53 protein-coding genes (2 of these 53 running past the window's edge) are annotated in these 56,667 nt (G+C 64.3%); 12 read left to right on the forward strand and 41 right to left on the reverse strand.

The features are described 5' to 3' along the window. Together NY78_RS25240 and NY78_RS09520 are read left to right on the forward strand one after the other, a co-directional pair. Positions 1-806 carry the final stretch of a methyl-accepting chemotaxis protein gene (locus NY78_RS25240; RefSeq protein ID WP_047960114.1) on the forward strand. It extends 1,285 nt beyond the left edge of the window, so only the last 806 of its 2,091 coding nucleotides appear in the window; its start codon lies off the left edge, out of view; its stop codon occupies positions 804-806. Positions 807-1,122: 316 nt separating this feature from the next. Then, positions 1,123-3,231: a SpoIIE family protein phosphatase gene (locus NY78_RS09520; RefSeq protein ID WP_043635095.1), complete on the forward strand. Its 2,109-nt coding sequence runs from the start codon at positions 1,123-1,125 to the stop codon at positions 3,229-3,231. 64 nt (positions 3,232-3,295) lie between these two features. Here the strand turns inward: NY78_RS09520 and NY78_RS09525 are convergent, their stop codons facing one another. Beyond that, positions 3,296-4,144, reverse strand: coding sequence for a class I fructose-bisphosphate aldolase (locus NY78_RS09525; RefSeq protein ID WP_043634859.1), 849 nt, complete (start codon positions 4,142-4,144; stop codon positions 3,296-3,298). A 22-nt stretch (positions 4,145-4,166) separates the two neighbouring features. Continuing rightward, the gene (locus NY78_RS09530) at positions 4,167-5,447 is read right to left on the reverse strand and encodes an RsmB/NOP family class I SAM-dependent RNA methyltransferase (RefSeq protein ID WP_043635097.1); all 1,281 of its coding nucleotides are present in this window, start codon (positions 5,445-5,447) and stop codon (positions 4,167-4,169) included. A gap of 135 nt (positions 5,448-5,582) precedes the next feature. Between NY78_RS09530 and NY78_RS09535 the strand changes: the two genes are divergently transcribed. Continuing rightward, positions 5,583-6,236 carry a DedA family protein gene (locus NY78_RS09535; protein WP_043634862.1) on the forward strand — a complete coding sequence of 218 codons (654 nt, stop codon included), beginning with the start codon at positions 5,583-5,585 and terminating at the stop codon, positions 6,234-6,236. Positions 6,237-6,894: 658 nt separating this feature from the next. After that, positions 6,895-7,806: a lytic murein transglycosylase gene (locus NY78_RS09540; protein WP_043634864.1), complete on the forward strand. Its 912-nt coding sequence runs from the start codon at positions 6,895-6,897 to the stop codon at positions 7,804-7,806. A gap of 12 nt (positions 7,807-7,818) precedes the next feature. Here NY78_RS09540 and NY78_RS09545 read toward each other — a convergent pair whose 3' ends face one another. The 4 genes from NY78_RS09545 to NY78_RS09560 form a co-directional block, all read right to left on the reverse strand. Then, complete coding sequence (locus NY78_RS09545; protein WP_043634867.1) at positions 7,819-8,148, reverse strand: hypothetical protein; 330 nt, start codon at positions 8,146-8,148, stop codon at positions 7,819-7,821. Positions 8,149-8,242: 94 nt separating this feature from the next. Further along, on the reverse strand, positions 8,243-9,688 hold the full coding sequence (locus NY78_RS09550; RefSeq protein WP_043634870.1) for a sigma-54-dependent transcriptional regulator: 1,446 nt from the start codon (positions 9,686-9,688) through the stop codon (positions 8,243-8,245). 152 nt (positions 9,689-9,840) lie between these two features. Beyond that, entirely contained in the window at positions 9,841-10,404 is a 564-nt protein-coding gene (locus NY78_RS09555) for an EF-hand domain-containing protein (RefSeq protein ID WP_043634873.1), read from the reverse strand. Positions 10,405-10,549: 145 nt separating this feature from the next. Continuing rightward, positions 10,550-11,194 (reverse strand): GDSL-type esterase/lipase family protein, encoded by a 645-nt coding sequence (locus NY78_RS09560; protein ID WP_043634875.1) that lies wholly within the window; start codon positions 11,192-11,194, stop codon positions 10,550-10,552. Between the two features lie 277 nt (positions 11,195-11,471). Here NY78_RS09560 and NY78_RS09565 point away from each other — a divergent pair, with 277 nt between their 5' ends. Continuing rightward, positions 11,472-12,302: a PilZ domain-containing protein gene (locus tag NY78_RS09565; protein ID WP_043634878.1), complete on the forward strand. Its 831-nt coding sequence runs from the start codon at positions 11,472-11,474 to the stop codon at positions 12,300-12,302. On the opposite strand, the gene NY78_RS09570 is transcribed toward NY78_RS09565, so the two are convergent. Continuing rightward, positions 12,303-13,256, reverse strand: a complete 954-nt coding sequence (locus tag NY78_RS09570; RefSeq protein ID WP_043634881.1) for a lysylphosphatidylglycerol synthase transmembrane domain-containing protein — start codon at positions 13,254-13,256, stop codon at positions 12,303-12,305. Positions 13,257-13,330: 74 nt separating this feature from the next. Continuing rightward, complete coding sequence (locus tag NY78_RS09575; RefSeq protein ID WP_043634884.1) at positions 13,331-13,615, reverse strand: c-type cytochrome; 285 nt, start codon at positions 13,613-13,615, stop codon at positions 13,331-13,333. A gap of 174 nt (positions 13,616-13,789) precedes the next feature. Between NY78_RS09575 and NY78_RS09580 the strand changes: the two genes are divergently transcribed. Together NY78_RS09580 and NY78_RS09585 are read left to right on the forward strand one after the other, a co-directional pair. Next, on the forward strand, positions 13,790-14,605 hold the full coding sequence (locus NY78_RS09580) for a DsbA family protein (protein WP_231583892.1): 816 nt from the start codon (positions 13,790-13,792) through the stop codon (positions 14,603-14,605). A gap of 35 nt (positions 14,606-14,640) precedes the next feature. Next, positions 14,641-15,207, forward strand: a complete 567-nt coding sequence (locus NY78_RS09585) for a hypothetical protein (protein ID WP_043634888.1) — start codon at positions 14,641-14,643, stop codon at positions 15,205-15,207. A gap of 37 nt (positions 15,208-15,244) precedes the next feature. Here NY78_RS09585 and NY78_RS09590 read toward each other — a convergent pair whose 3' ends face one another. Further along, positions 15,245-17,614 carry an ATP-binding protein gene (locus tag NY78_RS09590; protein ID WP_047960115.1) on the reverse strand — a complete coding sequence of 790 codons (2,370 nt, stop codon included), beginning with the start codon at positions 17,612-17,614 and terminating at the stop codon, positions 15,245-15,247. Positions 17,615-17,755: 141 nt separating this feature from the next. After that, positions 17,756-18,520, reverse strand: a complete 765-nt coding sequence (locus tag NY78_RS09595) for an SGNH/GDSL hydrolase family protein (protein WP_043634890.1) — start codon at positions 18,518-18,520, stop codon at positions 17,756-17,758. A 208-nt stretch (positions 18,521-18,728) separates the two neighbouring features. Between NY78_RS09595 and NY78_RS09600 the strand changes: the two genes are divergently transcribed. After that, positions 18,729-19,151, forward strand: a complete 423-nt coding sequence (locus NY78_RS09600; protein ID WP_043634892.1) for a hypothetical protein — start codon at positions 18,729-18,731, stop codon at positions 19,149-19,151. Between the two features lie 129 nt (positions 19,152-19,280). On the opposite strand, the gene NY78_RS09605 is transcribed toward NY78_RS09600, so the two are convergent. The 3 genes from NY78_RS09605 to NY78_RS09615 all read right to left on the reverse strand — a co-directional run bounded on the left by NY78_RS09605 (position 19,281) and on the right by NY78_RS09615 (position 21,787). Next, a complete protein-coding gene (locus tag NY78_RS09605; protein WP_043634898.1) occupies positions 19,281-20,618 on the reverse strand; it encodes a glutamine synthetase family protein in 1,338 nt (445 codons plus the stop codon). 130 nt (positions 20,619-20,748) lie between these two features. Beyond that, the gene (locus NY78_RS09610) at positions 20,749-21,273 is read right to left on the reverse strand and encodes a DUF6691 family protein (protein ID WP_043634901.1); all 525 of its coding nucleotides are present in this window, start codon (positions 21,271-21,273) and stop codon (positions 20,749-20,751) included. Between the two features lies 1 nt (position 21,274). Then, on the reverse strand, positions 21,275-21,787 hold the full coding sequence (locus NY78_RS09615; RefSeq protein WP_043634902.1) for a YeeE/YedE thiosulfate transporter family protein: 513 nt from the start codon (positions 21,785-21,787) through the stop codon (positions 21,275-21,277). A 120-nt stretch (positions 21,788-21,907) separates the two neighbouring features. Between NY78_RS09615 and NY78_RS09620 the strand changes: the two genes are divergently transcribed. Next, entirely contained in the window at positions 21,908-22,432 is a 525-nt protein-coding gene (locus tag NY78_RS09620) for a YbaK/EbsC family protein (protein ID WP_043634903.1), read from the forward strand. Between the two features lie 162 nt (positions 22,433-22,594). Here the strand turns inward: NY78_RS09620 and NY78_RS09625 are convergent, their stop codons facing one another. From NY78_RS09625 to NY78_RS09670, 10 genes are all read right to left on the reverse strand, one after another. Then, positions 22,595-23,629, reverse strand: coding sequence for an XdhC family aldehyde oxidoreductase maturation factor (locus tag NY78_RS09625; RefSeq protein ID WP_043634905.1), 1,035 nt, complete (start codon positions 23,627-23,629; stop codon positions 22,595-22,597). Next, positions 23,626-24,684, reverse strand: a complete 1,059-nt coding sequence (locus NY78_RS09630) for a DVU_1553 family AMP-dependent CoA ligase (protein WP_043634907.1) — start codon at positions 24,682-24,684, stop codon at positions 23,626-23,628. The genes NY78_RS09625 and NY78_RS09630 overlap by 4 nt, the downstream gene beginning before the upstream one ends. After that, positions 24,675-26,012 (reverse strand): radical SAM (seleno)protein TrsS, encoded by a 1,338-nt coding sequence (gene trsS / locus NY78_RS09635; protein ID WP_043634910.1) that lies wholly within the window; start codon positions 26,010-26,012, stop codon positions 24,675-24,677. Before trsS ends, NY78_RS09630 begins: the two co-directional genes overlap by 10 nt. Before the next feature lie 314 nt (positions 26,013-26,326). Further along, complete coding sequence (locus NY78_RS09640) at positions 26,327-26,770, reverse strand: DVU_1555 family C-GCAxxG-C-C protein (RefSeq protein ID WP_043634916.1); 444 nt, start codon at positions 26,768-26,770, stop codon at positions 26,327-26,329. Continuing rightward, complete coding sequence (trsM, locus tag NY78_RS09645; protein ID WP_047960116.1) at positions 26,767-27,537, reverse strand: DVU_1556 family methyltransferase; 771 nt, start codon at positions 27,535-27,537, stop codon at positions 26,767-26,769. Before trsM ends, NY78_RS09640 begins: the two co-directional genes overlap by 4 nt. After that, complete coding sequence (locus NY78_RS09650; RefSeq protein ID WP_043634918.1) at positions 27,537-27,752, reverse strand: DVU_1557 family redox protein; 216 nt, start codon at positions 27,750-27,752, stop codon at positions 27,537-27,539. The genes trsM and NY78_RS09650 overlap by 1 nt, the downstream gene beginning before the upstream one ends. Before the next feature lie 5 nt (positions 27,753-27,757). Beyond that, the gene (locus NY78_RS09655; protein WP_043634920.1) at positions 27,758-30,076 is read right to left on the reverse strand and encodes a pyridine nucleotide-disulfide oxidoreductase/dicluster-binding protein; all 2,319 of its coding nucleotides are present in this window, start codon (positions 30,074-30,076) and stop codon (positions 27,758-27,760) included. Between the two features lie 81 nt (positions 30,077-30,157). Then, a complete protein-coding gene (locus tag NY78_RS09660) occupies positions 30,158-32,890 on the reverse strand; it encodes a molybdopterin-dependent aldehyde oxidoreductase (protein ID WP_043634921.1) in 2,733 nt (910 codons plus the stop codon). Between the two features lie 99 nt (positions 32,891-32,989). Continuing rightward, positions 32,990-34,012, reverse strand: coding sequence for a molybdopterin-binding protein (locus NY78_RS09665; RefSeq protein ID WP_043635100.1), 1,023 nt, complete (start codon positions 34,010-34,012; stop codon positions 32,990-32,992). Between the two features lie 1,073 nt (positions 34,013-35,085). After that, positions 35,086-35,706, reverse strand: a complete 621-nt coding sequence (locus NY78_RS09670) for a DUF2238 domain-containing protein (protein ID WP_043634922.1) — start codon at positions 35,704-35,706, stop codon at positions 35,086-35,088. A gap of 157 nt (positions 35,707-35,863) precedes the next feature. Here NY78_RS09670 and lhgO point away from each other — a divergent pair, with 157 nt between their 5' ends. Both lhgO and NY78_RS24660 read left to right on the forward strand, forming a co-directional pair. Next, positions 35,864-37,102, forward strand: a complete 1,239-nt coding sequence (gene lhgO / locus NY78_RS09675; protein WP_231583894.1) for an L-2-hydroxyglutarate oxidase — start codon at positions 35,864-35,866, stop codon at positions 37,100-37,102. Positions 37,103-37,256: 154 nt separating this feature from the next. Then, the gene (locus NY78_RS24660; protein WP_156180912.1) at positions 37,257-38,066 is read left to right on the forward strand and encodes a hypothetical protein; all 810 of its coding nucleotides are present in this window, start codon (positions 37,257-37,259) and stop codon (positions 38,064-38,066) included. 256 nt (positions 38,067-38,322) lie between these two features. Here the strand turns inward: NY78_RS24660 and NY78_RS09680 are convergent, their stop codons facing one another. The 8 genes from NY78_RS09680 to NY78_RS09715 form a co-directional block, all read right to left on the reverse strand. Then, positions 38,323-39,522 carry a threonine ammonia-lyase gene (locus NY78_RS09680; protein ID WP_043634930.1) on the reverse strand — a complete coding sequence of 400 codons (1,200 nt, stop codon included), beginning with the start codon at positions 39,520-39,522 and terminating at the stop codon, positions 38,323-38,325. Next, positions 39,519-40,040, reverse strand: a complete 522-nt coding sequence (locus NY78_RS09685; RefSeq protein WP_082139952.1) for an asparaginase domain-containing protein — start codon at positions 40,038-40,040, stop codon at positions 39,519-39,521. The genes NY78_RS09680 and NY78_RS09685 overlap by 4 nt, the downstream gene beginning before the upstream one ends. A gap of 192 nt (positions 40,041-40,232) precedes the next feature. Continuing rightward, complete coding sequence (locus NY78_RS09690) at positions 40,233-40,937, reverse strand: ABC transporter ATP-binding protein (RefSeq protein WP_043634932.1); 705 nt, start codon at positions 40,935-40,937, stop codon at positions 40,233-40,235. After that, positions 40,930-41,715, reverse strand: a complete 786-nt coding sequence (locus NY78_RS09695; protein ID WP_043634935.1) for an ABC transporter ATP-binding protein — start codon at positions 41,713-41,715, stop codon at positions 40,930-40,932. The genes NY78_RS09690 and NY78_RS09695 overlap by 8 nt, the downstream gene beginning before the upstream one ends. Then, on the reverse strand, positions 41,715-42,752 hold the full coding sequence (locus NY78_RS09700) for a branched-chain amino acid ABC transporter permease (RefSeq protein WP_043634938.1): 1,038 nt from the start codon (positions 42,750-42,752) through the stop codon (positions 41,715-41,717). The genes NY78_RS09695 and NY78_RS09700 overlap by 1 nt, the downstream gene beginning before the upstream one ends. Beyond that, positions 42,752-43,645 carry a branched-chain amino acid ABC transporter permease gene (locus tag NY78_RS09705; RefSeq protein WP_043634941.1) on the reverse strand — a complete coding sequence of 298 codons (894 nt, stop codon included), beginning with the start codon at positions 43,643-43,645 and terminating at the stop codon, positions 42,752-42,754. Before NY78_RS09705 ends, NY78_RS09700 begins: the two co-directional genes overlap by 1 nt. Before the next feature lie 102 nt (positions 43,646-43,747). Next, positions 43,748-44,881: an ABC transporter substrate-binding protein gene (locus NY78_RS09710; RefSeq protein ID WP_043634944.1), complete on the reverse strand. Its 1,134-nt coding sequence runs from the start codon at positions 44,879-44,881 to the stop codon at positions 43,748-43,750. A gap of 54 nt (positions 44,882-44,935) precedes the next feature. Next, positions 44,936-45,703, reverse strand: coding sequence for an IclR family transcriptional regulator (locus NY78_RS09715; protein WP_043634948.1), 768 nt, complete (start codon positions 45,701-45,703; stop codon positions 44,936-44,938). 442 nt (positions 45,704-46,145) lie between these two features. Between NY78_RS09715 and NY78_RS09720 the strand changes: the two genes are divergently transcribed. Further along, a complete protein-coding gene (locus tag NY78_RS09720; protein ID WP_043634953.1) occupies positions 46,146-46,403 on the forward strand; it encodes a hypothetical protein in 258 nt (85 codons plus the stop codon). 251 nt (positions 46,404-46,654) lie between these two features. On the opposite strand, the gene NY78_RS09725 is transcribed toward NY78_RS09720, so the two are convergent. The 10 genes from NY78_RS09725 to NY78_RS09770 all read right to left on the reverse strand — a co-directional run. Further along, positions 46,655-47,362, reverse strand: a complete 708-nt coding sequence (locus tag NY78_RS09725; RefSeq protein ID WP_043634954.1) for an ABC transporter ATP-binding protein — start codon at positions 47,360-47,362, stop codon at positions 46,655-46,657. After that, positions 47,349-48,131 carry an ABC transporter ATP-binding protein gene (locus NY78_RS09730; RefSeq protein ID WP_043634956.1) on the reverse strand — a complete coding sequence of 261 codons (783 nt, stop codon included), beginning with the start codon at positions 48,129-48,131 and terminating at the stop codon, positions 47,349-47,351. The genes NY78_RS09725 and NY78_RS09730 overlap by 14 nt, the downstream gene beginning before the upstream one ends. Further along, positions 48,128-49,030, reverse strand: a complete 903-nt coding sequence (locus NY78_RS09735) for a branched-chain amino acid ABC transporter permease (RefSeq protein ID WP_043634957.1) — start codon at positions 49,028-49,030, stop codon at positions 48,128-48,130. Before NY78_RS09735 ends, NY78_RS09730 begins: the two co-directional genes overlap by 4 nt. 1 nt (position 49,031) lies before the next feature. Further along, complete coding sequence (locus NY78_RS09740) at positions 49,032-49,982, reverse strand: branched-chain amino acid ABC transporter permease (protein ID WP_043634960.1); 951 nt, start codon at positions 49,980-49,982, stop codon at positions 49,032-49,034. Between the two features lie 66 nt (positions 49,983-50,048). Further along, a complete protein-coding gene (locus tag NY78_RS09745; RefSeq protein ID WP_231583896.1) occupies positions 50,049-51,416 on the reverse strand; it encodes an ABC transporter substrate-binding protein in 1,368 nt (455 codons plus the stop codon). Between the two features lie 277 nt (positions 51,417-51,693). Next, on the reverse strand, positions 51,694-52,449 hold the full coding sequence (locus tag NY78_RS09750) for a fumarate reductase iron-sulfur subunit (RefSeq protein WP_043634963.1): 756 nt from the start codon (positions 52,447-52,449) through the stop codon (positions 51,694-51,696). Between the two features lie 136 nt (positions 52,450-52,585). Beyond that, positions 52,586-54,409, reverse strand: a complete 1,824-nt coding sequence (locus tag NY78_RS09755; RefSeq protein WP_043634965.1) for a fumarate reductase flavoprotein subunit — start codon at positions 54,407-54,409, stop codon at positions 52,586-52,588. A gap of 12 nt (positions 54,410-54,421) precedes the next feature. After that, positions 54,422-55,081 (reverse strand): fumarate reductase, encoded by a 660-nt coding sequence (locus tag NY78_RS09760; protein WP_043634966.1) that lies wholly within the window; start codon positions 55,079-55,081, stop codon positions 54,422-54,424. Positions 55,082-55,096: 15 nt separating this feature from the next. Further along, a complete protein-coding gene (gene dctA / locus NY78_RS09765) occupies positions 55,097-56,491 on the reverse strand; it encodes a C4-dicarboxylate transporter DctA (RefSeq protein ID WP_269430870.1) in 1,395 nt (464 codons plus the stop codon). Beyond that, on the reverse strand, positions 56,484-56,667 hold the 3' end of the coding sequence (locus NY78_RS09770; protein WP_043634968.1) for a Fe-S-containing hydro-lyase. The gene runs 371 nt beyond the window's last position; 184 of the gene's 555 nt are visible here — the last part of the coding sequence; its start codon lies off the right edge, out of view; the stop codon is at positions 56,484-56,486. Before NY78_RS09770 ends, dctA begins: the two co-directional genes overlap by 8 nt.

Raw genomic sequence — 56,667 nt, forward strand, 5'->3', positions numbered from 1 at the left:
ACCGGGTCGGCGAAACAGCCACGGCCATGGAAGAGATGAATGCCACCGTCCTTGAAGTGGCCCAAAACGCCTCCAAGGCTGCCCAGACCGCCGACACCGCCCGCCACAAGGCCAATGCGGGGTCGGATATCGTGACGCGCGTCATCGCCAGCATCGCCGAAGTCCAAAAAAGGGCCGAAGGGCTCAAGGTGGACATGACCGCCCTGGGGCAGCAGGCCGAAGGCATCGGCCACATCCTGGGCGTCATTTCCGACATCGCCGATCAGACCAACCTGCTGGCCTTAAATGCCGCCATCGAGGCCGCCCGGGCCGGCGAAGCCGGACGCGGTTTCGCGGTGGTGGCCGACGAGGTCCGCAAACTGGCCGAAAAGACCATGACCGCCACCAAGGAGGTCGGCCAGGCCATTGGCGACATCCAGCAGGGAACCCGCAAGAATATCGACAACGTTGAACTGGCGGCCGGCAAGATCAACGACGCCACCGCCCTGGCCGAGGATTCCGGCCAAACCCTCGGGGCCATTGTCGCCCTGGTCGACGCCACCACCGATCAGGTCCGCAGCATCGCTACGGCGGCCGAAGAGCAATCCGCCACCACCGAGGAAATCAACCGCAGCATCGTGGACATCAACCGGCTGGCCGAAGCATCGGCCACAGCCCTGGAACAATCCACCCAGTCGGTGTCCGAGTTGGCGAAGCAGACCCAGATGTTGCGGGGACTTATTGACGAGATGCAGGGCGGCGGCTCCGGGAGCAAACGCCTGCCGGCCGGAAGCCGCCGCCCGGCCCTGCCGGCAGCGCGCCGGTAAGACGCCGACGGCAGAACCGTCTGACGCCTCCGGCGGCCGGGGGGATGATACCCCCGGCCGCCGGCCCTTGGAGAAGTTTTTCAATGGTCTTTGGGACGAACCGGCAATCCGACCGACTGCCGACCAGATCGCCCTGCCTTGCCCGTGACGGGAATCACCGTTGCTCCGGCGTTTGGCCGCCGCCCGGATTGTGGCCGCTGCCGGCAAACATGCGCCGGGGCGCCCCGCCCCCCCGGCGACCGCCTGGAGGCTTGCCCCCCGGCCGCTTCCAGCCTATGCCTTTTGGGCAATCCCAAAACAGATTCCCGGAGCGGCCATGCGCATACGGACCAAGCTTTTGTGTTTCCTGCTGGTGGTGGTCATAACGCCCCTGTGCGCCCTGGGCCTGTACGCCTGGCACAAGACCGAAACCCTGGGCCAGGAGCTGGCCGAAAAAACCGCCGAGGCCCTGGAGGCCAACGCCGCTGGCGAGCTCGTTCAGACCGCCGACATGTTCGGCGAACACTGCGCTGCCACCCTTGATCTGCTGGAAACCTCCCTGTCGCTGACCGCCGACGCCGCCATGCACCTGCTCGACGTGCAAAGCCCCACGCCCCCGCCGCCGCTGATGCCCATGGACAGCGATTTCGACGCCGGGACCGTCACCGACGCCGTCCTCACCCCCATCGGCGGGTCCGACGTGAACGCCAGTTACGACCATATGGTCTTCCATCTCGCCCCGGGGCTGACCAGGCAAGCCGCCCTGCCGGAAATGCGGGCCATGTCCGGCCTGACTCCCTTTTACCGCACACTTTTCGCCCACCACAAAAGCCTCATGCAATTCGGCTACGTGGGACTGGCCTCGGGCCTGCACTGCGCCTATCCCGGCCACGGCGGCTATCCCGTCGACTACGATCCCAGGCGGCGGCCTTGGTACCAAAACGCTGCGGCCAAGCCCGGCGTCACCTGGGACGTCATGACCGACGCCGCGACCCGGCAGGTCGTGGCCTCCATGGCCCTGGCCCTGCGCACGCCCAATGGCCGGGTGCTTGGCGTGGCCGCCATGGACATCCCCATGGCCAAGCTGTTCCTGCAAAGCGACCTGTCCCGGACCTGGAGCGATAAAATGCGGTCCATGGTCGTTTCCCTGGACACGCAGGGGACGGCGGGCAAACCGGAACTGGCCATCGTGGCCTGCCGCGACTACACCCAGAAAAGCCGCGACTGGACTGCGCCGGTGGAACTGGAGCGCATCGAATCCCCGGACACGGCCACCCTGGCCGAAGTGACCCATGAACTTGCCGCCGGGCGCAGCGGCGTGCGCCGGCTGACCTACCGGGGCGAGGACACCTTCCTGGCTTTTGCCCCCGTCGCCAACAAGCGGCTGGCCGTGGTGCTGGCTGCGCCGCGCGAAGAGGTGGTGGCTGCGGCCGAGCAGGCCGAGGCCCGGGTCATCACCGCGGTCTCGGGACTGGCCGGGCAGATCGGCTGGTTTCTGGGCGGGGCGGTGTTGCTGGTGGCCGTGTTGGCCGTGCCGGCGTCCAAGACCGTCACCCGGCCGGTGCGCGAACTGGCTGATGCGGCCCGCAAACTGGCCTCCGGCGATTTTTCGGCCCGGGTCGCCCCGTGCGGACGCGACGAGTTGGGCGAGATGGCCCTCTCGTTTAACGACATGGCCCCGCAGCTTTTGGAACGGATGAAGCTTAAAAACGACATGGCCCTGGCCATGGAGGTGCAGCAGCACCTGCTGCCGGGCCGGCCGCCGGCCATGGACGGCATGGATATCGCGGCCTTGAGCCTCTACTGCGACGAAACCGGCGGCGATTATTTCGATTTTCTGGAATTTGCCCAGGACGACGCCACCCATGCCGATATCGTCATCGGCGACGTGACCGGGCACGGCGTGTCGGCAGCGCTATTTATGGCCACGGGCCGGGCGCTGTTGCGCGGCCGGGCCGTGGGCCAGCCCGGACCCGGGGCGCTCTTGACCGAGGTCAACGCCCTGTTGTGCCAGGACACCCACCTGACCGGCCGGTTCATTACGCTCTTTTTCCTGCGCCTGGACCGTTCGTCCAAGGAGCTGTTGTGGTGCCGGGCCGGCCATGACCCTGGCCTGCTCTACGACCCGCCAAGCGACAGTTTCGAGCAGCTCCAAGGCACGGGCATCCCGCTTGGAGCCGTTGCGGACTGGACCTATGAGGAAATGCGCCGGCCGTGGATCGCGCCGGGGCAGGTGCTGGTGCTTTATACCGACGGCATCCACGAGGCCAGGAGCCCGGGCGACGCCATGTACGGCAAGGAACGCATGGAAGCGGTGGTGCGCCGGGAAGCGGCCGGCCCGGCCTCGGCCGTCGTCAACGCCCTGGTGGCGGATCTGCGCGACTTCAAGGCCGGGTTGCCCCTGGAAGACGACGTGACGCTGGTGGTCATCAAGGCCACGGCGTAGCCCGCGAAAACGCGAAAGGCCGGGACAGCCCGGCCTTTGAAAAACCCCTCCCGACCCGCGCCGGCTAATCCCCGGCCGTGTCCCGGGCCGCTTCTGCGGCGGCCAGATCGGCCTCGGCCAACACCCGCATGGCTTCTTCGGCCAGCTCCAGAACCTCCCGGCCGTGGACGATCTCCACAATGCGCCGCATGGCCTCGGTCGGGTTGGGATGCTGAAACACGTTGCGGCCGATGCACGTCCCGGACGCGCCACAGCCCATGGCCGCCTCGACCATGGCCGCGAAACTCTTGAAATCCGCCCGCGACGGGCCGCCCGTCAGCAGCACCCGGGACGACGACGCAGCCACCGCCCGGCCAAAACTGCGCGCGTCGCCGGAATAGGGCACGCCCGTGACATCCGCCCCAAGCTCGGCCCCCAGCCGGATGCAGTGGTTGATAAGGCTCGGGTCCATCTCGTTGACCACCCGCTCGCCCTTGGGGGCAATAAGCGCCAGCACCGGCACGCCCAAGCCGTGGGCCTCGTCCACAATGGCCCCCATGTCGGCCAGCATCCGGTCCTCGAACTCGTTGGCGATATTGACCTGCACCGCCACCATGTCCGCCCCCAGACGCAGGGCCTCGACCGTGGAACACATGAGGCTTCGGGCATAGGGCGGCTGGCAATGCCGCGTGCCGCCGGAAAGCTGCACCACCGCGCAGACATCCACCGGCACATCCGCCACATGGGCCCGCATCGCGCCCTTGTTGAGCACTATGCCCTGCACCGGAAATCCCCCGACCATTTCCAACAGCCGGGGCAATTCCTCAAGGCCCGGCAACATCCCCTCCATGACGCCATGGTCCAGGGGGGCAACCACGGCCTTGCCCGAATGGGGATGGAACAGCCGAGCCAGCTTGCGATCACTTCCGTGCATGCATCCTCCAAAAAAACAGTCGTTATCTATCGGACCACAAGGCCCGCGCACCTTTTCGCGTCAAAAATCCCAGGGGCAGCCCGTGCCAGAAAAGCCCGGACCTCGCCGGCAGATCCCCGGCCGGCAGACTCTGGCCGGCAAGCAGCGCCTCGATACGGGAAAGCGTCTCCTCGTTCAAGCCCGGCCCGCCGCGCCCGATGAGCAGCCGGGCCCGGGCCTGGGGCCGAAACACCCCGGAGCGGTACGTGCCCAGAGCATAGCCCTGGTAGCGAAACCCGGCCGGCAACCCGGCCGCCCCGGCATGGAGGAAAAAGACCTTCTCGCCAAAGGCCCGCACCGCGCCCGGCGGCAACCCGGACAGGTCGCACCCGGCCGCCAGCAAGGCCCTCTCCGGCACAACCTCCCCAGGCAGGTCGCCGTCGTCAGCGGCAAAGGCCTCGCCCCCGACCTTCTCAAAAAGGGCCATATAAAAACCCTGGGCCGCCGAGGCCGCGCTGTCCACCCGCAACACCCCGGACACATCCCCCCGCCGCGCCGCCTCGAACACAAACCCGGCCGGCGCGGCCAGGGGCACAGCCCGAAGCGGCAGATGGTCCAGGGCAAACCGCGTCTGATCCTCATTTTCCGCCACATTGGTGGTGCAGGTGGAATAGAGCACCCGCCCGCCCGGAGCCAAAAGCCCCGCCGCCGTCGCCAGCAGCTTTCGCTGCAAGGCCACCAGCGGCCCAACCTTGTCCCCGGCCCAGATCTTGGCCGCCTGGGGATTTTTGTCCAAGGTCCCCCAGCCGCTGCACGGCGGATCAAGCAGGATATGGGTAAAGGACCCGGCCGGCAAAAGCGGCGACAGGTCCGTTGACGCGCACGTGGCCGTGTTGGCCAGATTTTCGCGCACCAGCGTCTGGCGCAACGTGGCCAGCCGGTCCGGAGACGGCTCGTTGCCAATGACAAAGCCCTCGCGTCCGACCAGCTGGGCCAGAAATCCCGTCTTGCCGCCCGGAGCCGCGCACATGTCGAGCACCCGCGCCCCTGGCGGCGGCGCAAGCAGCAACGGCGGCAGCATCGACGAGCGGTCCTGAATATGGATGTAGCCAAACCGCGCCGCCATGGACAACCCCAGGGCCACAGGCTCGGTCACGATGCGCCGGCACCACGGCGAAAACGGCTCGACCTCGGCCACATGCCCGGTGGCCGCCAACAGCGCCTCGACCAGCTCCCGCTCGCCCGACGCACACACCAGCCGGAAACTGCGGCCCGAACTCTCCCCAGCCTGCGCCACTGCGCCATTGCCATCACATACTGCCATGGACACACCCTATCCCGCCGGCCAGCCCTTGAAAAGCCCCGCCGCACCAGCCCGGGCCGCGAATCCTCCTTGCCAAACGCCGCCCCCCTGCATAGGTATTTCCCGCCAGCCACCAAAAGAGCCCAAGGAGCGTTCATGGATATCATCATGCAGCTCGTCGACATGGTCCTGCACGTCGACAGATACTTAAACGCCATCGCCGCCGATTACGGCACATGGACCTACTTCATTTTATTCATGATCATTTTTTGTGAAACAGGACTGGTCGTCACGCCGTTTCTGCCCGGCGATTCGCTGCTCTTCGCCACCGGCGCCCTGTGCGCCGGCGGCGTGCTCAATCCCAATATCATCTTCGGCCTGCTCGTGGCCGCCGCCGTCATCGGCGACAACCTCAACTACTGGATCGGCCGCCGGGTCGGACCCGCCGTCTTTGAACGGGAAAATACCCGCTTCTTCAAAAAAGAATATCTGCTCAAAGCCCACGCCTTCTACGAACGCCACGGCGGCAAAACCGTCATCCTGGCCCGCTTCGTCCCCATCGTGCGGACGTTTTCCCCCTTCGTGGCCGGCATCGCCCGCATGGCCTACGCCCAATTCCTGGCCTACAGCGTCGTCGGGGCCGTAATCTGGGTCTCCTTTTTCGTCTACACCGGCTACTTCTTCGGCAACCTGCCGTTTATCAAAAAGAACTTCAGCGTTGCCATCCTGGTCATCATCCTCATCTCGCTGCTGCCCGGCCTCATCGAATACATCCGCCACAAACGCGCGGCGGCGGCAGCGGCTGAATAACCGGGGCGTTGCCCCAGGCCCCACCAGGAGAGGCGCTGCCTCTCCTGGACCTCTCCGCCGGGACGCTGTCCCGGACCCTGGCAGGGCGCTGCCCTGCACCCGCCGGGGGGGATCATCCCCCCCGGACCCCCTGGATGGGGACGCATGGCGCGGTCTGGTGAAGGACCTGCTGCGGAGGCGGGAGCGCTTGGCGGCTTTGCCGCATGGTAGGTTGGAATTGGGGCTGCCGACACTCCCCGCGAAGCGCGGGGAGCACGGCGGCCCCAATTCCAACCTACCGGTTCGCCCGGGAAACCCAGGACATCATCTCCACATACGTCCCATCTTTCAAAAATGCGTCGGGGCTGATTTTGCGCGAGGCTTTGATCGCGCAAAATCAGCCCCGACGCTGGCGAGTTGGGGTCTGGAATTTGGCGGCTGGTCCCGGGCGGCTTCCGGCCGGGACCAGCCGCCAAATTCCAGACCCCATTCTCCGACGCCCACACACACCACACATCATCCCACCCGCTTGCCACCCCTATCGCAGGGGTCCGGGGGGATCATCCCCCCGGTGGGGTTCGGGGCAAAGCCCCGATTCGCCTTCTCCCCCCACGCTCACCTCAGGAAGCGGTTGCCTAGTGATGGTCCTCGGCGCTAGGCTTGGGACCGGGGGATTACCATGAAACGATTGGCGATAGCTGGAATGGTCGTGCTGGCCTTGGCCTGTGTGACGTGTCGGGGGCTGGCCTGGGCGGCGGATGCCGGTTGGCAGCCGTTGATTGTCAGGCTTGAGGCCGAGGGGCTCAACCGGGCCTGGCTGGAGCGGGTTTTTGCGGGGCCGGTGGAGTATGAGCCGTCGATCATGGCCCGCAAGGTGGACGCCATGGTGCGCAAGCAGTTCGAGCCCAAGCCCGCGCCGACCAAAAAAACGCTGGAAGCCAGTAATTACAAGTATTTTTTGACGCCGGCGGCCATCGACAGCGCGGTGCGGTATATCCGGGAGAACCGGGCGGCGTTTGAGCGGGCGCAGCGGGAATTTGGGCCGCAACCGGAGCTTATCGCCGCGTTTTTGCTGGTCGAGACAAAGCTTGGCACTTATCTGGGCGACCGCGATGCGTTAAGCGTCCTGGCCAGTCTGGCCCGGGCTTCGGATTTGACCCAGATCTCGCCGTTTATGAAGACGCTTCGGGGGGACGGCGACCGTTCGACCTATGCCGACTGGGCGGCCCGGGACCGGGCGGAATGGGCCTACCGGGAGTTGGCGGCGCTTCTGCGCTATGCCGCGGCCCAGAAACAGGCCCCGGGGACGATTCCGGGGTCCATTTACGGGGCGATCGGCATCTGCCAGTTCATGCCGAGCAATGCCCTGCGTTTCGGGGTGGACGGCGACGGCAACGGCGTACTTGATCTCTTCACGCCGGCCGACGCCATTGTCAGCGTGGCCAGTTATCTGCGCGGCTATGGCTGGAAGCCGGGCATGACCCCGGCCGAACGGGACAAGGTGGTTTATGCCTACAACCACAGCGACCTGTACGTGCTGGCGGTGACGACGGTTGCCGACCGCATCCGGGCGCGGCTGGGCAGCAGTTGAGGCCGGGGGTGATCAGGGATTGGGCACCTTGAAAAACAGGGGATCGGGCGTGCGGCTGGCCGAGAGGAAGCTGCCCTCGTAGTAGCCCTGGGTAAAACCGTCGCGGTAGCCGGCGTAGTAGACGCCCTGGGAGGTCATGCGGCTGCGGTTGGGACCGGAGCCCATGCGTCCCTTGGCCCGGGTGAGCATTTCCCGCCGCTGGGCTTCGAGACTGGCGATCCGCTCCCAGACCTCCTGGCGTCGATCAAGGCCAGCCGTTGCCTCATCCTTGGGCTTGGGGCTGCCCAGAAAGATGTAGGTCACGATGCCGATGATGATGATGAGCACCAGGATGTATTTCACGCCGCCGACCGCCTGGGGCAGACCTCTGGCGGCAGGCTGCGCCGACCGGACCTGATCCCCTTTTTCCTCTCATCGGAGCCGGCGGGGGCGCTCTTTAGACTGGGTCGGGAAAAGGCTGGCGGCTCTCGGCCCGACTGGCCGGGACGCCGTGTTTTTTGAGCAGGGCGTAGAGACGTGAGCGGGACAGGCCCGAGATGTCGAGCATCCGGCTGATGTCGCCGCCGTGGCGGGCGACGAGTTCGCGCAGGTATTGCGCTTCGCGGCTGTCGCGGAAATCCCGGAACTGCGGCAGCGGGGCGGCGGCGGACAGGCCCCACAGGCCGGATAAAGGCCCCGGGTCTTCGGTTTCGGCGGAGCGCCCGGTGACCCGGTTGCGGGCGGCCATGACCCGGATGTGCAGCGGCAGGTGCACCGGAAGCAGGGCGTCGTCGGCCGCAGCCAGGGCCAAGGCCCCTTCCAGGGTATTTTTGAGTTCCCGGACATTGCCGGGCCAGGGATAGGCCAGAAGCGCCCGGGAAAATTCGTCGGAAAGAGGACGTGAGGGCAGACCCTGGCGTTTGGCGGCCTGGGCGGCAAAGTAGCCGGCGAAATCGAGGATGTCGTCGGGATGGCCGGCCAGAGGCGGCAGTTCGATGCCAACGCCCTGCAAACGAAAGAGCAGGTCCTCGCGGAAAAGCCCATCCCGGGCCATGGCCTCCAAATCCTGGTTGGTGGCGGCCACCAGCCGGAAATGGCACGGCGTTTCCTCCAGCCCGCCCACAGGGCGCACCCGGCGTTCCTGGAGCACCCGCAAAAAGGCCTTTTGCACCGACAGCGGCATCTCAGCCACTTCATCCAGAAAGAGCGTCCCGTCGTGAGCCCGCAGCAGCAAGCCTTCGCGTTTGCGATCCGCCCCGGTATACACGCCCTTTTCCGAACCAAACAACACGCTTTCGACAATGGAGGCGGGCAGGGCGGCGCAGTCCACCACCACAAAAGCGCCGCCGCGGCGGGGGCTGCTGTCGTGGATGGCCCGGGCAAACAGTTCCTTGCCCGTGCCGGTGGCGCCGGTCAGCAGCACGTTGACGTCGCTGGCTGCGGCCCGGGCCGCCTGTTCGACGCACTGGGCGCGTCTGGAGTTGCCGCCGAGGATGCCGGGGAAACGGAAGGCCGCGGCTTGTCCGCTGGCCCTGCCGCGCAGCCGGTGTTCCATGGCGCTGACCAGCGGGGCGGTCATGGTTTTGACCGTGGGCGGCTTCTCGATATAGTCCCAGGCCCCTTGACGCATGGCCCGTTCGGCTCCGTCCGGGTCGCCCCAGCCGGTGATGACGATGACTTCCGGGCCGGAGGGGGAGCGGCGGATGGCGCTGATGGCATCGAGGCCGTTGCCGTCGGGCATGCGCACGTCGAGAAAGACCACGTCCACCTCGGCGTTGCCGGCCCGGCTGAGTCCTTCGGCCAGTGTCGAGGCCAGGGTCGGGGTATGGCCCAGCCGGCCCACCACCCGGGCCAGGGCGTCGCGGATGGTCTGGTCGTCGTCGATGATGAGCACGTTGCCCAAGGTGAGCCTCCGGGGCGTGCGGCTGGCCGCAGCGCGTCCCCCTGTTGGGATGACCATCCTAGCCGCGAACTGTCAAGGGTCGCAGGCCATGGCCCCGCCGGGTGGGGCTCAGTGCCCGGCGGGGCCATGCGAAGCGCCTTTGAGGCTCCTGCTTATTGGCCGACGCCGGGCTTTCTCGGCCAGCCTTCCAGCCCGAACATGTTGGGCGGCACCACATTATTGACGTTTAAGGCCCGGGCCTTTTCCAGATTGGCCCGGGCGCAGGCGGCATCGCCCAAACGCTGGCAGGCCACGCCCAGATTGTAATAGGCAAAGCTCAGGTAGTCCACGCAAAGCGGTTTGGTCACGGCCTGCTTGAGGATCAGGGCGGCTTCGGCGTTCTTGCCGGCCAGCAGCAGGTTCGTGCCCTGGGCGTACAGCCCCATGCCTTCCTTGGACGAACAGCGCCACCACGCCCTGGTCTTCTTGCCGGCCGCCTGCCGTCCGCCCATGGCGGCGTATTCGGCCTTGTCGATCTTCCCGTTCTTGTCGAGGTCAATGCGGGCAAAGGCCTCCAGGGTCAGTCCGGAATTGAAGACCACGATTTCCTCAAAAACGAGGACGCCGTCCTTGTCCTTGTCCACAGCGGCAAAAGGCGGTTTCTTCCAGGCGTGGGCGGTGGCGGCCAGGGCCAGGACCGTCAGCAGGACGGCGAGAAGCAACAGCGTGCGTTTCATGGGTCCCTCCTTCGGCAACAGGGTTGGCAGTCCGATAGGTTCCCATACCACAGGAGCGGACTTTTGGGCAGTGGGGAGAGCGGCGGCGGCGCAAAAAAAAGCGGGCCGAAGCCCGCTTGATCGCTTTCCACGTCCAGGCCGCCGCTCAGTTGGCGCTGGAGGCCTGCTGCGGCTTCAGGCCGGCCACGGTGTCGGGCCGGGCGAGCACGTCATTGGGCTGGGTGACGTATTTTTCAATGAGCGCCTGCCACAGCTTGTAGCCGTCGGGGCGCAGATGCACGCCGTCGGTGGTCAGGCTCTCGTTCAAGGCCCCGTTGACCGCGAAATGGCTGAAAAGATCAATGTAGACACAGTTTGGCATATCGGCGCACAGGGCCTTGAGGCCGCTGTTAAGCTCCATGATTTTCTCATTGGACAGGTCAGGCCGGTTGACCACCGGCAGCACGCTTTGCACAAAAATCATGGTCTTGGGCGACCCCTTGTTGATGCGCAGCAAGATCTCGCGGTAGCGGGCCAGGATGGCGGCATTGGGGCTGTAGAGTTCGTTTATGCCCTCAAGGATGAAGACCTTTTCGGGTTTCTGGCCGACCACCGGTCCCAGGGTCTTGAGAATCTTGGCCGTGGTGTTGCTGACCGCCGCCTTGTTCACCACGTCTTTAAACAGGCCCATGTGCTTCCAGCCGGCCGTCTGGCTGCCGCCCAGAAAAACCGTCTTGGCCAGTGCATCGGGCACATCACAAATAACCAGCGCCACCAAAACGACGCTCATCCGCAACCAGGCCGCAACCATCACTCCCCTCTCCTTACGCATACATCCTTGGCCCTGAGGGCAAACCGACACGGGGCAGCTGGTAGCATGACTCGAATCGATTGAAAAGAGTCGTTTTCCCCCGGCGGTTGGCTTGTATGCTGTTGCGGGCAGGTTCGCAATATTATAGAATTATGCCAACTTTCAACATCAGGCAGCACATACATGGCCACTGCCCGGCCATGACACCCTGCAACCGCACCGAACGCCCCGCCGGAGCTTCCGGTGTGCGGGCACGGGCAAAGAAGTTGTACGCCCGATGACGTCCCCCGCCCCACCCCGACGCCTGCTGGAAGAGGCCATCGCCCAGCGCTCCCGCTGCCATCTGACCCTGCCGGAAGCCATTGTCGGCCTCAAGGAACTCGACTGCACCATTTTGGAAGCCTCGACCCGGGGCGTTCTCCTGGAAAGCGTGGGCAAGGCTGCGGCCGGCCCGCACTGGGCGGGCCTGAAGGTGACCGGCTATTTCCGGGTGCTGGTGCGCCGCCAGACCCTGGAGGAGACCTTTTACACCTTTGACAGCCGCATCCAGGCGGCGGCGGCCAGTCCGGCCGGACTGGCCCGGCTGCGGCTGGTCGAACCGGACGCCCTGGTGTTTGGCCAACGGCGCAAGAGCCTGCGCCTGGAACCGGAGAAAGACCGGCTGGAGTCGGCTTTTTTCTGGCGCTATGACCGCAACAACGGCTTCAGCCTGGACGCGCCGGCCCTGCGAACCGGGGATTTCAAAAACGGCTCGGCCCGGTTGACCAACCTGTCGGCCGGCGGCTTGTGCCTGGGACTTCGGGCCGGTCTGGCCAGGGAACGCAATCTCCAGGTCGCAGGGGGCGACCGGCTGGTCGTCCACCTGGAACTGTGCGAACCCCGGGCCGCGGAACCGGGCGAATTCTGGATGGTGGCCAAGGTGCGCCACGTCGAACCGGACCGGGCGAGCCAGGATCTGTTGCTGGGACTGGAATTTCTGGCCCAGGGCCAGCTCGACGCCCAGGCCGGCAAGATCCGCTGGCAGCCGGTGGAGGGCCACGTCATCGCCGGACTGGCCGACATCCTCTACCTCTGGGACCTCGACCGGCACCGCGAACGACTGGCCTGATTACAGCCCCGGAGCCTCGGCCCGGCGGCGCAGATCGGCCAGGGACAGGCCGCTTGTGGTCAATACGGTCAGGCCGGCCAGGGTCACAGGGATATACTGGAGCATGTGCAGGGCCAGCCCCACGGCAAAGGCCCGCTCCCGGTCCACGCCGAACCAGCCCAGGGCCAGCACCGCCGAGGCCTCGTAGACCCCCATGCCCCCCGGCGCGGCCGGCAGGGCGAAGCCCAGGGTGGTCACGGCAAAAAAGGTCAGCACCAGGGTCGGGTCGAAGGGGAAGCCGGCCATGAGGCATAACCCAAGAGCCCCGGCGCTTATAAAACCGAGCCAGCACAGGCCGGTCCACCCTGCCAGACGCAGGAGGAATCCCGCCTGCATCCGCGTTTGCAAAAGCCCGAGCATCTCCCCGGCGAAAAGCCGCAACCGCTGCCCCGGCACCAGCTTCAGGCAGGCATGGGCCGCCCCGGGGCGCAGTTTGAGCAGCCCCAGAAAGGCCCAGCCCCCGCCGACAATCGCCAGCAGCGGATAGAGGATGAGGCTTTGGCCCAACAGTGCGGCCACGGCCACGCCCAGGCACAGCAGGGCCGACAGATCGAAAAACCGCTCCCAGAAGACCGCTTCCAGGGCCTGGCCCAGGGAGATCGAGGCCTCCCGGCGCAGATAGACGGCCTTGGCCATCTCGCCCAGGCGGGCCGGCAGGACATTGTTGACGCCAAGGCCGAGCAGACAGGCCTGCAAACCGGTAGCCGGCGTAATGCGCGACCCGGTTAAAAACCGCAGACGAAGGCCCGGCACGAGGGTGGTGGCCAAAACAGCCAGGGCGTACAGGAACATGTCCCGGACCCGAAATTCGCCCAACGCCTGCCCCAGCCGGGAAAAATCAACGCCCCACAGGGCATAGCCCAGGCAGGCCGCAGCCAGGCCAAAACGGGCAATCAGGGACACAATGCGACGCATGGGCGGAACTTCCTTGTGCAAAAGGCCATGGAAAAGGTCTCCATGGCCTTTTTCGCCGCATCGGGCAAGTCAGCTTATTTCTTGGGCAGGGAGGCGTAGTAGGCAGCCAGATCGGCCATATTTTCGTCGGACTGTTTTTTCATAATGGAGATCATGGCCTTGTTTTCGCCTTTGCCGTCCTTGAAGGCCTGCATTTTGGCGGTCAGCGCGGCCGCATCCATACCGTCAAGATCACCCTTGCTTTTATGGCAAGCGCATCCCTTGGCCAACTCGCCGCCCTTGGCCGGATCACCTGCCGCCAGGGCCAATGCGGCCAGACCAAAGACCAGTGCGAGGACAAGCAAACCAATCCGTCTCATGGAAACCTCCTGGAGAACGTGCGTTGTAAGTGCCCCACAATGGCCGGGGCCTTGGTTCCTTCATACGCCCTCAGAGAAAAAAGACAATGCTTCCAGTCTGTTTCCCTTGCTTTTCAAAAATTTTTGTTGCATTTCCCCCAACGCAGGGTAGGCTTGCACGTTGTGGACATCTCCATGCAAAGGACGTTTCCCATGCTCTCGCGCACTATTTTGGCCCTGCTGTCCCTTGTTTTCCTTGTTGCCTGCGCTCCGACCGCCAAAGACGCCGGCCTCAAGGACGCCATCAAAGAACATCCCGAAATCGTTCTGGACGCCCTGGGCGAACGGAAGGCAGAGCTCTTCGCCCTGGTCATGGAAGGTCAGCACGACTTCCAGGACGGCCAACGCCAGGCCCGTCAGGACGCCGAATTCAAAAAACCCCTGTCTCCGGCCATCGATCCGGCCCGGGCCATGCGCGGCCCGGCCGATGCCGCGACCACGGTGGTGGTCTACTCCGATTTCCTGTGCCCGTACTGTGCCCGGGGCGCGGTGACGCTCGGCGAATTCGCCGCCCGCCATCCGGATTCGGTGCGCATTGTTTTCAAGCACTACGCCACCGACGAACTGGCCAAGCAGGCCGCCCTGGTCTACGAGGCCCTGGCCATCCAGGACCCCAAGATGGCTTTTGCCTTCCACGACGCCGCCTTTGCCGCCCAAAACGAAATCGAACAAGGCGGGGAGCCGGTGCTCTACGCCCTGGCCATCAAGCTGGGAGCCAATGTGAGCCAGCTCAAGCGCGATCTCAAACGGGCCGATCTGGCCAAGCGCATCGACGACGACACGGCCGAGGCCCGGTCCTTCGGGTTCGACGCCACCCCGACGTTCGTCATAAACGGCGTGTCCGTTCGCGGGGCTGCCCCGCTTGACGAGTTCGAGGATGTGCTGCGCCGGGTGTCCCGCCCCGGCGGGCAGGAAGCGCCCTGCGCCGCCTGTGACAAGAAAAATTCCTGATCGCCAAAACCGCGACTGACGAGGCGGCAAGCCCTATGACTGTTGTGCCCAGACGGATTGTCCTGCCCCTTGGGTTTGTGGTGTTGACGGCGCTGCTCGTCCTGGCCCCGGGTCGGGGATCGGCCCGGGCGGAACAGCCTGTCCAGCCCCCGACCGAGGTCCTCCTTGACGACGCCACGCTGGTGGTCATGCTCGACGACCTCATCAAATACTATGTTGAGGCCCGGCCGGCCGAAAGCCAGATCATCGCCCTGCTGCCGATCTATGAAAAGAGCAAGGACAGCGCCGAATACAAGAAGCTGCGTTTCCTGTTTGACACCTACCAGAAAGCCACGATCAGCCTCAATAATCTGGTCGATGTGCTCTATATCTATCTCAAGCTCGGCAACAGCCACGAGAAAGACGTCAACGAGTACGTCGTCAATCGCAGCAAGAACGTCATCACCTTTTTAAACAGCATGGTCTATCTCCTGACCACCCGCAATCAGGAGCTGGACATCAGCGCATCGAGCGACGTGCAAAAGCTCTACGAAACCTATCTCGTGCGCCTGACCACTCTGCTCTACGAACTCAACAAATCTGTCGCGCTGATGGCCAAATAGCGGCCGACAGCGCCCGCGCCCCCCCCCAGACGCGGCCTCACGGCCCGGCCGGCCCATATCCCTTGGCGGCAAAGCCGGCCAGGGTGGCCTCAAGAACCGTGACCAGGGCCGCAATCAGGCCCGGCAACGCGGCAGTCTGGCCGGCCCGGGCGGCCAGTTCCACGGCCCTGGCCCGCTCGCCCGCCGGGGTGGCCCCGACAATGCCGGCATTGCCCTTGAGGGAATGGGCCACCAACGCCACCCGGGCCGTGTCGCCTGCGGCCAGGGCCGCTTCCAGACTGCCCCGGTCGGCCGGGGTGTCGCGCAAAAACACAGCCACCAGCCGATCATAAAGTTCCTGGTCATCGCCGAGATTCCCCAGGGCCTCGCTGCGGCCGGCGTCGAAAGCCGGCTCGTCCAGGCCAACCGTTGGCTGGACAACGGCCACTGCCGGCCGGGGTCCTTCCGGCGGCAGACAGGCGGTCGGGGCCAGCCCCAGACAGCCGGACAACACCTCCAGCAACCGGTCGAAATTGACGGGCTTGGTTAGATAATCGGTGACGCCGCACCCCAAAATGCGGTCGCGGTCGCGCCCGCCCCCGTAGGCGGTCAGGGCCACGATGGGGATGTCCGGCGACACCCCGGGCACGGCGCCGGCCCGGATGGCCCGGGTGGCGGCAAGACCGTCCATGACCGGCATCTGGATATCCATGAGCACCGCATCAAAGCGGCGAAGCCCCAGCGTGACCAGCGCCTCCTCGCCGTTGACCACCCGGACTACGGTGTGTCCCTTGGGCGTGAGAAAGGCCTGGATCATCTCGGCGGACAGATCCGAGTCCTCGGCCAGGAGGATGTCCAGCGGCTCCAAAGCCCGGGACCGGGCCGTCGGCCGGACCGGCTGGCTTTCCAGCAACGACCGGAAGCGGGCGGTAAAATAGAATTCGCTGCCCTGGCCCGGGACGGAGGTCAGGCGCAGCCGCCCGCCCATAAGCCCCACCAGCCGGCGGCAGATGGCCAGGCCAAGGCCCGTGCCGCCAAAACGCCGGCCAATGGTTTCATCGGCCTGGCTGAAGCTGTCGAAAATGGTCTTCTGCTTGTCCGGGGCAATGCCGATGCCCGTGTCGCGCACGGCAAAACGCAGGGCCACCGCCCCTGGCAGGGCGCGACGGTTGGGCCGGGCCAGGGTCAGCGAGACCGTGACACTGCCGTCAGCGGTAAATTTCAAGGCATTGCCCACCAGATTGCCAAGCACCTGATCCAGACGGCCGGCGTCGCCCAGAAGAGAGAGGGGCACATCCAGGGCCGTTTCGCCAGCCAGACTGATCCCTTGTCGCTCAGCCACGGCCTTGTAGCGGTCAAGCACCGTCCTTAAAACCTTGGCCGGGGAAAACGGGAGAGACTCCATTTCCAGACGGCCGGATTCAACCCGGGACAAATCGAGCAGATCACCGAGGATGCCCCGCAGGGACGAGCCGGCTTCGTGGATCATTTGCAAGGCCCGGATTTGATCCACCTGCCCGGTGCTGTCCGGGCGCAGGGCCATGTCGGCCATGCCGAGGACCACATTGAGCGGCGTGCGTATCTCGTGGCTGACATTGGCCAAAAAAACGGATTTGGCCCGCAGGGCCTTGGCCAGCTTGAGCCGGGCCGCCTTGAGTTTGGCGGCCGTGCGTTCGTGTTCCGCGATTTCCGCCGTCAGTCGTTCATTGGTTTCCCGAAGGACCGAGGTGCGGCCGGCGATGACGGTCTCCTGGTCGCTCACCAGTTCGGCCAGGGCGGACTGGGCCGCCTTTTGCGCCGAAATATCGCCCAGAAAGCTCACTGCCGCCGGTTTTCCCTCCCACTCGATGCGCCCGGACGAGGCGCTCACATGACGAATGCCGCCCGAGGCAGTAACCAGGCGAAAGTTGTAACTCTCCGGGGCGGCCTGTCCGGCCAGACGGCGGGTATGGGTGGCGAGCACCGTTTTGCGGTCCTCAGGATGCAGGAAGTCGGTAAAGGGGCGGGACAGGAGCGTGGCCGCATCGTGGCCGGTGAGGCGTTCCATGAAGGGATTGACGAAAACCAGCCGTCCGGCAACGGCAATGACCACGCCTTCGCGCGCGCCGTTGAGAATGGCGGCCAGCTGGTCTTGGCGAGTCGCGGCCAAAGCGGCGGCAACAGCCAGATCGGTGACGGCCAGACCGCGCACCGTGCGTCCCCCGTCGGGGTCGGCCTCGGCCCACAGCCGCCAGACAATGCCTTCGGCCGGCCAGTCCCGGGGTGTTCCCGGCTCTGGGCAGGGCACGGGGCTTGGAGCGCCCTGGCAGTCCCCGAATAGCGCCCTGGCCGCTTTGTCGCAGTCGACAACCCGGCGGTCAGGACCAAGTTGCAGACAAAAAAACGGCCCTGGGCCGTTTGTTTGCGTCACCGTATCGGCCTGTGCCATGGACGCCCCCCAGTCTGGGCAGTGTCCGGCCTGGCCGGCGTGTTGTCAAGGCGCAACCGGATCCGCCAGGGAGCGTCGCGGAGGCAAGGGGCGGGAGGCGGCGGGGCAAAAGCGCAACCCTGTCCGCCAGGGAACGTCGCCTTAGGGCCGGGCCAGGGACTGGCGGATGGCGGCGTACACGGTGTCGCGCCACAGAACGGCGGAGGCTGGGTCAAGATGCACCCCGTCCACGGTATGGGAACCGGGCTGCGCCGCCCGTTGGGCCAGCAGCGCGGCATTGACGTCAGCCACGATCAGATTGTGCCGCGCCCCGATTTCCCGGATGATGGGGTTGTAGGAGGCCAGGCTCTCCCCGTTAAACATCCGAGCCCTGTCCCTGTCCGATTCCAGCGGCGGCAAGGTGGTCAGCACCAGCCGGCGGCCGCTGTCCAGCACCGCGCCGACCAGGGCTTCATAGCCGGCGGCAAACTGCTCGGGGGTGGCGACCTTCCCGCCAAAGGCATCGTTGGTGCCCATGGACAGGACCACCAGGGGACCGCGGGAGGCAGCCAGGACGTTGTCGAGAAATGGTTTCGATTCCAGGGCTTTTGAACCTGAAATGGCTGTATTGATGACATTTATGCCATCAAGGGCCGGGTAGTACATCTGCTCGACGATGCTGTCGCCAAACATGACGATCAGGGGCAGGTCCTGGGAGCGCAGTTCGGCCAGGATAATGCTGACTCTGGTGCGGGAGTAGAGGCCGCTTAAGTCCTTGATGGCCGTGTTGACCGTATCGACGTCGGTGGAAATTTCCCGCATCTGCTTGTCCATGCGGTCCCAGCCAAGCTTATAATACAAAGCAATACCGGACATGCTGACAAGACAACCGAGGAGCAAGACGAGAATGACTTTATCTGCTTTCAAGGGCGTATGGTCCTGGACTCAGGTGAGGCGATAGTTCGCCGAAGCCGCAGCACGTACCAGTTTCCGGCTGGATCGTAAACCAAAATAGCACGCCGTTAAAACCCGGAAAACCCGTTGACCGAAACGCCGGACACAGCCACATACCAGGGAAGAAATCCCAAACGGCCGACGGCCCCGGCCCTCCGGCCCAACCCAAACGGAGCCGCCCATGTACGCCCGCCTGCTGCTTGTGCTGACCGCTTGTCTGCTGCTGGCAACTGCCCCGGCCAGGGCTGCCGACATTGCGAACCTGCTCGGCGTCTGGAGCAGCGCCGAGCACGAGGGGATCACCACCGGCAGCCGCCATTTTCCCCATGACGCTCCCGGACCCCACTTCGTGTCCGGCCAGTTCACCCTGACCATCACCCGCCAGGAAGGCCGGCGCTTTACCGGCGTCAAAGCCAGCGGCAAGCACGAGGAAAAGATCATGGGCGTCATCGGCTATGACGGAACCACGGTGCACATCCTCGAAGACGAAGGGCAATTCACCGGACAGCTGCTGCCCGACGGGTCCCTGGAACTGATCTATTCCCACGACGTCGGCCCGTCCAAGGCCATCGGCATCACCCGCTACATCCGCAAACCCCAATAAGGAACGCCCATAGGCCCAAACCCCGACCAATCGGACCAAGGCCCGCACCAAGGCTCCAACGCCCGGCACCAGCACTGAAAAAGGCCGCCCGAAGGCGGCCTTGAAAACCAGACGGAGACAGGGGCGGCGTTACAGGATCGGCAGATAGCGCTCGATCTCCCATTCCGTGACCTGGGTGCGGTAGGCGTCCCATTCGGCCTTTTTGTTCTCGACCAGGGCGGCGTGGAGATGGTCGCCCAGCACCTCGCGCATCAGGGGGCTTTTCTCCAGATTGTCCACGGCCTCACGCAGGCTGCCCGGCAGCGAGGTCACGCCCTTCTCCACCATCTCCTCATCGGTCATCTTGAAGATGTTCTCCTCGATGGGGTCTTCCAGGACGTAGCCTTCCTCGATGCCTTTGAGTCCGGCCCCGAGCATGGCGGCAAAGGACAGGTAGAGGTTGCAGGCCGGGTCGGGGCTTCGCAGTTCGATGCGGGTGGCCGACTCCTTGCCGGGCTTGTACATGGGCACCCGCACCAGGGCCGAGCGGTTGCGCCTGGCCCAGGCGATGTAAACCGGCGCTTCATAGCCCGGCACCAGCCGCTTGTAGGAATTGACCCACTGGTTGGTGATAAGCGTCAGTTCCGGGGCATGGCGCAACAAGCCGGCAATGAAGCCCTTGGCCTCGCCGGAGAGATGGTAGGGATCGGAAGCGTCGTAGAAGGCGTTTTTGGCCCCGCGAAAGAGCGACTGGTGGCAGTGCATGCCGGAGCCGTTTTCGCCAAAAAGGGGCTTGGGCATAAAGGTGGCGTAACAGCCGTGTTTGCGGGCCACTTCCTTGACCACCACCCGGTAGGTCTGGGCGTAGTCGGCCATGATCAGGCCTTCCTGATAGCGCAGGTCGATCTCGTGCTGGCTCGGGGCCACTTCGTGGTGGCTGTATTCCACGGCCACGCCCATGGATTCCAGGGCGAAGTTGATGTCGCGGCGCACGTCGTTGGCCAGATCGCGCGGCGGCGCGTCGAAATAGCCGCCGTGGTCGAGGATTTTCGGCTCGGTGGAATTGGCAAACAGGAAAAACTCCAGCTCCGGCCCGACGTAGTAGGTGTAGCCGAGGTCGGCGGCCTTCTTGAGCATGCGCTTTAACACATAGCGCGAGTCGGCCGCAAAGGGCGTGCCGTCGGGATTTTTCACGTCGCAAAAAAGCCGGGCCACCGGACGGTCGGACGGCCGCCAGGCCACCAGCTGGAAGGTGGACGGGTCGGGAAAAGCCACCATGTCCGATTCCTGGATCTTGGTGAAGCCGGTGATGGACGAACCGTCAAAGCCCATGCCTTCTTCAAAGGCGTTTTCCAGTTCCCGGGGCGTGATCTGGAAGCTCTTGAGCACCCCCAGCACGTCAATGAACCAGAACTGGATAAACGAAACGTTGTAATCCTTGACGGCCCGCAGCACGTCGTCGGCGTTTTTGCAATTAAAGACCGCCATCTGGCATATCCTCCTTTTGCAGGTTGGCGCAGGGATGCGGCGCTCCCGGACGCGGGACGCGCCGCAAGGGCGGAAAGGCTGTATCCTCGCCTATTTGTCGCCTCAAATCAAGGCGTTAAGGCCGCTGCCGCTACAGGCCCTTGCGTTCGATAAACCGCAAAATACCGGCGAAAACCGCCAGCAGCGCCACAATGACCAGCCAGTGGTTGACGCCCAACATCCCCGGCAAGGTGAGCTTGCCGTAATCGCCCCAGGTGTAGACCGTGCCGAGCAGGCCGTCATAGGCCCGGGCAAAGACCGCCGCCCCGACCAACATGCCGGCTATGCCCCACAAGGCGTCAAAGCGCCCCTCGCCAACGGCCCCAAGCGATGTCCCCGGACAATAGCCGACCAGGCCCCAGCCCAGGCCGAAAATCAAGCCGCCGAGAATGTTGGCCCCAAGCACCGTAGACTTGAGCGACAGCTTGACCAGTCCCAGGTCGTTTAGAAGATACAGCCCCACCATGGCCACCATGATGTGGGACAGCATGAACTTGACGATGGTCATGTCTTTGAGGCGAAGCGCCCCGAGCTGCTTGTCGTAGCGAAGGACCTGGCCGCGCTGGAGCAGGAAGCCAAAAAGCACGCCGGTCACCAGTCCGAAAAAGAGTTCCATATCATTTCCCCCGATACAGCAGCCGGGCCATGACGATGCCGCCAAGGAAAAACCCGGCCCCGGCCAGATAGCCCGACACCGCCAGCTGGGACATGCCGGACAGGCCATGGCCGCTTGGGCAGCCATCGGCCAGCCGCGCCCCGAACATGGCAATCACGCCGCCCACAAAGGCCGCCGCCGCCCGCCGTCCGGCGCTGTCGCCAAAACGCGCCCGCCAGGAGTCCGGCACGAGCTGCACCTTGAAGTCGCTGTAGAGCCGGGCGGCCAGATACGCGCCCACGGCAATGCCGCACACGAACAGGAACTGCCAATCGAAAACAGGTTTTTCCTTGATATAATAGGCCAGGGTCGTCACCACGTCCGGGGCGTACAGCCGCTCGGCCATGCCCGCCCCGCGCACGAAGGTGGTGGACGCGCCCAGATATTTGCCGGCCACCAGCACCGATCCCACGGACACCAGCCCGGACAGCGCCCCGGCCAGATACGGACTCCAGCCTTTTGACTGCGACGGCATATCCATCCTCCCGCAAAACGGATTTGAAGCTTCCCACTTCTAGCCCAGCCAGGGCATGGCGTAAAGCAAAACACCACGCCGCCCTTGCCATCCGGCCGCAGCCCGGGCACAAGACCGGCCATGGAACAGTATCCGACTCCAGACGGCACGGACGCAGAAGCTGCGGTCTTTCTCGAACTGGCCGCAACCCTGGCCCAAAGCGGCCGGCCGCATGCCATTCACGTCCACGCCCCGGTGCGCACCATGGCCGAGGCCGACGCGGCGCAGCTTTTTGACGTCAGCCGCATCGTCAAGACCATCGCCTTTACCCTGCGCGACGGCGGGCTGGTGCTGGCCGCCCTGCGGGGCACGCGGCGGGTGGTCTACCCGGCCCTGGCCGGCCTCCTTGGCGTTGGCCGGCGGGACATTGCCCCGCTCTCGCCAGACGAGGTCCTGGCCCGGCTCGGCGTCGCGCCCGGCAGCGTGTCGCCGCTTTTAGCCGAGGGGCGGGGCCGGCTTTTGATCGACGTCGACGTGCTGACCATCACGCCGACGCTCTACTGTGGATTTGGAAGGCCCGACCGGACGCTGGAGATCGCGCCGGGGGATTTGGCGGAGATTGTGGGCGGGGTGGAGGTTGAGGTGGGGGAGTTTTCGAAGGAGTGAAGAGAGAAGAAAGAATGCCTCCGGCGGCCGGGGGCCTGAGGCCCCCGGACCCCCCATCTGGGTACAAAAAACCCGTAACCCGTTGTCAATTTTTCCCTTCAAGGGGGTCCGGGGGGGATTATCCCCCCCCGGCCGCCGGAGGCCTCTGTTCTTTTTCTTGCCTTACCCCCGCCGCGCCGCCCTCTCCTCGATCAGCTCGGCCACGATGCTGACGGCGATTTCTTCGGGCGTTTCGGCTGCGATCTCAAGGCCAATGGGCGAATGGACCCGGGCGATGTCGTCTTTGGTATAGCCTTCGGCCAAGAGCTTGTCGTAGAGGGCGTCGCGCTTGCGCAGGCTCCCGATCATGCCGATGTAGCCGGCCTCGGTTTTAAGGGCCAGGGCCAGCACGTCCTTGTCCTGGGCGTGGCCGCGCGTGACGATCACCACCGAGGCGTTTTTGTCGATGCTCAGGCTGGCAAAGCAGTCGGGCAGGCTGGAAAAGACCACGGTCCTGGCCGCGTCCGGGAAGCGTTCGGCATTGGCGAATTCCGGGCGGTCGTCAAAGACCGTCACGCCAAAGCCCACCAGGGCGGCCATGTGGCAGGTGGGGCGCGACACATGGCCGCCGCCGAAAATATAGAGCGGATCAAGGGCCAGCATCGGCTCGAGCACCCACTGGCTGCCGTCGGCCGTAAGCAGGATCGGCGCGACAATGCCGTGGCCCTGGGCCCGGGCGGCCGTGAGTACGCCCTGCTCGGGACAGATGCCCACCACACCCTCGGGAGTGAGCAGACAGCGCGTCCCGCCCCAGGCCTCGCCGCCAACCCGGGTCAGCATCAGGGCGCTGCGCCCGGCGGCCAGACTCCCGGCCAGCGTGGCGAACAGTTCCTGGCCTACGGCGTCGGCCTCAATGCGCTCCAGAAAAACCCGCATCTTCCCGCCGCAGATGAGATCGGCCCCGGCCGCAGCCTGACCGGTCATGTCGATGCCCATGAGCCGGGACTCTCCAATGGCCAGCGTCTCCTTGGCCGCAGCGATGACCATGCCCTCGCCAAGGCCGCCGCCCACGGTGCCGGCAATGGAGCCATCGGCAAAAACAAGCATTTTCGAGCCGGCGGTGCGCGGCGTCGAACCTTCGTTGGTGACGATGGTGGCCACGGCCAGGGACTCGCCCCGGGCCAGACGGTCGTTTATGGCGGCAATCAGTTCATTCATGGGGTTCCCCTTCCTTTATCGGGATTGCTGACGGTCCAGCCGGCTTCGGTTCGATTGATGCGGCCCAAAATCGGCCCCAGGCGGCGCAGCGGACTGCCGCACGGGCACGGGCCGGGCAGCATACGGGCCGCGTCGCCGGTGCGGTAGCGCACCAGCGGCACGCCGCGCCGGGAGAGCGTGGTGAAGACGACCTCGCCGACTTCGCCGGCGGCAACCGGCGCGTCGCTGCCGGGATCGAGCACTTCGAAATAGAGCTGGGCCTCACGCAAATGGTAGCCACTCCCGGCCAGGCACTCCATGCCGCCACCGTAGGCCATTTCCGTGGCGCTGTAATAATCAAACACCCGGCAGCCAAAGCGATTGGCGGTTTTTCCCCGGAGTTCGGACGAAACAAAGTCCGAGGCGTAGACCACCGAGCGCAGCGTGGCCCGGGCCGCTGCCATGACGGCCACGTCGTCCAGGGCGGCGAGCAGTTGGGAGGGCGCGGCAATGAGGCTTTTGGGCCGGTGCGCCAGCAGGGCCTCGGCCAGCCGGGCCGGGTTGCCGGTCGGGTCGCCAAAGATCGGATTGGCCCCCAGCCGGCGCATGCCGCGCCCGATCAGATCGCCCACGCTGTCCGGCTTCTCGGCCGGAAAGAGAATCAGCACCGTCTCGCCCGGCTCCAGGGTCACGGCCATGACCACCCGGAAACAGTCGAGGGTTTCTTCAATATCGTCGTCGGTCAGGCCCATGCGCTTGGGCGGCCCGGTGGTGCCGGAGGTGGCGACCGTGACCATGCGGGCGATGGCGTCCTGGGGAACGGTCAAAAACCGGGGGAAATCCGCGGCCAGTTCCGCCGGCGTCGTGGTCGGGAGCGCGGCAAAGGCCGCAAAACTGTCCGGGAACCCGGCCGGCAGATGGGACAGGCGGTCGCGGTAAAAAGGAGCCAAGCGGGCATGGTCCAGACTGCGGCCCAGGGCGGCCAGCTGCCAGTCGGCCACCCGGGCCGGGTCCGGTATTTCGCCGCTTTGGCCGGTGGCTGCGGCAATCCAGGCGTCAAAGGGGCTTACGCGCATGATTTTCGCCGATACAGGGCCGTGCCGTCGGCAGCGGTCAGGTTGTAGAGACAAAAGGGAATAAGCCGGTCGTCGGGCGCGGCCACATGGATGCAGCAGCCGCGCGCCCGCTCCAGGTCGAGCGTCCAGGCGTCCATGAAGGCCATGGCCGAAAGGCTTACGGTTGGCGTGGCCGCGGCCGCAGCCAGGAACCGATCGAAATCGTCCTTGATGGCCTCCGGGGCCGGGACAGGCCTGGCCGCGCCCCACTGCCGGGCCACGAAGGCCATGGATTGCCGCGCGCCCTCCTCGGCCGGGATGGCCGTCTTGTCGCAGCAGCCGCCGCTCCCGGCCAGGGCCAGCCTGCCGTCGGGCAGGACGCGGTAGCTGGCGGAAAACGAGCACAGGGAATGTTCGCAACACGGCGGGTGCAGATCCTCCGCCCGGACCATGCCGCCGGTTTGCGTCTCCAGGGCGGCCATGACATCGGGCAGGGTCAGGCGCGGGGCGCTCCCCCCGTTGCCGGGATAGCGGCCGAAATGGGCGGCCGGCTGGAAATGGACGCCGCGCACGCCCGGGGCCAGGGACGCAGCCAGCCGAACCAGATCGCCGACTTCGCCGTCGTTGACGCCGGGGACCAGGGTGGCGACCAGCACCACGCCCAGGCCGGCGGCAGCGCAGGCCGCCATGGCGGCCCGTTTTTCCCGGACCAGCCCCCGGCCGCGCAGGGCCACATGGGCGGCGTCGGTCACGCCGTCGCACTGCAAAAAAACGGAATCGAGTCCGGCCGCCGCCAGTCGCCCGGCCAGGGCCGGGTTGGCCGCCAGGGCCAGACCGTTGGTATTGAGCTGCACAAAGGGGAAACCGGCGGCTTTGGCCAGGGCCACGATGTCGGGCAGATCAGCCCGAAGCGTCGGTTCGCCGCCGGAAATCTGGATATTGGCCGGCCCGGCGGCGCGTCTGGCCCGGAGAAGCCGGGTTTCCAGGGCGGCCAGGGTGGGATCGGCGTCAAAGCCGGTCCCGGCATCGGCAAAACAGACCGGGCACCCGAGGTTGCAGCGGCCGGTGACCTCGAAAACCACGGTGCAGGTGCGCTGGCTGTGCTCCGGGCACAGGCCGCAGACATAGGGACAGCCCTCGCCAGGCGCACTCCCGACCGCGGCCGTCCCCGGGGGCGCAATCTTGGGCTGGTCCCAGCCGGCCGGACCGGGCGGGCCGTGCCAGAAGCGGGTGCGAAATTCGCCGTGCTCCGGACAGGTGCGCACCAGCCAGCCGTCCTCTCCGACAGCCTCGCGACGCGCCGGCAGCCGGGCCAAACACACCGGACACAAACTCTCTGTCGCCGTCACTGTTTACTCCTGCGAATTATACGAACAAGGCAGGATGCATGCCTCCGGCGGCCGGGGGGATGATCCCCCCGGACCCCTGCAAAGGGGTAATTTTTTAATGCGCCATTTACCCGCTACGCCTCAGGTCCGAAGTTCGTCCAGGCAACTTCAGGTGTTTCCCGTCCCGTAATAACAAAGACCATGCTTGCCAGTCAGGCGACGGCCTCCCGCCGCCCGCGCCAGCCCCCCATGAAAAGTCTTTGGAAAGGGGGTCCGGGGGGAAACCTTTCTTCCAGAAAGGTTTCCCCCCGGTCTTCTCTTCCCCTCCCATCACTCTACTCCCGGCCTTCGGCCGGGTCGATGTCGTAGCTGACGAGGAGTTCCAGGATATGGTTCCAGGCGTCGGCCATAAGCCCGCCGCAGCGGCTGGGATCGGGTTTGCCGTCGTTTAAGATGGCGGCGCAGGTGATGCCGCCGTAGTCGTCTTTGACCCGTTCGGTGAACCAGTCCACGAAATCCGAGACGAGGGCGTCGCCTTGTTCAAAGGGGATTTCGTCGTCGCGGCCTTTGCCGATATAGAGGCCAAGGGCCAGACAACTGCCGGTCAGGATGCCGCAGGCGCCGCCCGTGCCGCCCATGCCGTGGCAAAGGCCCATGGAAGCGCGCACCAGTTCGGGGTTTTCGCGGCCCTGGGCGGCCAGAGCCAGAAGCACCAGGATCTGGCTGCAGCAGTAGCCTTTGTGTGCAAGCGGCAGGATTTCGAGCAGCGTGGGATTCATACGGACACCTCCTTGCGGCTGATCCACAGGCCATAGCCCAGGTGGGGTTTTTCGCTGGTCCCGTCACAGGCTGGTTCCCGCCCGGTCAGCACGGCCATGACCTCCCGGGCCGAACCGAGTTCGAAAACGAGGCGGCAGGAAAGATCGACGAGCAGTTTGGTGTGGTCCTCGAACAGGACCGGCGTCAGGCCATGGCGCAGGAAACGGGCCTCGGCCACGTCCCGGGGCACGGCTCCGGCGGCGCAGCCCAGGCCCTGTCCGCCGCAGCCCGGAGAACCGGCCCGCAGATAGAGGTCGGAAACGATGCAAAATCCGCCGGGAATCAGCACCCGGGTGATTTCGGCCAGGGCCGCCTCGGCATCAGGCAGGGCCGAGAGCACGCATTCGCAAAAAACGCCGTCAAAGGCGGCCTCGGCCAGCGGCAGCCGGCCGGCCTCGGCCAACAGCACCCGGCCAGGGACCCGACCGGCGGCCTCGGCGGCCAACAGCGGGGAAAGATCCAGGCCCAGGCCGCAAAACCCGCCGTCGTCCAGGCGCGCCAGGGTTGCCCCGGCCCCGCAGCCGCAGTCGAGTAGCAGTGCGCCGGCGGCAAAGGGAATGAGGTCCAAGGCCCGTTCGGTCAAGGTCAGGCCGCCGGGCCGGATGGCTCCGCCCGTGGCCCGGCGCACGTCCGCCCGCTCATAGGGTTTTTCCCTGATGCGTTCCGGGGGACGTCCCGGCGGCGCAACAGGTTCCCCGAGCCGTGGCAACGGCTCGCGCAGGGCCATCACTTGTCCTCCAGCAGCTGCTCCACCTCAAACATTTTGCCCACGGCCAGAAACTCCGGCACCAGCGACAGGCCGCAGGCCGGACAGGTCATGAGCGTAATGGTGAAGCCGCCCTGGAGATAGGTGACCCCAACCGGGGCCGGGACAAGGTCCTGGCCGCAGGCGGCGCACTGCCAGTCGCCGGATTCGGGCAGATAGATCGGCGTATCGTTCATGACTGTCAGCCCTCCTGCCGGTCCACGCCGGAGACGTTCATGCGGTGGCTGTAGGCGGCATGCACATGGGCCGCGCCGTCGATCAGTTCATAGAGCGCCCAGTAGGTGACGCGCGCCGTGGCAAACCCGGCCAGATGGCGGCCGGTGGTTTTGTCGGTAAACTTGCGGCCGGTGGCCTCGGCATGGGCCACGGTGCGGGCCACGTCGGTATCGAGCACATGGCGCGCTTCCATGACCCGGCGCACGGCGTCGGGGATGACAAGCGGCAGGGCCGGCGGCGTTTCAGGGGGCTGGGGCTCGTGCCACACGGTTTCGAGAAGCAGGCGCTTGAGCCGCGCCCGGGCCTCGTGGCGGTAGGAAAAGCCAGGATCGGGCCGGTCGGCCGGGTCGCTCGGACCGCCCGCCCCCCCTGGGAAAAGCAAATCGAGGAGATGGTAGGTCCGCTTGCCGGCTCCGGCCAAACGGTCGCGGCACATGGAGCAGGTGGCCACGAAGTCGCGCGGGCTTTCGGCCACGCGCCGGGCAATGGTCTCGGCGGCCAGTTCCGGGTGGGCATTGGCTTGCAGTCCGCCAAAGCCGCAGCAGGAGGCCAGCCGGCCCGAGGCCGGGAGTTCCTCCACGGTCAGGCCGATCTTGCCGAGAATTTCACGCACAGCGGCCAAGGCGGCCGTATCGTGGCGACCGGTGCAGGCGTCGTGGACAGCCACCGGGCCGGCCGGGCGCGGGACGCCGCCCGACTCGGGCAGGCCGGTCTCGTCCAGAAGAACCCGCCACAAGGAAACCACGGGGATGTCGGAAGCCATGCGGGCGAAGATGGCCTGACAGGAGGCACAGGCGGCTATGACCCGGGGCTTGCCAAGGGCCTCCCAATCGGAGCGAAAGGCAGCCATGGCCGCCTCGGCCAGATCCTGTCGGCCGGCCCACCAGGCCGGCGCGCCGCAGCAGGCCAGCCCCAGGCCCACGCCGCCGGCCAGGCCGGCCCGCAGATGGGCATACACCGCAGGGACGGACGCGGCCGGATCGCCACCGAGCTGACAGCCAGGAAAAAAGAGGTGGGAGCACGTCGCCTCGCCCGGTGCGGCCCGCAGGAGGCGAAAGGCCTCCGACTGGGAAAAGGCCATGTCCTCCAGGACGAACTCATGGGCCCAAAGCGGCATCTTGCCGCGCGAAACCATGTCGCGCCGGGCAGCCCCAATGAGGTCGGGCATGGAAAAGCCCGACGGGCACAGCTCCTCGCACTGGCCGCACATGGCGCAGGAATTGATCATCTGATTGTAGGAGCGCGCGCCCTGGACAATGGAAAGATTATTATAGATCTGGCGGGCGTAGACCTTAGGATAGCCCTTGTACTTGGCCAGATAGGTGCAGGATTTGACGCACTCCAGGCACTGGCATTCCAGACACCGGGCGGCTTCGGCCTTGGCTTCGTCCGGGGTCAGGCCGCTGGCCGGATCGGCCGGAGCCACGGCCGGGATGGGGATAACGCCCTTGGTATTGGTAAAAAGGCGCGTCGGGCAGGCCCCCTCGCGCTCCCGGGAGGCGGTGACGGACACGCCGGCCATGTGCCGGTCCATGGACACGGCGGCCTTGCGGCCTTCGCCGGCCAGATTGATGACGGAAAGCGGTTGTCCGGGAACGACAAAACCGCCGCAGAAAACACCCTCCCGGCCAGACAGGGCCAGGGTCAGGGCGTCTGCGGCCTCGCGGCCGACAGACAGGAAATTTGTGTCGAGCGCTTCGACATAGACGGCGTCGTATTCGCCCGAAAACCGCTCCAAGGCGGCCATATCCAGGCTCTGCCCCGGATGGAAGGTCACGTTCATGCGGCCCATGACGGCCAGTTCGGCCTCAAGGGTCCCCGGCGGCAGCAATGCGCCCAGGGTCAGCAGATGGCCGCCCGCAGCCGCGCCGGCCACGTAGACGTCCACGCCGTAGCCCTTCTTGCCAAGATCCCAGGCCACGGTCAGCGCACTCACGTCGCCGCCCATGACCGCTGCCCGTTTGCCCTTGCCCGGCATGGACAGGGGTTTGGCCGCCGGCCCGGTGGCGTTTATGACCGTGCGTTCAAGGGAACCCATGCGCAAGGGGTCGTCGATGGCCGCGCGAACACACTTCGCCTGGCAGAGGTGGTCGCAAATCCGGCCGAAAACCGTGGGCAGGGGCAGGGTGCGGTCAAGAATTTTTCGCGCGCCGGCCATATCGCCGGTCCGCACGACGGTCATGAATTTGCGAACATCGACATGCAGGGGGCAGGCGGCCTGACAGGCGGGCTGTTCCTCCTGAATGCAACGGTATTCGATATCGTGCAAACCCTGCTGGTCCATGCGTACCCTCCCTGTTGAAAAGACGGGACGGGCGGCAAGCGCCCGCCCCGTCGGGGTTAGGTCAGGATGCGGGAAACGGTCTTATTTGCCAAGGGCTTTGAGACCAGCCAGCACCTTCTCGGGGTAGGCCGGCAGGTGGCGGATGCGCACGCCGCAGGCATTGTAGATGGCGTTGATGATGGCCGGGTGCGGGCCGCACAGCGGCACTTCGCCGACGCCGGAGTTGCCGTAGGGGCCGTGCTCACGCGGGGACTCGACGTAGATCAGTTCCAAAGCGTCCGGGATGTCCTTGATGTAGGGCACGCCCGCGCCGGCAAGCGACGAATGCTTCTTGATGTCCTCGAAGTCCTCGGACAGGGCCAGGCCGATGCCCTGGGCCAAGCCGCCCCAGTTCTGGCCGTCGACGGTCTGACGGTTGTTGATGGTGCCGATGTCTTCGACCAGGACCATCTTGTCGACCACGGTCTTGCCGGTGGCCAGCTCGACAGTCACTTCGGCCAGGAACAGGCCGTACATGTAGCAGCAGAACGGGGAACCGAGACCGTTGGCGTCGCAATCCTTGGCCGGAGCGGTCCAGGTGCCGTTGTAACGGGTCTTGAGGCCTTCTTTGACCAGTTCGTCGTAGGTGCGATAGGTGCCGTCGGCCTTCTTGCAAGCGGCCACGAGCTGCTGGCAGGCGTTGATGATGGCCTGTCCGACCACGACGTTGGAGCGCGAGCCGCCGGCCGGGCCGGAGTTGGGGCACTTGCTCGTGTCGTTAAGGACCAGCTTGATCTTGCTGGCGCAGATACCCATGGGCTTCAAGGTCTCATGGGCGAAGCCGAGCGTGCCCAGATCCGAACCCTGGCCGTGATCCTGCCAGGTGTTGTAGATGGTCACGGAGCCGTCGGCATGAATCTCGGCGTCGGCGCCGGCGGAATCCGGGCCGTCAAGGCCGGAACCGTAGATGCCGATAGCCACGCCGACGCCCTTTTTATGGGTGGCGGTGGAGTTCTTTTTGGCGTTGGCCAGGGCTTCCTTGTACTTGGGACGCATGATGTCGATCATCTCGGGCAGCGTCCAGGAATCGGGCACCTGATCGGTCGGGGTGGTGTCGCCCGGACGGTAGGCATTGATATACCGGAATTCCAGGGGATCCATGCCGAGCTTTTCGGCCATTTCGTCCATGAGCACTTCGGACGGGAACATGATTTCCGGCGAACCGTAGCCGCGGAAGGCCGAACCCCAACCATGGTTGGTGGCCACGCAGTAGCCCTTGGCGCGCATGTTGGGGATGCCGTAACCGGCCATCCAGTACTGCGAACCGCGAAGGGTGAGCAGATCGCCGAACTCGGAATAGGGACCGTGGTCAACGATCCATTCCATATCGGAAGCAACGATCTTCTTGGTGGCCTTGTCGACCGCGATCTTGCCCTTGGTCCAGAACGGGGAGCGCTTGCCGGTGTAGTACTGCTGCTGGGCGTAGTTGTAGCGCAGGTGCACCGGGCGGCCGGTGACCATGGCGGCGACGCCGACCAGGGCTTCCATGGTGGGGCTGAACTTGTAGCCGAAGGTGCCGCCGGTGGGGTTCTGGACGAGGACCAGATTTTCCGGCTCAACGCCCAGGCCCGGGGCGATCATGTACAGGTGCAGGTACAGGCCGATGGACTTGGAGTGGATGACCAGCTTGCCCTCGTCGTTGGTGTAGGCAAATCCTACGTCAGGCTCGATGGGCAGGTGGGGCTGGCGCTGGGTGTAGTATTCGCCGTAGGCGACTTCGTACTTGGCCGTATCGGCGAAGAACGGAGCCACTTCGGCGCCCTTGGCGTGGTTCTGCTCGTAATAGGTGTTGGGGGTGCCGGGATGGATTTCGATGGCGTCGTCGGCCATGGCCGCCGGGGCGCTCATGTAGGCCGGCAGGACTTCCAGGTCGACCTTGACCATCTCGGCGGCAGCGCGGGCATTGGCTTCGGAGTCGGCCGCGACCAGGGCGATGGCGTCGCCGTACTGGAAGACCTTCTCGTCGCACAGGATCGGACGATCCCAACCGTCACCCTTGTTGGTGGGGAAGGTGATCAGACCGGTGATGCGGTTTTTGCCCTTGACGTCCTTGGCAGTGATGACGCTGTGCACACCGGGCATCTTGAGGGCTTCGGCGGTGTCGACGCCCTTGACCTTGGCGTGGGACACGCGGGCTTCGACAATGGCCAGATGCAGCGTGCCGGCGGGCAGGGAGTTCTTGTGGTCGTCGCCGAACATCCACTGGCCGGTGACCTTGGCCACGCCCGAGGGACGCGGAGCGCGCGAACCGAAGATGTTGCCGTCGGCCGGCATGTTGTGGTTGATGCAAAGGGTCATTTCACCGCGCAGGACCTTGGCGGCGTCCATGACGGCATCGACCAGGGGGATGTAGCCGGTGCAACGGCACACGTTTTTGTGCTTCTGGAACCAGTTGCGGACGTCCTCACGGCTGGGCTTGGGATTTTCGTCCAAAAGGCCCTTGGCCGACAGGATGAAACCGGGGGTGCAAAAGCCGCACTGGGCCGCACCGTGGACAACCCAGGCGGTCTGCAGGGGGTGCAGGGTGGCCGGGTTGCCGAGGCCTTCAATGGTGGTCACGTTGGCGTAGTCGGCCAGGCGGCGGATCTTGGTGATGCAGGCCCGGGTGACTTTGCCGTCGATGATGACCGAGCAGGCGCCGCACTGGCCCTGGGCGCAGCCGACCTTGACGCCGTTTAAGTGCAGTTGATTGCGCAGCACATCAGACAAAAACGCATCCGGATCGACAATGAGTTTGCGCTCATAGCCGTTTACGATGAGAATTTTTTCCTGCATGTCGTCTCGCTCCGTTTCGGGTTGAGGGTTTGTCGCGTTTCCGAGGCCGCGCCCCCGGGTTTTGCTCCGGATGCGCGGCATTTGATCCTGTGCCGGCCGCTATCCCTTGCCAAAACCGCAGGCGGGGTAGCGGCATTGGGGACACATGGCGCACAAGCCGCCGTGTCCAAGCTCCACAATATCGGCCCGGGTCAGGCGCTGCCCAACCACGAGCCTTGGGACGGTCAGATCGAAGATGCTGGCCTTGTGGTACATGACGCAGCCGGGCAGCCCGACCACGGGGATCTCGCCGAGATAGGCCAGCATGAACATGGCCCCGGGGAAGGTGGGGGAACCGTAGGTGACCACCTCGCCGCCGGCCGCCCGGATGGACGACGGGGTGAGATCGTCGGGATCGACCGACATGCCGCCGGTGACGGCGATCATGTCCGCGCCTTCTTCAATAAGGCGGTTAATGGCCCGCACGGTCATGTCCTGATCGTCGGGGACGAAGATCTGGCGGATGACGGTGCAGGACAATTCCTCGAACTTGCGGCGCAAAATCGGCCCGAAGGCGTCCTTGATGCGGCCATGGTAAACCTCGCCGCCGGTGGTCACCACGCCGACGCGCAGCGGCCGGAAGGGGCGCACCTGCACCACCGGACCGTACTCGGCGCAGCAGGCTTCCACCGCGTCGATCTTGGCCTCGTCCACCACCAGCGGCACCACCCGGGTGCCGGCCAGCATCTGGCCCGGCCCGACCACCACATTGCCGTGCATGGTGGCGATGGTGACTTCCTCGATGGAATTGAGCCGCCGCAAGATGTCCGCGTCTACGGTGAGCAGTCCGGACCGGGCGGCCAGCAGGTTGATGCGGCCTTCGCAGGGAGCCGAAAAGGCGACGCCCTCCCCGGCTATGGCCTCGGCCATGCGGCGGGCGGCATCGTCCTCGTGCAGAAATCCTTCGGCCAGATCCCAGACATAGATATGTTCCTTGCCCAGACGCAGCAGGGCATCGATGTCGCCGACCTCGATGACGTGCCCCTTGCGAAAGGCCGGCCCCTTGCCCTCGCCCGGCACGATGCGGGTGATGTCATGGCAAAGGACCATGCCGGCGGCATGATGGACGGGTATGCTGCGCATGGGGGCGTTTTTATGGCGCGGTGCGGCTTGTGTGGCGTTCATGGCGCGTTGTGCTTCCCTTGCGGTTGCTGGTTTCGTGGCTCCACCCGGGCGTTGCCTGCCGATCTGGTCCGGCCGGGGCCGAAAACGGCTCTCTCTCACGACTCGGACAGGGACGTTGCGGTTCGCCCGGGCCCCTGGCCGTTGCCCTGACGCCTGTCGGGGCCGGCCTGTCTCTGTCATTTTCAATACCGGCTCGCTGCATCGCTTCGGCCTGTTGCAGCCGCTTTTCCGAACCCTATTTTATGCTAATCAAAACATAGTTCATGCAAAAATTTCCGCTCTTGCGCGCTTGTGAGTGCTCCAGTCTCTCTTCTTCATGCTTTTTTTAACATCATCCTAGTGTTGTATTTAACTTAACACAAACACTGCACTCACACTGAAATAGCAATATACAGGCCAATGGCACTTCTCCATGGTCCAGGCGGCTTATGCCAATCGCAGTCGGCTTACGGCCTCATTCCCAATAGACATGGTGACCCCGCTGCCGAGGCAGGGTCCCTGGGAGTTGCCAGCTAACAGCAGCCAACACACCGGAATAAAATGAATTTTTAAAAAATGGGACTTTTGGGTCAATTTGGCCCGGCAAATGGGTCAAAAAGCGACAGAGCAGTGGTCCTTCGCAGGCCGACATCGATTAGGCTAATTATAACATCGATGAAGGGGACGAGAAGCACGGCGAGTTGATCGAATAACGGACAGCTGCATTGCCCCAAAGGGACATTTTGTCGCGGCAGGCAAGGCGCATCAGGATGCCGGCGCGGCCGGAAGGTCAGCGCGACGGCCACAGAAACAGGCAATGCAAGCGGAGAAACCGGAAGAAACATTCCCCTGGACGGCCTGCGGCTCACAGCCAAAGCCGGCGCGACAGCGGCAGAAAGGCTGGAAGGAGCGGCTTTCGGACAGGGAGATCGGGCTGCGCCACAGACCAGCCGGCCGGCGTCGCCTCCGGAGACGATCTCTGGGGAGGGGCCTGGCCGGCGGCCGCTGCGCCCGGAGTCAAAACAGCCCCGGGCGGCCCCGCTCAAGCCGGTCTAGCGGGGCAGACCGGCCGGGGCGTCGGCGTCTACCGGCAATTGCCGGCGATACAACCAGAACAGACCCACCGCAAAAAACGCCCCCAACGTGTCGGCCAGCATATCCTTCTGGGCGTCCCAGACATCGCCCTGGCTGCCCAGAAACTCCACCCCGGCCTCGCCGCCCTCGGCCACGGCGTACCACCATTCGATGATCTCATAGGCGCAGGCCACGGCCATGATCACGGTGACGGCAAAGACGGCGATGACGACCGGATGGGCCAAGCGCCTGCGCCAGAGGTATTCGGCCAGGGCAAAGGCGTAAAAGCCCACGGTGAAATGGGCCAGCCGGTCGAAGTGGTTGCGCGAGAAGCCAAAGAGGTCGGTAACAAAGCCAAAGGGCACGTTGGCAAAGGTGTAGTGCCCGCCGATGGTGTGCAAAAAGAGCCAGACGGCCATCAGGGCGTAGCCCAGGTTGGAAAACCGGAACCGCCGGCTGGTCGCCGCAAAATACAAAAAGACGGCCATGACCGGGATGTTCTCCGCCCACCAGACCTGGCGCGAGACCGGGGCCAGACCCAGGGCCACAAAAAAGACCACGAACGTTGCCGCCAAAATCTCGGGAAACCGTCTGTCCACGCCGCCTCCTTCCTGCCGCCGGCTCTGCGCCGGCCCAGGCCGGGCCGGCGGCGAATCACCGCTTTGCCAGAACTACCCCAGGTCGAAACGGCCGACAACCAGGCCGCGTTGCCAAGCCAGGCCGCGTTGCCAAGCCAGGCCGGCAGGGGCCGCCGGGTTGCGAAAAAACGTCGAAAGCGGCAAGCAATCCGCCATGGACCACTTCGATTTCGTCATCGCCGGAGCCGGCATCGTCGGCCTGACCACGGCGCTTGCCGTACTGCGCCGCGCCCCGACCGCCCGCCTCGCCGTCGTCGAAAAGGAACCCGCCCCCGGACGCCACGCCAGCGGCCGCAACAGCGGCGTGCTCCACTGTGGCCTGTACTACGGCAGCGACACGAAAAAGGCCCAAGTCTGCGCCGTCGGCGGCCGACGCATGGCCGAGTTCGCCGCCGAGCACGGCATCCGGCTTGACCGCTGCGGCAAGGTGCTGGCGGCCACCGATCCGGCCCAACTGCCGGTGGTGGAACGCCTGCTCGCCAACGCCCGGGCCGGCGGCATCCGGGCCGAACGCATCGACAATCGGACTCTTTTGGCGCTGGAGCCGGCCGCGCCGCCCGAGGCCGTGGCCGCCATCCACTGTCCGGACACGGCGGTCATCGACATCCAAGGCGTCATGGCGACCCTGGCCGGCCGCTTGCGCGACGCCGGCGTCCGTTTTTTCTTCCAGCGCCGGGTGGCCGGGCCAGGACCGGACGGGGCCATTGCCACCACGACCGGTCCCATTGCCGCCGGCTTTTTATTCAACTGCTGCGGGGCCTATGCCGACGTCCTGGCCAAGGCCTACGGCTTTGCCCGGGCCTATGCCCTGGTTCCGTTCAAAGGCATTTACTGGAAGCTCGCCCCGGCCAGCGCCGCCCGCGTTCGCGGCAACATCTATCCGGTGCCCGACATCGCCATGCCCTTTCTCGGCGTCCATTTCACCCGGGGCATCAGCGGCGACGTGTACGTCGGCCCCACAGCCATCCCGGCCCTTGGCCGCGAGAACTACGGCCTCCTGGCCGGGGCGCGGCCCCTGGAAGCAGCCGCGATCCTGGTCCGGCTGGCTCGCCTGTATCTGGCCGACGTCGACCATTTTCGAAATCTGGCCCACACGGAGCTGCGCAAATACGCCAAGGCGCACTTCCACCGCTGCGCCCAGCGGCTCATGCCTTCGCTTGGCATCGACGACCTCGTGCCCACGAACAAGGCCGGCATCCGGCCCCAGCTCGTCAATCTGGCCGAGGGCCGCCTGGAAATGGACTATATCTTGGAAGGCGACGCCCGGTCACTGCACGTCCTAAACGCCATCTCCCCGGCCTTCACCGGCAGCTTCGCCTTTGCCGAGATGATCGTTGCCGCCAGCGGTGTGATATAAGTATTCGTTTGACAAGCCCGTCGACAAAGCGATATTCAAGTACTAATCAAAATGCTATAAATATATCATCTAACAAAAATAATACAGACCACACTCTGGCTTTCTCCGTCGCACCCGTAGCGACACACGCAAAACCGCTGCGAAAGGGGACAAAATGAACACACAGGATCCAGCTCTCCAACCCAAGGATTCCTTACTTGCCTCCACCTGGGTTCTTGTATGTGGTTTTGCAATCGGACTAATTGCAATCATATTCTTCATGGGATACATTATCCTTCTGACAGTTAATAAGCAGACAAGCATTCCTGATGACATAAAAAATCTAATAGAAATTGTTTTTTCATTTTCAATTGGCCTATCATATTCATTTATCGGTGGACACGCCGCTGTTAAAGGCAAAATAAACATTCCTTATGTCAAACAAAATCCTATATTATTTAGTGCTGGAGGCGGAATAGCCGCCTTTTTTATAACACTTGTATTGTCACACTCACTGTTTCATCCCAAGTCTACACCTCCTCCACGACCTCTCTCTCCATTAATTTCTGGGTCAATTATTTTACACGATGGCTTTCCTGAACCAGCGAAAAGTGGTTTTAACTTCAGAAAACAGCAAGTTGTAGATTGGTACTCTGGAGACGCAGATATCCTTGCCGCAAGCCCTGGTCAAACAGGAATGAGATTTTTTGTCCAACACGACCAACCACCATATAATAAAAACGCGACTGGAATTGACGCCGCGAACGGAGAAGTCATCCAAACCAACGACTTTACCTTAGACAATTCAAAGCCATGTCCTCTAACTGGCTATAAATTCCATTGGATAGAACCCAAACAAAGTACCGTCTATTGCTTACGAACTCGTGACGGGAAATCGTATGTAAAATTTATTGTCAATAGCATTAGTAACGACAGGATATCCATTGAGTATGCTTACAGGGAAGATGGGAAAAATGAATTCTAGCATAAAGCAACATGTGCGTCCTCTATATCTAACCTAATCACGTTGCCAACTTGAAACAAGACACAAACATTTGTTCTGTTCGTTTTACCTGAATCGACCACGCAATGAATCATCGCCCAACATCTTGGAGATCATCGGATTGAGCCCTCGTTTAAAAGCCTGATATTCGCTGCCACAGCCCTCCACCACCCGCACCATAAAAAAGGCCGGGGCGCATGTCCCGGCCTTTGCCTGTCCGTTGGCAGCAACGGGAAAATCAGAGCACCAGCGGCGCAAATCCGGCCGCGACCAGGGCCGCCACCACGGACTCGCCGTGTTCGCGGTCGCGGGCCTCGAAGGAGATTTCCAGGCTGGCCTCCTTGGCCGGCAAGGCCAGCAAGGTGCGGTGGTGCTGGATCTCCATGATGTTGGCCCCGCAGTCGCGCAAAACGGCCGTGACCTGGGCCAGCGTGCCCGGACGGTCGGAAATGGGCAGGCGCAGGGTCACCACCCGGCCCTCGCGGATCAGTTCCCGCATGATGACCGAGGCCAGGAGCCTCGGGTCGATGTTGCCGCCGCTTAAAACCAGCCCGACCTTTTTGCCGGCAAAGCGTTCGGGATAGGCCAGCAAGGCGGCCAGGGGCGCAGCCCCGGCCCCTTCGGCCACGGTCTTTTCGATAAAGAGATACAGGGCCACGGCCTGCTCCAGGCGCGGCTCATCCACCACCAGCACGTCGTCCACCCTGGCCCGCACCACTTCCGTGGTCAGTGCGCCCGGGTATTTGACCGCGATGCCCTCGGCAATGGTGTTGCCTGTGCCGGTCGGCGGTTCGCCGCGCATGGCGCACAGCATCGACGGATAACACGAAGCCTGGACGCCGAAGACCTCGATGCCGGGACGCAGGCCCTTGGCCGCTGTGGCCACGCCGGAAATAAGGCCGCCGCCGCCAATGGGCGTGACAATGACGTCCAGGTCCGGCTGGGCCGACAACATTTCGAGCGCCACCGTGCCCTGGCCAGCCATGACCATGGCGTCGTCGAACGGATGGATAAAGGTCAGGCCGCGTGCGGCCGTAATCCGGGCCGCTTCCTCGCTGGCCTCGACCAGGGTGTCGCCGGCCAGGACCACCTCGGCCCCGTGGGCCTTGGTATGCTCCACTTTGACCGACGGAGTGTGGGCCGGCATGATGATGGTGGCCGGAATGCCCAGCTGTTTGGCGTGGTAGGCCACGCCCTGGGCATGGTTGCCGGCGGACATGGCCGACACGCCGCGGGCGCGTTCGTCGTCGGTGAGCGTTAAAAGCTTGTTGAGCGCCCCGCGCTCTTTAAAGGACGCCGTGAACTGATGGTTCTCGAATTTGACCAGGACGTAAGCTCCGGTCATGGCCGAGAGCACCTGGGAATGCAAAAAGGGCGTGACCCGCAGCCGGGGGGACAAACGGGCCTCGGCGGCCCAGACATCGGCAAGTTCGATCATTTTCCACTCTCTTGGCCGACAGCGCCGGCAGCGGCGTCCAGGGCCTCGAAACGGCCCCGCTCCCGGTTTTTGCGCACTGCCCCGGCGGCAAACACCCGGCCGCTCATGGCGATATAGACCCCGGGCGGCAGGGACCAGACCGCGCCCACGGCGCAGCCGACGTTAAAGGTCGCGTCCGAGGCCGCGAACCGGGCCGGGCTCATGGCCCCGGTCAGGACGATGGTCTTGCCGGGAACATTGGTCAGCACCAAGGCGGTCTCGGTCATGGTGTCGGTGCCATGGGTGACGAGCACATGGGGGCAGGGGTCGGCGGCGATCAGCCAGCGCAGTTCCTCGCGCTCGGCCGGGGTGACGTAGAGACTGTCCTTGCGGGTCACTTCCGTGACGGTAAAATCGAAATCCACCCCGGCCTGGGTCAGGATGGCCCGAACCTGCGGTTCGCCCACGGTGTAGTTGGACAGGTCGTCGAAGTAGACCTTGTCGATGGTCCCGCCCATGGAATAGACGGCTAATTTCACTTTTTTCCCCATTTATAGCTGTGTGCGCCAAGCAGCCCACAGCCGTCTTTTCAAGGGGCTGTCCCGGTCCCCAACCGACCGGCTGGCCGGCCAGCCCCCCAAAACCCTTAAAAAACTTTCCCCAGCAAGGGGGTCCGGGGGGATTATCCCCCCCGGCCGCCGGAGGCATCTCCCTCTTCTCTTTTCTCGTCCTTACCCCCCCAAATACGCTTCGCGCACCCGGGCGTCAGCGATGAGCGACTCGCCGGTGCCGGACAGGGTGATGGACCCGGTTTCGAGCACGTAGGCCTGATGGGCGACCTTGAGGGCCGCGTAGGCGTTTTGCTCGACGAGGAGTACCGTCATGCCCCGGTCGTTGATCATGCGGATGATGGAGAAGACCTCTTTGACCAAGAGCGGAGCCAGCCCCAGGCTCGGCTCGTCGAGCATGACGAGTTTGGGCGCGCTCATGAGCGCCCGGGCCACGGCCAGCATCTGCTGTTCGCCGCCGGACAGGGTGCCGCCCTTCTGGTTACAGCGTTCGGACAGACGCGGGAACAGCTCGAAGACCCATTCGATGTCCTTGGCGATAGCCGGCTTGTCGCTGCGGCTGTAGGCCCCGAGGTGCAGGTTTTCCAGCACGGTCAGGTGGGCGAAAATACGCCGGCCTTCCGGCGACATGACGATCCCGGCCTTGACGATGTCCACGGGATTTTTCCCGGAAATGTCCACGCCGTTCCAGCTGATGTGGCCGCGCTTGTTCTTGATCAGCCCGGCAATGGCCCGCAGCGTGCTGCTCTTGCCGGCCCCGTTGGCCCCGATAAGCGTCACCACCGAGCCTTTGGGCACATCCAGGGAGATGCCTTTGAGGGCGTGGATGCCGCCGTAATGGACATGCAGGTCGCGGATCTCAAGCATGGTCGAGCGCCTCCTCGCCGAGGTAGGCCAGGATCACCTTGGGATCGTGGCGGATGGCCTCGGGGTTGCCCTGGGCGATGGTGACGCCGTAGTCCAGGACCCAGATGTGTTCGCAAATACCCATGACCACCTTCATGTCGTGTTCGATGAGCAGGATGGTCAGGTTGAAGTCGTCGCGGATGGTGCGCACAAAGCCCATGAGGTCTTCGGACTCCTGGGGGTTCATGCCGGCGGCCGGCTCGTCGAGGAGCAAAAAGCCGGGATCGGTGGCCAAGGCGCGGGCGATTTCCAGGCGGCGCTGAGCTCCGTAGGCCAGACTGTTGGCCTTGTCGTCGGCCAGATCGGCCAATCCCACGGCGTCGAGCAGTTCCAGGCAATGGCTGCGCATGGCCTTGTCTTCGCGCAGGTAGGCCGGGGTAAAGAGCACGGCCTGGAGCCAGCCGGTTTTCTGGCGCAGATGGCGGCCGATCATGACGTTTTCGAGCACCGTCTCGTTGCCGAAAAGCCGGATGTTCTGAAAGGTCCGGGCGATGCCGGCCTTGCAGACCGTGTGCGGGGCCAGACCGGAAACCTCGCGGCCCTCGTAGACGATGCGGCCGGTGGTCGGCTTGTAAAAGCCGGTGATCATGTTGAAGCAGGTGGTCTTGCCGGCGCCGTTGGGACCGATCAGGCCGGCGATGGCCCCGCGTTTGACCGCTATGGAAAAGTCGGTCACCGCGGCCAACCCGCCAAAGCGCATGGTCACGTCCTCAGTGGAAAGGATGATGTCGTTTGCCATTACGCCTTCCCCCGGGAAAAGACTCTGGTAAGCGATTGCCAGCTCAGTTCACGCATGCCCATAAGGCCCTCGCGTCGAAACAAAATGATCATGATGAGCGCCAACGAGAACACCACCATGCGCATGCCCGGGACGCCCGGCAGCTCGAAGCCGAAGAGGTCCACCGGGTTTTCCACCACCCGCAGCCACTCCAGCATGACGGTGATGCCGATGCCGGCCATGATGGTGCCGCTTAGGGACCCGAGGCCACCGGCCACCACGATCATGAGGATGTTGAAGGTGAGGGTAAAAAGAAACATCTTGGGATCGATGGTGGTGAGCAGGCTGGCCAGGAGCGCCCCGCCGACGCCGGCGAAAAACGCGCCCACGGAAAAGGACAGCAGCTTGTAGCGAAAGACGTTGACGCCCATGGCCCGGGCGGCGGCCTCGTCGTCGCGGATGGCTTTTAAGACATTGCCGGTGTTGCTCTGGAGCAGGCGTACGATGACGTAGAGGGTGACCAGACACCAGCCGAAATTCCACCACAGGTTGGCATAATCCGGGATGCCCTTGAACCCGAGCGCGCCGTTGGTGAGGCGGGGGAAGTTGTTGGCCAGGACGCGCACGATCTCGGCAAAGCCCAGGGTGGCGATGCCGAGGTAGTCGTCGCCCAGGCGCAGGAGCGGGTAGCCGACGATGACCCCGGCGAGGGCCGCTGCCAGCCCGCCGGCAATAACGGCCGCCAGAAAGGGAAGATGGGCGTTTTGCACCCAGTCATAGGCCGGCTCCAGAATAAACAGCATGTCCTTCTGGTCCGGGGTCATGATCAGAATGGAGCAGACATAGGCTCCGATGGCCATGAACCCGGCGTGGCCGAGGCTGAAAAGACCGGTGAAGCCGTAGATGAGGTTGAGCGACAGGGCCAGGATGATGTTGATGGCGATGAGGTTTAAAATCTGGATCTTGTAGCCGTCGAACGAATCCTTGGCCAGCCACAGAAACAGTCCGGCAGCGATCACGGCCAGACAATTAAGCAGTATGGTTTGCCCGCGTCGCATCAGACTTTATCCTCCAGACGTTCGCCGAGAAGCCCGGTCGGCTTGACCATGAGGACCAGGATGAGCAGCACGAAGGCGAAAGCGTCCCGGTAACCGGCCAGATCAGGGAAAAAGGCCACGGTCATGATCTCAATAAATCCCAGGGCCAGCCCGCCGATGACCGCGCCCGGAATGGAGCCGATGCCGCCGAAAACCGCCGCGATAAAGGCCTTGAACCCCGGGATGGTGCCCATGATGGGCTGGAGCTGGGGGTAGCGCAGCGCCCACATGATGCCGCTGGCGGCAGCCAGGGCCGTGCCGATGCCAAAGGTCAGGGCGATGATGCGGTTGACCGGCACGCCCATCAGGTAGCTCGTCTCGATGTCCTTGCTGATCGCCCGCATCCCAAGGCCGGCCTTGGTGCGGTAAACGATCCAGATCAAAACGAGCATGAGCGCCAGGGACAGAAGCGGCACGAACAGCGTCAGCGGCAGGATGCGCACCCCGTGCGTGATGATGGGGTCTTCGAGCCATTTGGGCCGGTAGACCTCGCGGGGGATGGCCTGGAAGAACACAATGGCCACGTTTTGCAGAAAAAATGAGACGCCAATGGAGCTTATGAGCGCCGAAATACGGGGGGCGTCGCGCAGCGGCCGGTAGGCCACCTGATCGACAATGACGCCGAGGGTGGCCGTGACGGCAATGGCAATGGCCATGGCCACGGGCCAGGGCAGATGGCCGAGGGTGATGCCCCAGAAAACGAAATAGGCCCCGAGCATGAACATTTCGCTGTGGGCGAAGTTGATCAGGCGCAGGATGCCGTAGACCATCGTGTAGCCGATGGCGACCAGGGCATAGAGACTGCCGAGCGTCAGGCTGTTGAGCATATGCTGGATGAACATCGCCAGGTTCATGCGGAAATCCTTGCTTGTGTCTTGGCCGCCGGCCGCCCGGACGGTGCGGGGGACGGGCCGCCTGGCAGGCGGCCCGTCCCTTCGCTCTACACGGTCGACGGTTTAGAGTTCCGGGGTGATCTCGCCTTCGTAGACCTTCTTGCCGTCCTTGATGATGACCAGGCCCACGGGCTTTTCGGCGTCGTGGGTCTCGTTGATGGTCGTTGCGCCGGTGACGCCCTGGAAGCCCTTGGTGGCGGCCAGCGCCTTGGCGATGGATTCGGGGTCGGCCTTGCCGGCGCGGGTGATGGCGTCGAGGATGATCATGTAGGCGTCATAGCCCAGGGCCGCGTTCACGTTGGGTTCCTTGTCCGGGTAGGCAGCCTTCCAGCCTTCGGTGAACTTCTTGGCCATGGGGGTCATGTTCTTCATGGACGGGTCATAGGGGAAGGTGGTGTGGACGAACCCTTCCACGGCGGAACCGCCGATGGCGGTGATCTCGGGGTTGTCCATGGCGTCGCCGCCCATGATCTTGAAGGTCGCGCCCAGTTCCTTGGCCTGCTTCATGATGATGGCGCCCTCGGCAAAGTAGGAGGGGATAAACAGGACATCAGGCTTTTCGGAGATGATCTTGGTCAGCTGGGCGGTGAAGTCCTGGTCGCCGGACTGGTAGTTGAGCGTGGAGACGACCTTGCCGCCGAGCTTGGTAAACGACTTGTTGAAGTACTTCGACAGGCCGACGGAGTAGTCGTTGGCCACGTCCACCAGCATGGCGGCGGTTTTGAGGCCCAGGGTCTTGTAGGCATAGGTGGCCGCGCCAGCGCCCTGGTAGGGGTCGATGAAGCACACGCGGAAGATGTACTTCTTGCCCTGGGTGACCAGCGGGTTGGTGCAGCTGGTGCCGACCTGGGGGATGCCGGCCTTTTCCGAGACTTCGCCGCCGGCCATGGCCAGGGAGGAGCCGTAGGTGCCGATGATGGCCTGGACTTTTTCTTTCTCGATCAGGCGTTTGACGGCGTTGGCCGACTCGACCTTATCGGACTTGTTGTCCACGACAAACAGCTCGATCTTTTTGCCGAGCACGGTCGGATTCTCTTTGGCGGCCATCTGCACGCCCTCGAGTTCCAACTGGCCGCCAAAGGCGTTCTGGCCGGTCAGCGGCAGGAACACGCCGATCTTGATGGTGTCGTCGGCGCAAAGCGCCGTGTTGGCGAAGGCGAAAACCAGGGCCAGGCACAAAAGCATCATTTTGCGCATGAGGATTCCTCCACAATTACGGGTTGCCGCCGGCGTCACAAACCGCTCCGGCGCTTACAACGAAACAACAGCCGATATCTTCTTGGCCAACTCCACCAGATAGCCGGCGAAGAGGCGTTCGAACTCCTGCATGGAATAGGTGGCGGTGGACGAGTCAAAGCTCACTGCGCCGACCACGTTGCCGGTGCGCAGGGAGAAAAGCGGCGCGCCGATGGCAATGAGGCCGGGCAGCGATTCTTCGTTATTGCGGGCAAAGCCCAGTTCGCGCACCTGGGCGAGTTCGGCTTCGAGCACGGCCTTGTCGGTGATGGTGCGGTCGGTCTTGGCGACCAGTTCCAGGCGGTCCATCAGTTCGGCCAGGGCGCGCGGCTCAATAAAGGCCATGGCGGCCTTGCCGGCGGCCAGATAATGCAGGGCCGAGGCGTAGCTAAACGACCGGAAAGCGTGGGTGTCGGCGGAATCGCGGCGATAAATGAGATAGATGGCGTCGTTGGCCAGGATGCCGACGTCGATATGGAGACCGTGCCGGGCGGCGGCTTCATCGACCAGAGGTCGCAGCAGGCGCACCAGTTCGCTTTGTTCGATCATGGACTGGGCCAGGGCCAGGGTGCGCACGCCCAGGCGGTAGAGGCCCGAGCGGGGGTCGCGGGCCAGATAGCCCTGTTCGCAATAGGTGGTGACGTAGCGGTGGGCGGAGGTTTTGCTGATGCCCACACGGGCGGCGATTTCGCTTAGGGTGAAGCCGGCGTCCTCGATGCCGAACAAATCGAGGATGAGCAGCCCTTTGGCCAGGGATTCGGAGATATTGGCCTTTCCTGACACGAAAATCGGCTCCGATTGCTAAAAATGTGAACCGTCGTTCCGACTGGCGGAACACTCGGACCGGTTGTGTGATACCCGGAGTCGGGGCGGCTGTCAAAGGTTCCGGGGAGGTTTCGGGAAGCGTTCGGGAAAAAGGTCACAATTATGGCGATTGTTCGGGGAGGGGCGGGTGCCTCCATGCCCAATTGGCCCGGCAGTTGCCATCCGAGGGGGTCAGCATGAACACGCTGGCCATGGCCTTGCCCCCCTCTCCCGCGATTGGCCGGCAAAAGGAACACGCGGAGGATGGAAAGGATCTTTGTACTGGACAAGCACACTATTTTGTGATTTTTTGAACTTTATGGCAGACCTGCTTGCACCAAAGGACGAATTTCGCGTCCGAGGGTTGGCTGCTCGACTGGACTGACTCTTGTGAACTTCAACATGATCAGGAGGTAAGGAGATGAGAATCTTTCTGCTCGCGATTTCGTTGTTGCTGCTCAGCGTTAGTGCCTTCGCTGCCGATGAAGCTGCTGATACCGCGAACAGGGCTGCGTTTGAAAAAGAGTGTGCGGCGCTGATTGCTCCGGGCGGACCGTGTGCCGACGTGCAGAAAGGCGGTGGCGGCCGCAGGGGATGCGTCGCCAAGCCAGAAAACATAGAGAAAGCCACTCCGGCCTGCAAAAAGGTCATTGAGGAATGGAAGGCGCTGCCGAAATAGTTTGACGGCTGTTGCGTCACTCGACAGCTTGGTGTGCAAGATGCGTCACGCTGCGAAGGCTCTGCTTTCGCAGCCTGGCGCAGGAACCATCAAGGGCCAGGCCGGTTTCCTTTGCAGGCAGCGTTATGACATCTGCCTTAGCGTGGAAAATTCCTGGCCCCGGCCCCATTTGTTAAAATAACATGGCGATCCCGTGCCCCCTGCCTGGTTCACGCCGGCCAGGGGGCTTTCTCTTCCAAATCAAAACTGCGTCAGCCCAAATACGCCTTGGTCACCCGCGCATCCACGGCCAGCTCGGCCGACGGGCCGGACAGGACAATGCCGCCCGACTCCACCACATAGGTGCGCGCCGCCACCCGCATGGCCAGACGGGCGTTTTGCTCGACCAGCAATATCGTCGTGCCCATGGCCCCGAGGCCGGCAATGATCTCGAAGATTTCCGACACGAGCAGCGGAGCCAGCCCAAGGCTCGGTTCGTCAAGGAGCAGCAAGCGCGGCCGGCTCATGAGCGCCCGGGCAATGGCCAGCATCTGCTGCTCGCCGCCGGAGAGCGTCCCGGCCGACTGGTTGCGCCGCTCGGACAGCCGCGGGAACAGCTCGAACATGCGCTCCATGTCCTTGGCGATCCCGGCCCGATCCTTGCGCACGTAGGCCCCAAGCTCCAGGTTGTCGCCAACGCTTTGCTGGGCCAAGACCTGCCGGCCTTCCGGGGAATGGGCCATGCCCAGGCGCACCAGGGCCTCGGGCGGCAGGCCGGTCACGTCGCGGCCGTCAAAACGCACCACCCCGGCGCGCGGGGCGACCAGCTTGGAGACCGCCCGCAAAATCGTGGTCTTGCCCGCGCCGTTGGCCCCAATGAGTGTGACGATCTCGCCGGCCGCAACCGACAGGGACACGTCGCGCACGGCGGAAACCGCGCCGTAATTGACGCACAAGCCCTCGACCTCAAGCAGCGCCATGGGCGTCCCCTCCAAGATAGGCTTCGATGACGTCCGGGTCGCGCTGGACCTCTTCCGGGGTGCCGACCGCGATCCGCTGCCCGAAATTCAGGACCATCACCCGGTCGCACAGGCCCATGACCATGGGCACGTTGTGCTCGATCAAAAGCACGGTCAACTCGAAGTGTTCCTTGATGGCGCGGATGAAATCGGCCAGTCCGAGCTTCTCGGACGGATTGAGGCCGGCGGCCGGTTCATCGAGCAGCAGCAACTTGGGGCCAAGGGCCAAGGCCCGGGCAATTTCCAGGCGGCGGCGGTCGCCGTAGGGCAGCGAGGCGGCCAGGTGGGCGGCCCGGTCTTCGAGTCCGACCAGACGCAGCAGATTGTAGGCTATTTCGGTATTGTCCCGGTCCTCGCGCCGGCTGGCCGGGGTACCCAGGATGCCGCCCAAAAGCCCGGTGCGGGCATGGACCCGGCCGGCCACGCGCACGTTGTCCATGAGGGACAGGCCGCCAAAAAGCCGGATGTTCTGGAAGGTGCGGGCCAACCCCAGGGCGGCGATGGCTTCGGGTTTGGCGCTGGTGATGTCGTGGCCGTCAAAGGTGACTGTTCCGGTGTCGGCCCGGGTCATGCCGGTCAGGAGATTGAAAAAGGTGGTCTTGCCCGCGCCGTTGGGACCAATGAGGCCCATGATCTCCCCGGTGCGCACCTCGATGGAGACGTCGCACACGGCCATAAGGCCGCCAAAGGAACGGCGCAGGTCCTTGGCCAGAAGCAGCGCCTCGCTCATGCCGCACCTCCCCGGCCGCCAGCCAGTCTGGCCCGCAGCGCGGCCAGACCGCCCATGATGCCCTGGGGCAGATAGACGCACACGGCCACCAGCACCACGCCGTTTAAGATCATGCGCGAATCCTTGAGCGGCCGCAGCAGTTCGGGCAGGCTGACCAGCAGGGCCGCGCCAAAAAGCGGTCCCCACATGGAGCGCGAGCCGCCGATCAGCACGTAGGCCAGACAGGTGACCGAGGCGTCAAACGTGCCCTGCCGGGCGTTCCAGGTGTTCAAAAACGGCGCGGACATGGCCCCGGTGACGGCAGCCAGGGCGCAGCCCAGGACAAAGGCCGTGACCTTGTTGGCCGTGGTGCGAACCCCCATGGCCCCGGCGGCCAGCTCGTCCTCGCGCACGGCGAAAAAGGCCAGCCCCCGGCAGGTGGCGCTGATGCGGTAAACGACAAACATGGTGAGCAAAAAGAGCGGCCCGAAAAACCAGATGTAGTCCAGGCGCGAGGCAAAGGCTTGCGGGATGCCGAAGATCCCGACCGCGCCGCCGGCCAGGGGCATGTTGAGCACGGCCACGTTGACCACCTGGACAAAGGCGATGGTGGCCAGGGCCAGATAGATGCCGCGAAGGCGCAGGGCCGGATAGCCGACCACGACGCCAAGCACCACGCCAAGCACCAGGGCGAGGAGCCACTCCAGGGGAAACATCAGGAAACCCAAGGCTTCCCGCCAGGGAGCCAAGGCCGGGTGGGTGCCCATGATGGCCGCCACATAGCCGCCCAGGGAATAAAACCCGATGCTGGCCAGGGACAGCTGCCCGGCCATGAGCGGGAAATAGAGGCTCAGGCCCAGGAGCGCCTGCTGCACGATGGTGACCAGCAGGAAACCGTAATTTTCTAAAAAACCGGACATATCAGACCTTTTGTTCCAGTCGGTCGCCGAGCAGGCCCTGGGGCCGCAGCAGCAAAATGGCAAACAGCAGGACAAAGGCCACCGCTTCCTTATACGAGCTCAGGTCCGGCGGCAAAAAGGCCTCGCCAAGACCGATAACCAGCCCGCCGGCCACGGCCCCGGGGATGCTGCCCAGGCCGCCAAGGACGATGACCGCCAGACCTTTGAGGCCGTAGGACACGCCGAAATACGGCCCGGCAATGCCGAACGAGACGCCGATCAGCGTCCCGGACAGGCCGCCAAGCAGACCGGAGATGAAAAAAGTGCCCAGGATAAAACGGTTGACGCTGATGCCCAAAAGACTGGCGGTATCGGCGTTCTCGGCCGTGGCCCGCAGGGCCTTGCCGCCGCGGGTGCGGCCGATAAACCAGCCCAGGCCGACCAGCATGACGAGGCTGGCCCCGAAAAGAATGATCTGGATGGTGCGCACGGCCACGGGCTTGCCGCCGACGCTGAAGATGACGGCCATGGGCAGGTCGCCGAAGATGTCGGAGGGAAAGGAATAGATCTCCGCGCCGACCAGATATTGGATCAGGTTGACGACGATGAGGGCCACGCCCAGGCTGCTGACCAGGGCCAGCAGCGGATCGGCCCCCCGCTTTCGCAGCGGCTTAAAGGCCAGCCGCTCGACGGCCATGCCGGCCAGCCCGGAGAGCAGCGCGCCGACGAGGAGCGCCGCAAAAAACGGCAGGGTCACCGGCAGACTGACGTCGGAGAGCAGGCCGTTTATGCCAAAGCGCCCCACGCACAGGGCGTAGGTGAGGTAGGCCCCCAGGGTGAAGACCGCGCCGTGGGCGAAATTGATGATGCCGAGGATGGAGAAGACCAGGGTGTAGCCCAGGGCAAAGACGGCATAGACCGAACCGATGCTTAAGCCATTGAGCAGGCTTTGGATGAGCCAGGCAAAATCCATGGGAACATTTTTTCCGGCGGCCGGGACGCGCGGTCCGCTCCCCGGCCGCCGCCGTGATCGGGCGGTTTATTCGGAGACCAGGACAAAGGAGCCGGTCTTGCCGTCGGGATTCATGACGATCTTGGAGACGTAGAAGGCCTTCTGCTCCACTTCGCCCGAGGGCTGGATGCTGATCTCGCCGACCGGCGTCATGTAGGAGCCGGTTCGCAGCGACTTGTTGAGCGCCTCACGCAGATCGGCCAGTTCAAACTCGGCGATCTTCTTGCCGGTTTCCTTTTCGATCTTGGCCAGGGCCTCGGCGACCACCTGGACGGCGGTGTAGGCCTGGGCCGAGAACTGGGCCGGGCCTTTTTTGTAGGCGGCCTCAAAGGCGGCGACGAAATCCTTGTTGACCGGGTTCTTGTCCACCGTGGCCGGGCTGTAGGCCTGGGCCACCAGGATGTCGGCGCAAAGCGCCCCGCACACCGGGAACATGTTGGGGGAATTGAGCCCGTTGCCGCCGACGATCAGGCCCTTGTAGCCGAGCTGGCGCAGCTGCTTGACCAGATTGCCGGAATCGGCGGCCAGACCGGAGATGATGACCAGATCGGCATTGGCCCCGAGCACGGCCGTGACCTGGGTGGTGAAGTCGTTGTCCGTGGTCTGGAACTTCTGGACGGTGACGGTCTCCAGGCCAAGGTTCTTGACCGCTTCCTGGAAGGTCACGGTCTCGGACGAGGAGAAGGCGTCGTTTTGGGCGTAGAGCACGGCCACGCGCTTGATGGCCGGATTGATCTTCATGGCCTGCTTGACCGAGTAGGGAGCCACCTGGGTCATGGGGGCGGAGATGCGGCCGACGTACTCGCCGATCTCGGGGATGCCCTTGGCCGTATTGGAGGGGCCGACCACCGGGGTCTTGGCCCGGTCGGCAATGGGGTTGGCGGCAAAGGCCTGCTGGGACAGGGTGGGTCCGATGATGGCCACGACCTTGTCGCGGTTGAGCAGATTCTGGAAGGCGTTGACCGCTCCGGCTTCGTCGCCGGCGGTATCCTGGAAGACCAGGGCGATTGGCGTGCCGCCAACGCCGCCGGCGGCGTTGATGCGCTCCTCGGCGATCTTCGCGCCATTGACCTGCTCCTGGCCAAAGAGAGCGACGTTGCTGGTCTGGCCCACGGCAATGCCGATGGGGATGGGGGTGGCCACCTTGTCGGCCAGAGCCGGATGGGCGGCACACAGGACCAGGGCCAAAGCGGTAACGAGACGCTTCATGGAGCCTCCGGGCAGGAAGGTTGGCGGCGACTTGGCGCGCACGTCGATGGTGAAAAATGTCTCTTGGGCAATGGTGACGGTTCTGTCAAGGCTTATGCGCCGAAAACCGGCCGCATCAGCCAATCGGCGGGCAATCGGCGGCCAATCGGGCGGCAGCGGCCCACAGACCGGGGCCGGGGGTGTCACACAAGCGTCAAACCGGCCGGAGCGGGGGCGTGCCTCCGGCGGCCGGGGCTTTGCCCCGGACCCCACCGGGGGGATGATCCCCCCGGACCCCTCGGCGGAAGACGTGTTTAAAGGGGTTCCTGGCCCTGGCGGACAATACGGTCGCTTGACAGGAACCACTGTTGCTCCGGCGGCCAAAGGGGGAAAACCCTTTGGCCGCCGGAGCAACATGGATTGAGGTTGCTGCAAATACAGACAACGTTTGCTTGACAGTGGAGCCTGGTTCGTCGACGCCGCTTCAGAAATCCTTGTTTAAAAACTTCGGCAGGAGGTTTTTGACGGCAGCCAGGGCCATTTTGCGGCGCAGTTTGCCGAGTTGCTCCTGAAGTGGGATCTGCTTGGGACAGACGTCTTCGCAGGCGAGGAGCCCCATGCAACCGAAGATGCCCTCATCCGTGCCGACAAGGTCAAAGTAGTCCTTCTCGGTGCGCTCGTCGCGGGGGTCCAGGATGAACCGGGCCAAACGATTAAGGGCCACAGCGCCGAGAAAGTCCTCGCGCATCAGGGCCGTGCCGCAGGCAGCCACGCAGCAGCCGCATTCGATGCAGCGGTCGAGCTCGTAAATCCGCTCGGCCAGCCCGTTGTCCATGCGCTCTTCCTTGGCGGCGGGATCAAACACCTTGTTGGTGTGCACCCAGGATTCGATCTTGTCGTACATGCCGCGAAACCATGTGCCGGTATCGACGGACAGGTCGCCCACCAGCTTGAAGGCCGGCAGGGGCATGAGCGTGATTGCGGCCGGCATGTCCCTGGTCTTGGTGTGGCAGGCCAGTCCCGGCCGGCCGTTTATGACCATGGCGCAAGCGCCGCAGATGCCGGCCCGGCAGCAGAAATCGAACATCAGCGTGGGGTCGATCTCTTCCCGGATTTTGTTGAGTGCAATAAAGAGCGTCATGCGCTCGGTTTCTTCCAGCTCGAAGCGGTCGGTATGCGGCCTGGAGGCCGGATCCGCCGGATTATAGCGGAATATGTCGAAGGTCAGTGTTCTGCCCATGTTCTTTTCTCCTTTTCGCTCGCAACGTCACCGTCGCGCCACTTTGCCCCTCCCCCCTTGCAGGGAGGGTCCGGGAGGGGGTTACCCCCTCCCGGCCGCCGGAGGCATTCCCCCTCTTCTCCCCCTTCACTTCCCCTTACTCGTCCCGAGCGATAATCTTGCCGCCGCCGTAGCCGCGGTCGCCGGGGGGGAGTTCGAAGGTGTGGGTGGCTGGTTCGTAGGCCAGGGTCGGCAGATCGGCCCCGGGCTGCCAGGTGGCCAGGGTGCGGGTCAGCCAGTCGCGGTCGTTTCGCTCGGGGTAGTCCTCGCGGGTGTGCGCGCCGCGCGATTCGGTGCGTTTGAGCGCGCCGTAGGCCACGCAAAGGGCCAGTTTGACCATGCCTTCGATCTTTAAGGCCATGGTCAATTCGGGGTTGGCTCCCTGGCCGCTGCTGCGAAGGCCGACCTTGCGGGACCGGGCCAGAATTTCCTGGAGATCGGCCACGCAGACTTCGAGGTCGTGGCCGTTTCTGAAGATGCCGGCCCCTTTCATGATGGCGTCGTGCATGGCGTTTTTGACGGCGTAGGGATTTTCCCGGCCATTGACGCCGGCGACCAGCCCCTTGATGCGGGCCTCTTGGGCGGCCATGGCGTCGCGCACCACGCCGGTCTTGATGACGGACTCGGTCCCTTTGAGAAATTCGACAATTTTGGCCCCGACGATCATGCCGGCAACGACCGTCTCGGCCAGGGAGTTGCCGCCTAAGCGGTTAAAGCCGTGCATGTCCCAGCAGGCGGATTCGCCGGCGGAAAAGAGGCCCTTTAAGCCGTAGGCTGCGCCGTCTTTGTTGGTGCGCACGCCGCCCATGGAATAATGCTGCGTCGGGCGCACCGGGATAAGCTGGGTGACGGGATCGACGCCGAGAAACGACTGGCAGATCTCGTCGACCTCGCGCAGCTTGGTGCGGATGTGGTGTTCGCCCAAGTGGCGGATGTCCAGCCACAGGTGGTCGCCGTAGGGGGAGGCGACGCCCAGGCCCTTACGCATGTGTTCGGTCATGCGCCGGGACACCACGTCGCGGGAAGCCAGTTCGGCCTTGTCCGGCTCGTAATCCGGCATGAAACGGTATTCGTTTTTATCCAGGAGCGTGCCGCCGTCGCCGCGGCAGCCTTCGGTGACCAGGATGTCGGTGGGCACGATGCCGGTCGGGTGAAACTGCACGGCCTCCATGTTGCCAAGGGACGCCACGCCGGTGTCCAGGGCGGCGATCAGGCCGCCGCCGTCGCAGATGACCGCGTTGGTGGACTCGCGGTAGATGCGGCCGAAGCCGCCGGTGGCAATGAGGGTGGCCTTGGCCAGATAGGCGGTCAGCTCACCGGTCTTGAGGCAGCGCACCACCGCGCCCATGCAGGTTTCGCCGTCGTGAATCAGGGCAACGGCCTCGACCTTGTCCACGACCGTGACCCCGACCTGGGCCGCCCGGTTATCCAGGGTGAAAAGCACGCAATGGCCGGTGCCGTCAGAGGTGTAGCAGGTGCGCCACTTGGCTGTGCCGCCGAAGTTGCGCGAATGAATGAGCCCCTCGTTTTCGGGCTTTTCAAAGGCGGTAAACGGCTTGCCGCCCTTGTAATAGGTCTGCTCGCCGGGCACGACCCGGTTCCAGGGCACGCCCCAGAAGGCCATCTGGCGCATGGCAATGGGCGCGCCGTTGCAAAAAAGCCGGGCCACTTCCTGGTCGCAGCCCCAGTCCGAGCCTTTGACCGTGTCGGCGAAATGGACGTCGGGGCTGTCGCCCTCGCCCATGGCCGAGTTGCCGAGAGCCGCCTGCATGCCGCCCTGGGCAGCCGAGGAATGGGAGCGCCGGGCCGGGACAATGGACAGGCAGATGGCGGAAAAGCCGTTCTCGGCAGCCTCGATGGCCACCCGTTCGCCGGCCAGGCCCGCGCCGACCGACAGCACGTCGGATTGTATGATCCTCATGGTGTTGCGTCCTTATTTGAGCGGCAGGAAGTAATAGCGAAGCAGGGTCAAAAGACCGATGCCGATAAAGAGCATGGTCATGACGTTCTCCTTCTTCTTGAGGGAAAAACGGCCGGGGCGGTCGAGGAAGCCCCACTTGACCAGGATGCGGTAAAACCCGACGCCGACGTGGAGTTCCACCATGGGGAGCAGGAAGAGGTAGAAAACAAACCAGAATCCGGTCTGGATGCGGGCAGCGGACTTCTCGGCGGTAATGGGCAGGTTGGTCAACACCACCCAGAGGTGGATGCCGCCCATGATGAGGATGCCCATGGCGGTTGTGGCCTGGACGATCCACAGCCAGGTATCGGGATGGCGCATGCGCCGGGCATTGGCGAGCATCACCCGCTGCTCTCTGGTCGTGAAGGGAATCTTCCGGGCGGCCAAGACGAAATGGACCAGGAAGGCCAGGAAAATCAGCGGCCCGCCAACCTGGGCCATGAACGTGACCTCGAAAAACCAGGCCAGGGCGTTCATGACCTTGGGGCTAATCAGCACGCTTGAGACCAGCATCAGATGGCACCACATGAAAAGGACCAGGGCCGCGCCGGTCAGCATCTGGACCCAGTCGAGCCAGGCCGCAAGTTTCCCGACAGGCAGCCCGGCCTGGGTTGCCGTAGATGGTACGGACATTTCCATTCTCCCGTTTTACTGAGGATTATTGACGACGGAAAGCGCCGGCTCGGCCGACGCCGCCAAAGGGATGCCGTCCTCGTCGTTGGCCAGGGAGCCGTCCAGGGCGGCGGCCAGTCGCGTGGTATCCAGCGCCTTTTCCCATTTGGCGACCACCAGGGTGGCGATGCCGTTGCCGATCAGATTGGTGATGGCCCGGGCCTCGGACATGAAGCGGTCCACCCCCAGGAGCAGGGTCAGCGAGGCCACGGGGATGGTTCCCATGGTCTGGAGCGTGGCGGCCAGGGTGATAAACCCGCCGCCAGTGACAGCGGCCGCGCCTTTGGAGGTGAGAAGCAGGATGCCCAGCAGCGAGAGCTGGTGGCTGATGTCCAGGGGCGTGCCCGTGGCCTGGGCCAAAAAGACCGCAGCCATGGTCAGGTAGATGCAGGTGCCGTCGAGGTTAAAGGAATAGCCCATGGGCAGGCACAGGCCGACCACGGATTTCTCGGCCCCGGCCCGTTCGAGCTTTCGCATCATGCGCGGCAAGGCCGCCTCGGAAGACGAGGTGCCAAGGACGAGCAGGATTTCGTCGCGGATGTAGACGAGATAGCGCCACAGGGAAAAGCCGGCCAGCCGGCACACCAACCCCAGCACCACGAAGATGAAGATCAGGCAGGTCGTGTAGACGCCAAGCATGAGATAGAGAAGCTTAAAAAGCGCCTCATGGCCCTGGGAGGCCACTACGTAGGCCATGGCCCCGAAAGCGCCCAGCGGGGCAAAGTACATGATGTAGTGGATGACCTTGAACAGCCCCTGGCCGAACTCGTCGATGACCCCGGCCAGACGCGCGCCCTTCTCGCCAAGCTGGGCCAGGGCCACGCCAAAGAGGATGGAGAAGAACAGCACCTGCAAAATGTCGCCCTTGGCAAAGGCGTCCACGGCCGAGTGCGGCACGATGTTGAGCAGGAAATCCGTGGTGGAGAGTTTCTGCGCCTTGCCGGCGAACTCCTCGATCTTGGCCACCTCGGCCTGATTGGCCTGCATCCGGGCGGCGTATTCGTCCATGCCGGCCCCGGGCTGGTAGACATTGACGACCACCAGCCCGATGGCCAGGGCGCACAAGGTCATGGCCCAGAAGTAGAGCATGCATTTGACGCCGACCCGCCCCACCTTGCCCATGTCGCCCATCTTGGCGATGCCCGTGACCACGGTGCAAAAAATGATCGGCGCGATCACCATTTTGACCATGCGGATAAAGGCCGTGCCAAAGGGCTGCATGGCCGCGGCAAAGCCCTTGGTGGCCGGAACCAGCCCCAGGACAATGCCGGCCGCGATGCCGACAACCACCCAGAAATAGAGCGAGGCGTACAGCGGCTTGCGGCCGCCCGGACGCGCCATCGCGTCCGAAGCGGCCGCGAGGTTAGCCAAGGGCGGCCTCCAGATCGGGGGTGGCGTAGAGGTCGCCGCCGACGCAGTCGTTAATAACCAGCACCGGGAAGTTCTCGACCGTCAATTCGCGCACGGCCTCGGGTCCAAGGTCCTCATAGGCAATGACCTTGGCGTCCTTGATGCGAAGCCCCAGGAGCGCGCCGGCCCCGCCGGTG

It is taken from the genome of Desulfovibrio sp. TomC (genome assembly GCF_000801335.2).
In the GTDB taxonomy this organism is placed as follows: domain Bacteria; phylum Desulfobacterota; class Desulfovibrionia; order Desulfovibrionales; family Desulfovibrionaceae; genus Solidesulfovibrio.

Coding starts and splice junctions, on each gene's coding strand:
- NY78_RS09600 (WP_043634892.1), top strand. CDS start 18,729: ATGTACGCCCGCCTGCTGCTTGTGCTGACCGCTTGTCTGCTGCTGGCA.
- NY78_RS09740 (WP_043634960.1), bottom strand. CDS start 49,982: ATGGATTTTGCCTGGCTCATCCAAAGCCTGCTCAATGGCTTAAGCATC.
- NY78_RS09525 (WP_043634859.1), bottom strand. CDS start 4,144: ATGCACGGAAGTGATCGCAAGCTGGCTCGGCTGTTCCATCCCCATTCG.
- NY78_RS09625 (WP_043634905.1), bottom strand. CDS start 23,629: ATGAATGAACTGATTGCCGCCATAAACGACCGTCTGGCCCGGGGCGAG.
- NY78_RS09570 (WP_043634881.1), bottom strand. CDS start 13,256: ATGCGTCGCATTGTGTCCCTGATTGCCCGTTTTGGCCTGGCTGCGGCC.
- NY78_RS09610 (WP_043634901.1), bottom strand. CDS start 21,273: ATGGAACTCTTTTTCGGACTGGTGACCGGCGTGCTTTTTGGCTTCCTG.
- NY78_RS09735 (WP_043634957.1), bottom strand. CDS start 49,030: ATGTCCGGTTTTTTAGAAAATTACGGTTTCCTGCTGGTCACCATCGTG.
- NY78_RS09615 (WP_043634902.1), bottom strand. CDS start 21,787: ATGCCGTCGCAGTCAAAAGGCTGGAGTCCGTATCTGGCCGGGGCGCTG.
- NY78_RS09580 (WP_231583892.1), top strand. CDS start 13,790: ATGCAAAGGACGTTTCCCATGCTCTCGCGCACTATTTTGGCCCTGCTG.
- NY78_RS09530 (WP_043635097.1), bottom strand. CDS start 5,447: ATGGCAGTATGTGATGGCAATGGCGCAGTGGCGCAGGCTGGGGAGAGT.
- NY78_RS09535 (WP_043634862.1), top strand. CDS start 5,583: ATGGATATCATCATGCAGCTCGTCGACATGGTCCTGCACGTCGACAGA.
- NY78_RS09710 (WP_043634944.1), bottom strand. CDS start 44,881: ATGCGCAAAATGATGCTTTTGTGCCTGGCCCTGGTTTTCGCCTTCGCC.
- NY78_RS09720 (WP_043634953.1), top strand. CDS start 46,146: ATGAGAATCTTTCTGCTCGCGATTTCGTTGTTGCTGCTCAGCGTTAGT.
- NY78_RS09725 (WP_043634954.1), bottom strand. CDS start 47,362: ATGGCGCTGCTTGAGGTCGAGGGCTTGTGCGTCAATTACGGCGCGGTT.
- NY78_RS09655 (WP_043634920.1), bottom strand. CDS start 30,076: ATGGACCAGCAGGGTTTGCACGATATCGAATACCGTTGCATTCAGGAG.
- trsM (WP_047960116.1), bottom strand. CDS start 27,537: ATGGCCCTGCGCGAGCCGTTGCCACGGCTCGGGGAACCTGTTGCGCCG.
- NY78_RS09620 (WP_043634903.1), top strand. CDS start 21,908: ATGGAACAGTATCCGACTCCAGACGGCACGGACGCAGAAGCTGCGGTC.
- NY78_RS09590 (WP_047960115.1), bottom strand. CDS start 17,614: ATGGCACAGGCCGATACGGTGACGCAAACAAACGGCCCAGGGCCGTTT.
- NY78_RS09700 (WP_043634938.1), bottom strand. CDS start 42,752: ATGCGACGCGGGCAAACCATACTGCTTAATTGTCTGGCCGTGATCGCT.
- NY78_RS09565 (WP_043634878.1), top strand. CDS start 11,472: ATGACGTCCCCCGCCCCACCCCGACGCCTGCTGGAAGAGGCCATCGCC.
- NY78_RS09575 (WP_043634884.1), bottom strand. CDS start 13,615: ATGAGACGGATTGGTTTGCTTGTCCTCGCACTGGTCTTTGGTCTGGCC.
- NY78_RS09755 (WP_043634965.1), bottom strand. CDS start 54,409: ATGAGGATCATACAATCCGACGTGCTGTCGGTCGGCGCGGGCCTGGCC.
- NY78_RS09540 (WP_043634864.1), top strand. CDS start 6,895: ATGAAACGATTGGCGATAGCTGGAATGGTCGTGCTGGCCTTGGCCTGT.
- NY78_RS09760 (WP_043634966.1), bottom strand. CDS start 55,081: ATGTCCGTACCATCTACGGCAACCCAGGCCGGGCTGCCTGTCGGGAAA.
- NY78_RS09750 (WP_043634963.1), bottom strand. CDS start 52,449: ATGGGCAGAACACTGACCTTCGACATATTCCGCTATAATCCGGCGGAT.
- NY78_RS09640 (WP_043634916.1), bottom strand. CDS start 26,770: ATGAATCCCACGCTGCTCGAAATCCTGCCGCTTGCACACAAAGGCTAC.
- NY78_RS24660 (WP_156180912.1), top strand. CDS start 37,257: ATGAACACACAGGATCCAGCTCTCCAACCCAAGGATTCCTTACTTGCC.
- NY78_RS09690 (WP_043634932.1), bottom strand. CDS start 40,937: ATGCTTGAGATCCGCGACCTGCATGTCCATTACGGCGGCATCCACGCC.
- NY78_RS09660 (WP_043634921.1), bottom strand. CDS start 32,890: ATGCAGGAAAAAATTCTCATCGTAAACGGCTATGAGCGCAAACTCATT.
- NY78_RS09695 (WP_043634935.1), bottom strand. CDS start 41,715: ATGGCAAACGACATCATCCTTTCCACTGAGGACGTGACCATGCGCTTT.
- NY78_RS09585 (WP_043634888.1), top strand. CDS start 14,641: ATGACTGTTGTGCCCAGACGGATTGTCCTGCCCCTTGGGTTTGTGGTG.
- NY78_RS09520 (WP_043635095.1), top strand. CDS start 1,123: ATGCGCATACGGACCAAGCTTTTGTGTTTCCTGCTGGTGGTGGTCATA.
- NY78_RS09605 (WP_043634898.1), bottom strand. CDS start 20,618: ATGGCGGTCTTTAATTGCAAAAACGCCGACGACGTGCTGCGGGCCGTC.
- NY78_RS09650 (WP_043634918.1), bottom strand. CDS start 27,752: ATGAACGATACGCCGATCTATCTGCCCGAATCCGGCGACTGGCAGTGC.
- NY78_RS09705 (WP_043634941.1), bottom strand. CDS start 43,645: ATGAACCTGGCGATGTTCATCCAGCATATGCTCAACAGCCTGACGCTC.
- NY78_RS09630 (WP_043634907.1), bottom strand. CDS start 24,684: ATGCGCGTAAGCCCCTTTGACGCCTGGATTGCCGCAGCCACCGGCCAA.
- NY78_RS09560 (WP_043634875.1), bottom strand. CDS start 11,194: ATGGTTGCGGCCTGGTTGCGGATGAGCGTCGTTTTGGTGGCGCTGGTT.
- NY78_RS09555 (WP_043634873.1), bottom strand. CDS start 10,404: ATGAAACGCACGCTGTTGCTTCTCGCCGTCCTGCTGACGGTCCTGGCC.
- NY78_RS09665 (WP_043635100.1), bottom strand. CDS start 34,012: ATGCGCAGCATACCCGTCCATCATGCCGCCGGCATGGTCCTTTGCCAT.
- NY78_RS09730 (WP_043634956.1), bottom strand. CDS start 48,131: ATGAGCGAGGCGCTGCTTCTGGCCAAGGACCTGCGCCGTTCCTTTGGC.
- NY78_RS09680 (WP_043634930.1), bottom strand. CDS start 39,522: ATGATCGAACTTGCCGATGTCTGGGCCGCCGAGGCCCGTTTGTCCCCC.